Raw genomic sequence first — 55,137 nt, forward strand, 5'->3', positions numbered from 1 at the left:
CGACATCCGGAAATCCTCCCGGACACAAGGAATCAGCCCCAATCAATCACCGCAAGAACAATTGAGTATCGAGCCTAGAGCCTTCCGCTCCTGATGGAATCAGAAGCGGGGCACTATGATTTTGATCTGACACGTTCTCTTCACGCGAGCCGGATTCCATCCTCGGGTCAAGCCCGAGGACATGCTTCGGTCGAAAACGCTCTGAGATGTCGCTTCGGCAGTCCAACGCCTTGCGGGGTCAGCGCGATGGCCGGCGCGTCGGCGCGGACTGCCGCCATTGTCGCGACAGGCTTATCAGCCGATCGCGGGAAATCGTGCCGCCGTGGTAGATGGCGCGCGACACCGCACCCGCGCCAAGCACCGCATCTCCAAATTCGTGCCGCCGCAGGAACGGATGATGCGGCAGATAGGTTCGGACCATTTCCCTGTATTTTTCCATCTCAGAGGGAGGCAGCCGGACGCGGCCCGCGCCATCGAGCGGCTTCGACTCGATGTACTGCGCAAGCAACGACAACTGCTCCTCGACGTCATAAACCGCATTCGGCAGCGCGGATTCGCATTGTTCGCTCAGCCGGTCCCGCAACTTGTCCTGTTCGCGGCCCAGGATCTCGTACAGAACCGCTTCGACCATTCCCCAGGCTTCGCGCCCGCCGTTTGCGCTAAGGTTTCTGGCGACGTTTGCGAAATCATCGATTACAGCCAGGATGGATCCCACAGCCGCAAGCACCGGGGCGTATCCGGCGAACACTTTGCCTCGCTCGTTCTGCCAAAGCTCTCCCGCCGGCAGACCCAGCGCCGCTTCGATTGCGTCAAAATAAACGGTGATGAAATCCTGCGCCTGTTCGGGATGTTTCAAATAGTGCGAACCGGATCGCGCGGCTGATGCGGCATAGGCGTGGATCAGTTGGCGCGCGCCCTCCTTGTCGAAAAACTCGACATTCGCCGCGACGTGCGTAATCCCGTGCTCGTTGAGTTTGAGCTGCTGCCGCGCCAATTCGATCGACTCGAACCTTCCCAGCAAGATCAGCTTAGGTCGCGAGGTAACACGTCGGTCGCTCCGCAGAAATTCGGCGCTGGATGCGAGGAACTGCTCGATTCCCGTTTCGCCCGACAGCAGCCTTCCTTCATCGAGAGCATCCACAATGACCGGAATCTTCCCCTCGTGAAATGCGGCGAGCGGGTCACTTTTGTCGGCGGCTTGCAGATCAGCCAGCATCGCACCGAGAGAGCCGGCCGAAACGGCGACTTTGGCCAGGTCGAGGATCGGCGCCTTGAGCGTCGCGGACAGTTGCCTTGCCAATGTGCTCTTGCCGATCGCGGCGGACGCCTCGATGAAAACGATCTCCTTCTCCAGGGCAGATGCGCCGCCCTCCTTGATTTCCAAACTTGGCGCCACGAACGGCGTCGGCGCCTCCCCGATGAAGAGATATCCGCTCTGATCGGATTTCGGGAAATGAACGGGACGATTCAACACCCGAGTGAGTACGTCTAGTGCAGTTTCCGGCATCAGGATGACCTCTTCGAAGGCCGCACGTTTACAATCGCGAAACCTCAGGTTCAATGGGCAACGTTAAGGTGTGCGGACGACATGCTCGAACCAGCGGTGACCGGTTAACGCACGGAGCGGACGACACCGCGCACCCGCGCATGACCGTCTGGAGGCGCGCTTCCAAAGCCGGACCGTCTGTCTATCAGTTCGGGATCACGAAACTCGCTGTGTTGCCCGCGGAGGGAAGATCGGCAGCACAATGAGTTGTACACGGAGCAGATGTCCGATGCTGCACCGCAATGTGCCTGAGCAGCGCCTGTCCATTGAGAATTCGTCGTTCGTTGAACCAAAAGCTGCGAGGCAACGCGGCGCGGAACGAGCAACGATCGTCAAATCGCTTATGTACGCGGGCAGGAATCCATGCCATAGGAAGCTATGCTAAAAGGTTGGAAAATCAGTTCCGTAAGACCCGGCAGAGGGGCCAGTGGTGCATTGCGCCACGAATTCATCCTTGTCGCCATCGCCGACCAGGCAGCGGCGATCCGGGCGGTCAAGGAGTGCCTTCCTGACGCAGAAATCACGGTCGATTCCGAAGCCAGTCCGGAGCTTCTGGCCGAATATCAGGTCATCGATGGCGAAATGGTCGTACTTGCCGATTGATCCGGATGCAGTAGATGGTTGTCATCGACCCCGTCTATGGGCGGTTCACTCCCGGCACGATCTTCACCATGTAGTTGCGAACGGTGCCTGACGCGCAACGTCCCTTGCCAGCCGCGATGGGCGGAAGCCATATTTCAGTCGACAGGGTCGAAAATTCTTCATAGCAACTGCTGAAGCGAGCTATCGGCGGGCGAGGTATCGGGACGAACGGCCCGGATTGGCAACAACGAAATCCGGCGCTATTCGAACAGGTCCCGTGCACCCACCCCTACCCTGGTCGCGTCATGAAGAAGCGGTGGCCCAAATACTGAAGACGCTGAGACGGCGGCCTAAGGAGAGAATATCAATGCGATACCGTACCAATCAGGGGCTGTTGATCGAGGCCGCCTCATCGGCTGAAGCAATTACCCGTCTGCGCGAGTCAAGCTGGAACGAGCAGAACCTCAGCGATCATGCCTATATGGAAGCGGTTGCCGATCGCATGTTCCAGGAAGGAATTCACGTCTCGACCATGAGCCCGGACATTTTCATCGCCGGGTTATTGGGCGCCGGTCTGCTGACGCGGGAGGCGGACGACGCCCAGCCGGATGCGGCGCAGCAGAAAACAGAGCGATAACAAAACAGAGCGATAACCAGGTCAGGCGGCTGCGACAGCCGTCAAACTCGGCGCCGGAGAGCGAGTCCTCGCGGCAATTGATGCAAAACGGCTGGATGCCTATATAGCTGGACCAGCGGAGAAACCAAATGACTGAAAAAATCCCGGTCACCGTGCTGACAGGCTATCTCGGCGCCGGCAAGACCACACTGCTTAATCGCATCCTCTCGGAGGAGCACGGCAAGAAATACGCCGTCATCGTCAACGAATTCGGCGAAATCGGCATCGATAACGACCTCGTCGTCGGCGCCGACGAGGAAGTGTTCGAGATGAACAACGGTTGCATCTGCTGCACCGTGCGCGGCGATCTCATGCGCATTCTTGCCGACCTGATGAAAAAGAACGGCAAATTCGACGCCATCATCGTGGAGACGACGGGGCTCGCTGATCCGGCGCCGGTGGCACAGACCTTCTTCGTCGACGAGAACGTTGGAAATAAAACCAAGCTCGACGCGGTCGTCACCGTCACCGACGCCAAGTGGCTCAACGACAGGCTCAAGGATGCTCCCGAAGCCAAGAACCAGATCGCCTTCGCCGACGTGATCCTGATCAACAAAACCGATCTCGTCTCGCCGGACGAACTCAGCGAGATCGAAGCGCGCATCCGCGGCATCAACCCTTACGCAAAGCTGCACAGAACCCAGCGGGCTCAGATCCCGCTCAACGAGATTCTGGAGCGCAATGCCTTCGACCTCGACCGCATTCTCGATTTCGAACCGGCTTTCCTCGAAGCCAAGGACCACAGCCACGATCATGACCATGGCCACGATCATCACCACGACCACGGCGATGACCACCATCATGATCACGATCATGACCATCACGATCACAAGCACGAAGAACACAACGGCGGGCTCAAACACTATCACGACGAGGAGATGCAATCGCTTTCGTTCCGGACCGACAAGCCGCTGGACGCGGATAAGTTTTTTGCCTGGATCGAGGATCTGGTGCAGGTCGAGGGTCCGAATATTTTGCGAAGCAAGGGCATCCTTGCGTTCAAGGACGAGGATCGGCGCTTCGTATTCCAGGGCGTGCATATGATTCTGGACGGCGACCATCAGCGCCCCTGGAAAGAGGATGAGAAGCGCGAAAGCCGCATGGTCTTCATAGGCCGCAACCTGCCGGAAGAGAAAATCGCCGAAGGATTCCAGAGCTGCATCGCCTGATGTGAGCAATGGCCATAGCCGACTGATATTGTGAACGGCCGAGAGCTTCACGGTTTCACGGAAACGGTGAAGCTCTCGTTTTGATTTTGACACGTTTTCGTCGCGCGAACCGGTATCCATCCTTGGGTCAAGCCCGAGAACACGTTTTGCCCGAAAGCGCTGTAATAATCAGACTCGACGACAGATCCGGGTGTCGGCCACACAGCCAATCCGACCTCGCATTCCAGGAAGATGCTCCATGGAAGCGCGACGACCACATACACCGCGCCATTTGAACAGCAGTAAGAGCGGCCAAAGACTCAGCTCAAAGAGCTAGACTAGATGGAATCAGAAGCGTGGCTCTGTGAGTTTGATCCGACGCGTTTTCTTCACGCGAACCGATATAACTTCGCTCGAAAACGCTCTAGCTCTAGCTCTAGCTCTAGCTCTAGCTCTAGCTGCGGAATTCGACAGGCTTTTCCTGCCATCACGAAACTGCTGACCGCTTGATGTAATCAGGATCGTTCGAAGAAGCCGCATATCCGTCCAAGGAAGATAGCGCGCTCGCCATCGCTGGAGACTTCGGTTGGCCGTCAGCAAGTATCGAATTCCGACGTCTCGACCTGCGCTGGGCGCGCACCTTAGTCGTAAGCATTCTCAAGGAAGCTCGGCATTCGCGTTCAGCCGCGGGTGATGCTGGCATGCTTACGGTTAGCCATCCCGAGCCTCTCCGGAAATGACCGAGTGTGCCTTCGCCTATAACGGTCTTGGGCATAGACATTACACGGGTAACGACGACACCGAGACCGTCGCCGGAAGGACGATGGCGGATGCCATCGGCCTGCCCGCGCGACACTCCGGATTTCTACGGCTCCTCAGAGGGCCGCGAGAAAATGATGAGCAAGAAGCCCACAACGGCCATTCCCGCGCCGTAATAGACCCACTCGGTATGCCTGACGAGGATGCTATCGGCGGGAAGGTTGTAAAACCGGAAGCCCTGTCCCATGAAGCCCAGTCCGGCGACCAGGGTAATAACCCCGACGATTCTCAATAGAGCGTGCATTCTAAGGCGTTATCCCGGATGTTGTTGATGTTATTGAATGAGGCCAAGCAGAGAGTTCTTTATACTATGCGTCCTCGGGTTTCGCTTCAACTCCATTTGCACGCTTGACGATATTCCATCATTGCTAATGCGGCGAGCATGCGCTGAGGGCGGAAACAGTCCTGTCAGCTTTTCAATCGACAAGGCTCGCTTGCTTCTGTATCGCGTCGAAGCGATCATGTCATTGTGCGCCGCGATTTTCTTTCGCGGCGCGGCAGGCCAACAAGAAACAATAGTCGCAGTTTTTTGACGACCAGGTCGAGACTCAGTTTGCACTCCACAAAAAGTGTGTGCAGAGGGAAACCAGCCGACATTATCGGCGCGTCTGCCTTTAGCGCATGGCCACGCGGCGGAAGTCCTTAAAACGGCGGAACGTGCGCTCGATGAGGTTTCGCCTGCAACAGGGTCGCAATCACGCGTGCGGGCGCTTGCGCGTCGGATTAGGCGGGATGACCGCTTCCGTTTCACCGTTCAGCGGACCAATCGCGCAGACGTGCTGCATCACAGGCACGCTCGGTCAGCAGCTTGTGGGAGGACGGCGTGCAGCCGTCTTGGCACCAGCTAGAGTCTTTCACCGTTTCATGGAAACAGTGAAAGACTCTAGGCTCTTGATTTGACGCGTTTTCTTCACGCGAACCGGTATCCACTTCGCTCGAAAACGCTCTAGGTCAAAAGCATTTCCGACCTTCACGACAAAAACGAATCCGGCCTCAATCGTCGCTCAAACGCATGGATTTTCGTCGTGCGCAGACAGTACGGCTCCTGGCGGCAGAAACGCGCGACAAGACCCTGGCGACAAGTGTCGACTCCTGCGGATTGGAAGGAAGCCGGGCTCAACTTCAAAAGAGAAAACACGGGTTCAAGCTTGGATCGGCCGATCTTCGTGCGAAGACGTAAGCAATGGTGAAGGCATCAAACGATCTGCGAGGGTTCGTCTTCCTCGATGAAACCGGGCCACGGCCGATATGGCGGCCTGATGCGGGGCTTCGCGCGAACCGGTGTCCATCCTCAGGTCTCAAGCCCGAAGACATGCCTATCCTTGCCCGCAAGCAGCGGGCCGCAGCGCAAATACGGCCTCAGCTAACTGGAGCATACACGAGGGTGATGGAATGGCAGGACGGATCGAAAGATTTCGGCTTCTGATAGAATCAGAAACAAGCCTCAATTGCTTTGCTTCTTCGTTTCTTCGCGCGACCTAGTCCCCCCGAGTCGAGCCAGAAGCGGGCGAGGCTAAAAAAAGCACTGTACCCAAAGTACTATAAGTGCATCATCCGATAGCTGAAAATGCGTCGACCGCGGTACGCGCTATCCTCATTTCCGAGGGTGGCGCGTTTAACCGCGGTCGTCGACGAATAGGCAGCTTAGCGAAAGCTAGGCGGCAGAAGCTGACTTGGTCTTGACTTCGTTCTCCGGCTTCTGAGTCGAAGGTCTCGTCTTCACCGTGGGCATGCCGTTCTGGAAACTTACCTCGACATCCCCTGCACCGATACCGGCAGCCATTTCAGCTTCAAGAATAGAAGGCTGCTTGGGGGCTGTGAGCCGCTGGAATGATTCAGCGAGTGCCATCGAAAAATCAATGGCCGTGCCGCGGAACGTATCCCACAACATCACCGCACCCTGACTCGGTACAAACATTCCCTGCTTGCCCGAACTCCGGTTCAGAGCGAGACGCGAATCGCGCGCGCGCCGATGCCTGGCATGCGTATGATCGTGCTCGTCTTCCTGAGCGTTGGCGGGCAACTGCAGCACGGTAGCGGTCTGCCCGCTGACGAGCTGCGTGATCTTCAGAACCTGCCCATTCGGAAACTCGAGGGCATCGTGCTGAACGTGGGGGTTATCCACATCGACTTTACGGAAGCTCGCGACCTTGTGATCGACACGAGCCTTGCCCGAGAACTTTATGCCAAGAAAGCTGCGGGGGCACTCATACTGAACGTTCTCGTCAAAAGCGAGTTCCGTTCCTGGAAGCAGGCAGACCGCCAATTCGGGCGGGCTGTCGTGAATCACAAGCTTGGGGCCGAGCTCGCCAACGGCGGCAAAGCCGCGCACGTTTGATTTCGCAAGCTCCATCGTAACCAGCTTATCGGCGACCTTGGCAGGCCGCGACGCCACGTGATGCAGACTGTAGTCGCACATGAAGGGCTCCTCTGGTTGGGACTACGCACTCCCCACATCAATAACAATACCCGCGATGCGAACTCGTTCCGCCTGTTTTTCACTCGTGGATTGCTCACTCGCGAAGGCGGTTGCGTATCTTAGTCCAACGATCCAACCATGCTAAATTGGTGTAGTGAAAACCTACCATGGCAATAACGTTCGCGTCAACTCCATTCCGTGCAGATAGCTGGTGACATGAGGGGCAATTCCCTTTTGAAATCGGGCCAAAATCCGCCATATCCGAGCCGATCCGCTCCAGAAAATCCAGGCCACGGCTAGAATTGCTCAAACCGGCAGGTCCGGGGATCACGGGACGTCCCGACCACCCGCTTGCATTATCCGCCCTCGCGCCGATATCGCCGGGACGGATCGAGGGGCCGGCGCGCTCAAGCCCGGCCGCAAGCCAGCGGAATGGCATCGGAGGTCTCCCTGTTGACGCTTGGAGAAGACCCGCAACTGCGCTATGTAGAGCAGATACGCCGCCTCAAGCTGAAGGCTGCATCGACGAACGCTTTGACGACGTTCGGGCGGACAACAAATCCGAATCCGCACTCATCCTGACCGCGCTGGCCAAACCTGGTGCGGCCCGTTCGCCAAAGCGCAGAGGTAACGCGCAGGAGTATTGGCTATGACCGACGAGGCGAACCTGGCGAGAACCGAAGGCGTTTCCTCGGTTGACGCGGATGCGACCGATTCGTCATCGAGCGTCCCGGCTGACGAAATGTCGCGCCTGGGCGAAGACATCGTCGGCGCGCTCAAGACGGTCTATGATCCGGAGATTCCGGCTGACCTCTATGAACTTGGTCTGATTTATAAAATCATCATCGACGACGACCGCAGGGTCAATATCGAGATGACGCTGACGTCGCCGAATTGTCCGTCGGCGGCCGAACTGCCTGGCCAGGTGGAGCACGCGGTCAAGAGTGTATCCGGCGTTCAGGATGCCAAGGTGGCGATCGTCTGGGAGCCGGCCTGGGATCCCAGCCGCATGTCGGACGAGGCGCGCACCGTGCTCAACATGTGGTGATGATCGGAGCTTCAACCGGTCGCATCAAATTGGGGTTGCATTGCTGACAGCCGGCGCCACCAACCCAGCCCATGGAAGCCTGTGGACCAAGCCCCAGCCGCGATCAAGTCAAAGTCCCCGACGAACAAAAAAAGCCTGACGATGTTCCGAGCTTGCCCGGTCGTTGCCGCGTGATTTCCGTTTAGGGGGGCGCCGATAGCTTCCGGAGACAGGTCATGTCAGACAGGTCATGTCCGGATAGGCTGCTGAGCGCCGTTACACCCCGCGGACGAACGTCCCGCTCGGAAATCGTTTGACGAGATGTATAGCGTTTTCGAGCGAAGGATGCCCTGGGCTTGATCCGGGAACGGATACCGGTTCGTATCAAGAAAACGCGTCAAATCAAAATCATAGAGCCGCTTCAGAGATCCTGGAGGGCTCCGGCCTTAGAACCCCGGCCTTAGAACCCCGGCCTTAGAACCAAAGGCTCGAGCCTCAGACCCCTGGCATCTTCAGCTTGACTTGAACACCCGCCCCGTGATGGCGAACGCGAGCGGACGCTCGCGAACGCCATGGGGCGCGTGGCACACTCGAAATCAGCAAGCCGGTCTTGCTGTCGGCTTCCGTTCGCAGGCCTATGACCTGCTCACGTCTTGCCTGCTCACTTCGGCAGCGGCGCCGGGTCCTTCGAGAGCGTGTTGAGATACGCGATCAGGTCAGCGCGCTTGTTCTCGCTCTTCAAGCCCGCGAAGCTCATCGACGTGCCCTTAACGTAGGTGCGCGGATCTTCTATCCATCGGTCAAGCTCGGCGAAGGTCCACTTGCCACCCTTTGCCTTCAAGGCTGCGGAATAGTTAAAGCCCGCAACCGAAGCAACCGGCCGATTGACAATGCCGAAGAGGTCAGGACCGATCTTGGGGCCCTTGCCTTCCTCGGTGTTGTGGCAAATCTGGCACTGCTTGACGAGCGCGGCACCGCGCTCGGCGGAAGCGCTGGCAAGCAACTTGTTGAACGCCGCCGGATCGGTGGCGGCGGCAGCTGGCGCGGCGGCGGCTTCCTTCACGTCCGCTTTATGGGAAGCTTCGGCGTGCGGCTTCTCCGGCGCGCTGAACGACTCGTCGATGATCCGTACCGTTTGAACAAACAACAATGTTCCCAGCAGCGCGCCGAGAATAGCGTTGGTCCGGTTTGAATGCACTGTATCACTCCCAGAGGTCATTACTGAAGTACTCCCAGCGGTAGAGGAGCCAAAAAAACCCGGGAATACCCCGGACGAACTGAAAGGATCGATGGCGGCGGCACCCCCCAGATCATCGATCTTGGAACAGCCCCACTATAGCCCGTTTTGCGTGCCTAAGGGGAGCGGCGCGCACACCCATATCAAATAGATGTTTGTCGCGCAACGGTTCACCCCGAAGCCTGACGCGCCGAATTTTGCACTGCGAATGCTATCGTTTATAGTGCAGCGCACTGAGTTCGCGAATGGTGAACGCGGCATCTCTAAGGATACGATCACAGCCAGGGCGCGACCGCATCCATCGCAATGAGTTGCTCGATCTCAATGCGCGGGCGCACCACAGCGTACTGATCGTCCTTGACCAACACCTCTGGGATCAGCGCGCGCGTATTGTAGGTCCCCGATTGCACCGCGCCGTAAGCGCCGGCGGTCATGATCGCGAGAAGATCGCCGGATTGCGGCTCCGGCAAGTTGCGTTCGAGCGCCAGATAGTCTCCGGTCTCGCAGACCGGTCCGACCACATCGGCAACCAACACCGGCGCATCCTTCGACGCCGCGCGCACCGGCATGATCTGGTGATAAGCCTCATATAGCGTCGGGCGGATCAGATCGTTCATGGCGGCGTCGATGATGACGAAATTCCGCGCGTCGCCACGCTTCACGTAGATCACGCGCGTGACCAGAATGCCGGCATTGCCGACGATCATGCGGCCCGGCTCAAACACCAGCGTGCAGCCGAGATTGCCGGTCACGCGCCTGACCATGTCGGCATAGGCACGCGGCTCGGGCGGAGCGGCACGGTCTTCGTAATAGGGAATACCGAGACCGCCGCCAAAATCGACGTGGCTGATCGTGTGACCATCGGCGCGCAACGTAACGACGAAATCGGCAAGCAGGCGGAAGGCCGCCTCCATCGGACCAAGGTCGGTGATCTGGCTACCGATGTGCATGTCGACACCGGTAATCGCAATGCCTGGCAGCTTTGCCGCGCGGGCATAGACCGCGCGCGCCTGCGCAACAGGAATGCCGAACTTGTTCTCCGACTTGCCGGTCGAAATCTTGGCATGCGTGCCAGAATCGACATCGGGATTGACGCGCAGCGAGATGCGCGCCGTGCGCCCGGTTTCTGACGCAAGGCTGGACAGCAGATCGAGTTCGGGCTCGGATTCCACGTTGATGCAGAGAACGTCCGCATCGAGCGCTGCGCGCAATTCGGCTTCGGTCTTGCCGACGCCCGAGAACAGGACCTTGCCCGGCGGAATTCCGGCCGCCAGCGCGCGCTTGAGTTCGCCGCCCGACACCACGTCCGCTCCGGCCCCAAGTTTCGCCAGCGTCCGCAGCACCGACTGATTTGAGTTGGCCTTCATGGCATAGCAGATCAGATGGTCGACGCCTGCGAAGGCGTCGGCAAACACGCGGTAGTGCCGCTCCAACGTCGCGGTCGAATAACAATAGAACGGCGTGCCGATGACGCCGGCCAACGTCGACAGGTTGACGCTCTCGGCGTGCAGCACGCCGCCGCGGTAATCAAAGTGGCGCATGGACCTGGTATCCCGAATCCGAAGTTCGCCTCGCGATGCAGCACCTTCCGTAGCGAACTTCGGATTCGAAAGGACACTCGAGCATGATCCCGAAAAGTGGGAATCATGCTCAACAAAAATATAAGCGACGAGTCTGAGGCTAACGCAGTTGAGACAGACTCGTGCGAATTTACAGACTCTAGCGAATATATAGTGTGGTCTGGGTTCAGAAGTTCGCTTGAAGGGCACGCTGAGATGATGAAGCGAACTTCTGAATTACCAAACTAGGGCGTTTTCAAGCGAAGTGGAAACCGGTTCGCGTGAAGAAAACGCGTCACATCAAGATCATGGAGCCCCGCTTCTGATTTTGTCAGAAGCGGAAAGGCTCCAGCGCCTCAGTGGCTATCGAGCAGCGGATCGAGGATGAAGGATTTCCTGGCGCCCTTGGACGCCGCCGGATCATTGTTCATGCCGTAGGACGGGTCGAACAGGCTGCCCTTGGCCGCCGCCTCGCGCGCGCTGTCATCGGCCGCCGCCGTGGCACGCGACTGCTCCGACGCGGTCGGCGGCAGATCGAGGCCACCCTTGCGCCCGCAACCGGCCAGCGCCAGCGCGGCAGCCGTCAGAAAAAACAGGACCCATCTCGTGGGCACCGGGCTCGAAGTGCTGTTCACGGCGATATCCCCAATCGGCGGCACACTATACAAACAATGTCCTGGTCTGACGAGAACCGAAAGTCCGGAAAAATTCGAGACGGCGTTTCGGATCAGCCCAACTTTTGCTCTTTTTCCAGACGCCTGAGCCAGGCCTTGGCTTGAGCGCTGACGTTTTTCGGCGCGGTCCCGCCATAGCTCGTGCGGCTTTTCACCGACGCCTCGACGGACAGCATCGCAAGCGCATCGCGCGTGATGCGGGGCTCGACCGCCTGCATCGCGGACAGCGGCAACTCATGCAGCGCGACGCCCTGCTTCGAGGCGGCCGCGACGATGCGCCCGGTGACATGATGCGCATCGCGGAACGGGATCTTCAGCGTCCGCACCAGCCAGTCCGCGAGATCGGTCGCGGTGGCATAGCCCTCCCCCGCCGCAACTTTCATTCGCGCCTCGTCCGGCACAAGGTCGGCGACCATGCCGGTCATGGCGCGAACCGCCAGCGAGAGCGCGCCGAACGCTTCCATCGCGCCCTGCTTGTCCTCCTGCATGTCCTTTTGATAGGCTAGTGGCAGTCCCTTCATCACGATCAGCAGCGCCGTGAGCGCCCCGACGACACGGCCGGTCTTGGCGCGCACCAGTTCGGCGGCGTCCGGATTGCGTTTCTGCGGCATGATCGAGGAGCCCGTGGTGAACTTGTCCGACAGCCGCACGAGGCCGACCAGCGGCGAGGTCCAGATCACGATCTCCTCGGCGAAGCGCGACAGATGGGTCGATGCGATCGCGGCGGCCGAGAGCGTCTCCAGCACGAAGTCTCGATCGGACACCGCGTCGAGCGAATTCGCCATCGGGCGATCGAAACCGAGCCCCTTCGCGGTGGCGCCGCGATCGATCGGAAAGGATGTGCCCGCCAGCGCCGCCGCCCCCAGCGGGCTCTCGTTCAGGCGCTTGCGCGCATCGGCGAAGCGGCCGCGGTCGCGCGCCGCCATCTCGACATAGGCCATCAGATGATGGCCGAAGGTCACCGGCTGCGCGGTCTGCAAATGCGTGAAGCCCGGCATCACCGTTCCGGCATGCTCCAGCGCGCGGGTCGCCAGAACACGCTGAAAGTCCGCGAACGCGGCGTCGGTCTGGTCGATGACGTCGCGGACGTAGAGACGGAAATCGGTCGCAACCTGATCGTTGCGCGAGCGCGCCGTGTGCAACCGTCCGGCGGCGGCGCCGATCAATTCCGCGAGCCGGCTCTCGACATTCATGTGAATGTCCTCAAGCGCCCGCTTGAAATCAAAGGAGCCCTTGCGAATCTCTGACAAAATCGTGTCTAGACCCCTGCCTATGTTTTTTGCATCATCCGCCGTGATGATGCCTTGAGCGGCCAGCATGGCAGCATGGACCTTGGACGCGGCGATGTCCTGGGCGTGGAGATGGCGATCGACGTCGATCGAGACGTTGATTTCTTCCATGATCGCGTCGGGACCTTCGCCGAACCGGCCGCCCCACATCTTGTTGCTCATGCCTTGACGCTCATGCCGCACGTTCATTCCATGTCTGCCGGAGGATCGATCCACCTGGTTCGTTCCAGCCTTTGGATTCTTTCACCCTTTCACCGAAACGGTGAAAGAATCCAGATTCCTGATTTGACCGTTTCTTCACGCGAACCGGAGTCCATCCTCGGATCAGGCCCGACGACATGCTTCGCTCAAAAACGCTATAAGGCCGAAGCCTGCATACCCGCATCTTATACAGGATGACAAACGATATGACTGAAACCACCCCGCCGCCCCGCCGCACCCAAAGCAGGCTTCCCGTAGGCCCGCTGGTCGCGGTCACCATCGTCGTCGCGGTCACGGCCACGCTTCTGGGAGCCGGGCACCTCCGATATGCGAGATCCGCAGCGAACGCCGGCGTACCCTGCAGTCCCGCCGTGGAACTATCCAGGAAGCTCGCTCCCCGCGCCATCGGCGAAGTGGCCGCCCTGACGATGGCCTCAAAACCGCGCCAGATGCCGGACCTCGCCTTCATGGACGGCGACGGTCAACCCCGGAGGCTTTCGGACTGGAAGGGAAAAACCGTTCTCCTGAACCTGTGGGCAACCTGGTGCGTGCCCTGCCGCAAGGAGATGCCCGCGCTGGATGCACTTGAAGGCAAGCTCGGCAGCGACAAGTTCGCTGTTGTCGCCATCAACATCGACACCCGCGACGCCGACAAGCCGAAGGCCTTTCTGAGAGACGCCAACCTGACCCGTCTCGGCAATTTTCATGATGAAAAAGCGGAAGTTTTCCAACAGCTTAAATCGATCGGCCTGGCGCTAGGCATGCCGACTTCCGTGCTGATCGACGGGCAGGGATGCGAGATCGGCAACTTGGCGGGGCCGGCGGAATGGAACAGCCCTGACGCAATCGAACTGATTCAGGCATCGTTGACGCAATAGGCGCAGACGATGCCGTTGAAAGCGGCTAGAGTCTTTCCGCTTCTGATGGAATCAGAAGCGGGGCTTTATGATTTTGATTTGACGCGTTTTTTCTTCGCGCGAACCGATCCCTATCGCTCGAAAAACGCTCTAAACTGAAATGTCGAGATTGCCGCCGATGCCCAGCGCGTTGTTCGCCGCCGGGCCGGTTTGCGACGGGACCAGCAACTGAAGCACCTGCGCCTGGGCGTCGAGGTTCATCTTCAGCGCGCGAGTCGCGATCTGCGACTGCGTATTCGCCGCCATCATCCCGGCGGCGGCGGCCACCAGACTCATATCCATGCTTGGAACTCCACGGCACGTTCTAACGGCTATGGGTTAACGAATGCTGGAGGAAGAGGACGGATCAGCGCGTCGGAACCGGTTTCTCGCCGCGGTAATCGTAGAAGCCGCGCTGGCTCTTGCGGCCGAGCCATCCGGCCTCGACGTATTTCACCAACAGCGGACAGGGCCGATACTTGGAGTCGGCCAGTCCTTCGTGCAGCACCTGCATGATCGACAGGCAGGTGTCGAGGCCGATGAAGTCGGCGAGTTCAAGCGGTCCCATCGGATGGTGCGCGCCGAGCCTCATGGCGGCGTCGATCGCCTCGACGTTGCCGACGCCTTCGTACAGCGTATAGATCGCCTCGTTAATCATCGGCAGCAGGATGCGGTTGACGATGAAAGCCGGGAAATCCTCCGATACGGCGATCTGCTTGCCGAGCCTGCCGACAAATGCCTTGGCCGCATCGAAGGTCGCATCGTCGGTCGCGATGCCGCGGATCAACTCCACCAGCTCCATCAGCGGCACCGGATTCATGAAGTGAATGCCGATGAACCTCTCCGGACGGTCGGTGGATGAGGCAAGCCGCGTAATCGAGATCGACGACGTGTTCGAGGCAATAATGGCCTCGGGCTTCAGTACCGCGCACAGATCATGGAAAATCTTGCGCTTGACCTCCTCCTTCTCGACGGCCGTCTCGATCACCAGATCGCAATCGGCCAGCCCATCGAGAGATTCAGTCTGTCCGATCCGCGCAAGCGCCTTGTCGCGAGCATCCTCGGTGATGATCTTCTTCGACACCTGACGCGACAGGTTGCCGTTGATGATCGCCATGGCCGCCTTTAACTGGTCGGAGGACAAATCGTTGAGGACAACGTCGAACCCGGCAAGAGCCGCCACATGCGCGATGCCGTTGCCCATCTGACCCGAACCGATCACGCCGACTTTTCTGATCATTGCCGCCATCTTGCCATCTCACCGGGCCTGAACCGCGCAGACTTCGGTTCGCCCATTCTTGCACAAACACCCGCCGAAGTCCGTCGCCTGGCGAGCATTCTTTAGTCGTCAGCGGCCGAGCTTACCCAGTTCTTCGGTGAGTTCGGGGACCGCCTCATACAAGTCGGCCACCAGGCCGTAATCCGCAACCTGGAAAATCGGAGCATCCGCATCCTTGTTGATCGCGACGATCACCTTGGAGTCCTTCATGCCGGCGAGATGCTGGATCGCTCCGGAAATGCCGATGGCGATGTAAAGCTCCGGCGCCACGACCTTGCCGGTCTGGCCGACCTGCCAATCGTTCGGCGCGAAGCCTGAATCCACCGCCGCCCGCGATGCACCGACGCCGGCGCCGAGCCTGTCCGCCAGCGGCTCGATATACTTGGTGAAGTTGGCGCTGCTCCGCATGCCGCGGCCGCCGGAGACGATGACCCTGGCCGAGGCCAGCTCCGGGCGATTGTTCCTGGCGACACGCTCGCCGACGAAACTCGACAGGCCCGGGTCGGCGGCTGCGGCGACGGCCTCCACCGGAGCGCTACCGCCTTCCCCGGTCGCGGCGAAAGTCGAACTCCGAACCGTGATGACCTTTTTGGCGTCCCTGGACTTGACCGTCTGGATCGCGTTGCCGGCATAGATCGGCCGCTCGAACGTATCGGGCGCGACCACCTTGATGATCTCCGAGATCTGCATCACGTCGAGCAGCGCGGCGACGCGCGGCATCACGTTCTTGAAGCGCGACGTCGCGGGCGCAACGAACGCGTCGTAACCCGGCGCCAGCGAGCGGACCAGCGCGGCGAGCGGCTCGGCGAGATCGTGGGCGTAGGCCGGGGCGTCCGCGAGCAGCACTTTCGCGACCCCGCTCAGTTTCGCGGCCGCCTCGGCGGCACCCCTGGCGTTTTCACCGGCGACAAGCACGTCAACCGGCGCGCCAAGCTGGGCGGCCGCGGTCAGCGCCTTGGTGGTCACATCCTTCAGTGAAGCGTGGTCGTGTTCGGCAAGCAGCAACGTGGTCATCAGATCACCCCGGCTTCGTTCCTGAGCCTGGACACCAGTTCGGCGACGTCCTTGACCTTGACGCCGGCCTTGCGGCCCGGAGGTTCGGTTGTCCTGAGGACTTCGAGGCGCGGTGCGAGATCGACGCCGTACAGTTCGGCGGCCCTCTCCACGATCGGCTTCTTCTTCGCCTTCATGATGTTCGGAAGGCTGGCGTAGCGCGGTTCGTTGAGCCGGAGGTCCGTCGTCACGATCGCCGGCGCCTTGAGGCGGACCGTCTGCAGACCGCCGTCGATTTCGCGCGTCACCTTGAAGTAGGCCCCGTCGACTTCAAGCTTCGACGCGAAGGTCGCCTGCGCCCATCCGAGCAGTCCCGCCAGCATCTGGCCGGTCTGGTTCGAATCGTCGTCGATGGCCTGCTTGCCGAGAATGATCAGACCGGGGCCTTCCTCTTCGACAACGGCCTTGAGAATCTTTGCAACCGCCAACGGTTCGACCGGCGCCTCGGACCGAACCAGGATGCCGCGATCGGCGCCCATCGAAAGGCCGGTGCGGATCGTTTCCGCGGCTTGGGCGGGTCCGATCGACACCAGCACGACTTCGCTCGCCTTGCCGGCCTCTTGAAGGCGCAGGGCTTCCTCGATCGCGATCTCATCGAACGGATTCATCGACATCTTGGCTTTGGCAATGTCAACGCCAGAGCCGTCGCTTTTGACCCGGATCTGCACGTTGAAATCGACAACCCGCTTGACCGGCACCAGAATCTTCATCGCCCCTCTCTCGAACCGAGCTTTGGCTGGATCAACTAGAGCATTTTCCGGCGAAGTGGATACCGGTTCGCCGCGAAAAAATGCGACCAGACAATAATTTCTGGAGCATGGTCCGATGCAACTTGATCGGATCATGCTCCAGAAATGTGTGCTTCGGCGCGGAACCTAAAGGTCCCGTTTCCGGTGGTCAACGCGCGACGGGCAAAAATCGCAGTCCTGATAGCGTTTTCGAGCGAAGCGCCGACCTGGGATCGGCCTGATCCGCGTCACGACAACGTGTCACCTGTTTTGTCCGGGGACCCAGAGCACATCACGCGCGCCCTTGTCATTCATAAACCGGCTGGCCACGAACAGAAAATCCGACAACCGATTCATGTATTGGACCGCGGCATCGTTGACCGGCTCACCCGGCCGCGACGCGAGTTCCACCATCATGCGCTCCGCGCGGCGGCAGATGGTTCGCGCCAAGTGCAGATATGCCGCGGCGGGCGTCCCTCCCGGTAGCACGAACGATGTCAGCTCAGACAGACCGGTGTTGAGTCTGTCGATATCATTTTCCAGACGCACCACCTGGCTGGATAATACACGCAACCGTTCGGCTTTGCCTTCGCGCTGGGGCACTGCTAGGTCGGCGCCGAGGTCGAAGAGATCGTTCTGGATGCGGCCCAGCATCCCGTCCAGATCAGGCGCGCCGGAAAGATGAAGCCGTACCACGCCGATGGCGGCGTTGGTTTCATCGACGGTTCCGTAGGCGCCGACGCGGAGATCGTATTTCGGGCGGCGCTCCCCGGTGCCGAGCGCGGTGGTGCCGTCATCGCCGGTACGCGTATAGATGCGGTTGAGAACGACCATCAATCCTGCCCGTGCCGGGCTATCAATCCGTCACTGTCCCATCATCCAGATCGTCACCATGGTGATGACAATCGCAACGAACTGCAGGAAAACCCGCATCCGCATCAGTTTCTGCGAGCGGTTGGGACTACCGCCGCGCATCATATTGACCAAGCCCATCAACAATACGGCGGCGACCGAGGCCACCGCGACGGGGACCAAAACCATGCTCAGGAATATCGTCATGGGTCATACATAACACCGCAGCCACGGCTGCGCCATGACCTCGCGAAGAATTCGACCCCACGCAACGATCTGGCCTTTTATGTATTGATATCAGATAGTAACCGGTGTCGGCGAAGCGCCCTCCGACCTTGACCGGGGTAAAACGTGAGACAAATCCGCTACGCCTACCGGATCGGAACGGACGCCTTCTACACGTTCCTTGCCGACGATGGCTGGGCGATCGCAAGCCATATCGCGCTGTCCACACTGATGGCGCTATTCCCGTTTCTGATCGTTCTGACGTCGCTGGCGGGCTTCTTCGGGTCCAAGGAGCTTGCAGACCAGGCGGCCGAACTGATGCTCCAGATCTGGCCGGACCAGGTCGCCAAGGCGTTGTCCGGCGAAATCCACGACGTGCTGACGACGACGCGAGGCGACGCGCTGACCGTCGGCGCCGTGCTGGCGGTCTATTTCGCATCGAACGGCGTCGAGAGCCTGAGGGTGGCGCTCAACCGCGCCTATGCGGTGATCGAGCAGCGCCGTTGGTACTGGCTGCGGCTGGAATCGATCGGCTATACACTGGTTGCCGCGGTGACGGCGCTGGCGATGGCGTTCCTGATCGTGCTCGGCCCGCTGATCATCGCTGCTGCGAGGCGTCACATCCCGCTGATCGTCGAATCGAACGAAAGCCTGCTCAACATCGCCCGCTACGGCATCACCGTGCTTGCGATGTTCATCGCGCTCGTGATCCTGCACGCGTGGCTGCCGGCGGGCCGGCGATCCTTCCTTCAGATCATCCCCGGCATCATTTTCACCATGCTGGCGTCGCTGGTCTCGGGCGTCGGCTTCGGTCTTTACCTTGCCCGCTTCGCCTACAACTACGTGACGATGTATGCGGGCCTGGCCTCGGTCGTCATCGCGCTGGTGTTTCTCTACTTCATCGCCGCGATCTTCGTGTTCGGCGGCGAATTGAACGCGGCCATCATCAAGTCACGGCTGCCGCGCGGCGTTTCGCTTCAAGCAGCGCAGTCGCTAAAGCGCGGGGAGAAACCGGTTTGACGAGGAACGCATCGCCGCCGGCCGCGCGCGATGCCGCCTCGTCGTCGCTTCTGCCGGAGACGCCGATGATGGCGACACGTCCCGACGGCGCAGCAAGAGCCCGGATCCGCCTGATCGACTCGATCCCGCTGATGCCGGGCAGCACCATATCCATCAGCACCGCGTCAAAGCCCCCTTGAGCGATGCGCCCGACGGCATCCTCCCCTCGCCCGACGAACTCGGCCTGATGGCCAAGCTCGGTGAGAATCGCGTTGAGCACGACGCGGCCGAACGGATTGTCCTCGACGCTGAGAACCCGCAGTCCGTCCGAAAAAGCCGATGCCGCATCGAGGTCGTCGCCAGGGGCTGTCACCGGCCCCGCGGCCGACGCCAGCAGCACGGTGAGGGTGAAGGTGGTGCCGCCGCCGCGCCGCTGCGCCACAGTGACGTCCCCGCCCATCGCGCGCGCCAGTTGCTTCACCGAGGACAGCCCGAGGCCGGCGCCGCCAAAGCGCGACGCAATCGAGACGTTGGCCTGCGAGAAGGGGCGGAACAACCGCTTGATCTCGGCGAGCGACACGCCGATGCCGCTATCGGAGACCGCAAAGGTGACGCCGATTTTTCCTTTCGGACGCGGCGACGCCGTGGCCAGAAGCACGACATCGCCCCGCTCCGTGAACTTGACGGCATTGTCGATCAGATTCTCCAGCGCCGCGCGCAGGCGAACGGGATCGCCGGTCACGAACGCCGGCAGTTCATCGGAAATTTCGACCGCCGAACGCAAGCCCCTGGCGGTGGCGCGGCCGGCGAGCGAATCCCCGGCGTTGCGCGCCAGCGCGCGCAGATCGAAGAAGTCCTGCCGCCCGCCCGGCGCGGACTGACGGCTTCGCGCCGCATCGACGAAGAGCGTCGCCAGACTGGCGAGATGATCGGCGCCGGCCTTGATGGTCTCGACCCAGCGCCGTTCGCGCTCACCGAGATCGGAGGTGGCGAGCAGGTCGCTGACGGCGAGGATTCCGGTGAGCGGGGTGCGTACTTCATGCGCGAACGCCGCCAGCGCGGTCTCGACGATGCCGGACGACGACTGCGCCGGCCGTCGCCTGACCTTCGCCGGCTCTGCAGCCTTCTTCGAACCGTGCGTTTTTGCCGGTCGCTTTTTAGGCTTGTGCGGCTTTTTCGGCTTATGCGGCTTGCGCGAGGCACGCGATGTCGGCGCCATGATGTCCTTCCCCCAACCCGCGCCAGCATGCCACGGCCCGGGCGCAGGAGTCACGCGGGCGGGTGTTGAACCCAAGCAAGCATTGCGGCATGCGGCAATTTCAGGGCAGGCCGATCAGTCTCCTGACTTCCCCGGCCGTCATCCCCCGGACGCGCAATTCCCGCAAGCCCGTCGCCGCCGATGACTTCGACAGCTTCTTGCCGGCCCCGTCCCGGATCAGATCATGGTGGCGATAGACCGGTCGCGGCAGGTCGAGGAGCGCTTGCAGCAGCCGGTGCACGGCCGTCGACCAGAACAGGTCCTGCCCGCGCACGACGTTGGTGACGCCTTGCAGGGCGTCGTCGACCACCACCGACAAATGATAGCTGGTCGGCGTATCCTTGCGCGCCAGAATGACATCGCCCCAGGCTTCCGGCCGCGCGACGACCTCGCCGGTCTCGCCGCCGGGACCGGAGCCCCGCTCGGTCCATGTAAGATTTCCCGCGAGCCTGCACGCCGCGTCCATGTCCAGCCGCAGCGCGAAGGGTGCACCGGATCGCAACCGCCGTTGCCGTTCACTGGCGGGAAGCGACTTTGCCGCGCCCGGATAGAGCGGCGCGCCGTCAGGATCGCGCAGCCAGATCCCCTCCGCCTCGCGTGCCTTCACCAGGGCCGCAATCTCGGCGCGACTCTCGAAACTCGGATAGAGCAACCCAAGCGCGGCCAGCCGGTCGAGCGCCGCGCGATAATCGGCAAGATGGTCCGACTGCCGCCGCACCGGCGTCTCCCAGGTTATCCCGAGCCAGCCGAGGTCTTCATAGATCGCCGCTTCGAATTCGGAGCGGCAGCGGGTCGCGTCGATGTCCTCGATCCGCAGCAGGAAACGTCCCCTGCTCCGCCGCGCGGCGTCGTAATTCAGCAGCGCCGAAAAGGCGTGCCCGAGATGCAGCAATCCGTTCGGCGATGGCGCAAAACGGAAAACGGGTGGCGGCATGACTTGGTGTTCCGTCATGGCCGGGCTTGTCCCGGCCATCCACGTCTTCGTACAATACGGAACGGACACGAAGGCAGATCAGCCACAAAAATTCCGGACCGCTCGAGGAGTGGATATGTTGCAAGACGTGGAGGGCGGGACAAGCCCGGCCATGTCGCGCTGTTTAAATGAACAATGACCGTCCACTTGCAAACCCAGTCCGACCTCGACGACGCCATCCGTGCGCTGGTGAAGCAGGACCCGCGATTGAAGCCAATCCTGGACCGCACCGGCCTGCCCGCCCTTCGGCGGCGCCAGCCGGGCTTCGAAGGTCTCGCCGCGATCATCTGCGGCCAGCAACTGTCCACTGCAAGCGCCGGAGCGATCTGGGGGCGGCTCAGCGCGGCGTTCACGCCTTTCGATCACGACGCGATCCGTAAAGCCCGCAATGACCGTCTCGGCCAGCTGGGGCTGTCGGCGGCGAAGATCGCCACGCTGAAACTTCTTGCCAGCGAGATCGCGGCGGGACGCCTCAACCTCGACGTGCTGGCCGAGGAGAATGCCGACGCCGCCCATGCCACGCTGGTCCGGCATCGCGGCATCGGACCTTGGACCGCCGACGTTTACCTGCTGTTCTGCCTCGGCCATGGCGATGCCTGGCCCGCCGGCGACGTCGCGCTTCAGGAAGCGATCAAAATCGGCCTCGGCCTGACGGCGCGACCTACGCCGCAGCAGATGGTCCCGCTCGGAGAACCGTGGCGACCCCTGCGCGGCGCCGCGGCGCATCTATGGTGGGCCTATTACAAGGTCATCAAGAGCCGCGAGGGCGTGGGTGCCGGGTCGAAGTGAGCCGGCCCGCCGCAGGACCGCAACCGTGGCCCGCCCGAAATGCCGGGCTTGTGCTCTTCACAATCCCGCCACGCTGCCTGTAGTATGCCGGCGCTGGCCGCCTCGGAGCCGAAGCGGCCTGACATTCAACTCGGGTGCGCTCGGCGAAACCGTTTGCGATCAGGGCGAGCGCGGTCATAACAGGATATTGGATGCATTTCCCGGTGTTCACCTGACCGGAAAAATGCTCTGGAGGCGCTGCTTGAACGCGCATGTCTCGCAAGGCGGCTGGCCGGTGCTGGTCCTGAACGCGGACTTTCGGCCGCTGAGTTACTATCCGCTGTCTCTCTGGTCGTGGCAGGACGCGATCAAGGCAGTGTTCCTCGATCGCGTCAACATCGTCGAACACTACGACCGCGCAGTGCGCAGCCCCTCGTTCGAAATTCAGCTTCCGAGCGTGGTGTCACTGAAATCCTTCGTCAAGCCGTCCATCCATCCCGCCTTCACCCGGTTCAACGTGTTCCTGCGCGACCGCTTCCATTGCCAATATTGCGGCGCGCCCGAGGATCTCACCTTCGACCACATCATTCCGCGCTCCAAAGGCGGCCAGACCACGTGGGAGAACGTCGTCGCCGCGTGCTCGCCTTGCAATCTGCGAAAAGGAAGCCTGACGCCGCACCAAGCGGGAATGTTTCCCCGCCAGGCTCCGTTCGCACCGACCGTGCATCAGTTGCATCGCAACGGCAGGCTGTTTCCGCCGAACTACCTGCACGAGAGCTGGCTGGACTATCTCTATTGGGACACCGAACTCGATCCATAGGCCTGCGCCGGAGTTTCTGTTAGGCGCAAGTCCTTCGAATTTCAGCGATGTCTCTCACTTCTCTTCTTTTTCGCCGCTGACGCTCTCGCATCAACCTCGCCAGGTTTCGCGATCGTACCAATCGTCGGTGGGGCTAAACACCTAAGCTGTATGGCCGGGATCAATATTCTTCGGAGTGTTCTTCTCCTGCTGCGGCACCATCCGCGCCGGGTCTTGCTGACCGGGAACTCCTCTCGGGCCGAACTTTTCCCGTTGAATATCATCCTCGCTCAGACGCGGCTTCCCATCGTCCAGTTGTCCGCTTCCCTTGTGACTTGTACTCATCGCTCGACACTCCTCAAAGAAAGGGCCGACCGCCGGTCACCGCGACCGTGGCACCCGAAACGTAGCTGGAGAGAGGATCGGCGAGCATGACATACGCCGTCGCAAGTTCCGCTGGCTGCCCTGCGCGTTTCATCGGCGTGTTCTTGCCGAAATTCTTCACCGCCTCCGGCGGCATCGTCGACGGAATCAACGGCGTCCAGATCGGCCCCGGTGCGACCGCATTGACCCGAATGCCCTTCTCAGCAAGCAATTGCGCAAGTCCGGCTGTAAAATTATGGATCGCCCCCTTGGTGGTCGCATAGGGAAGCAGCGTCGGATTGGGATCATCAGAGTTGATGGAGGCGGTGTTGATGATCGACGCGCCGGGTTTCATATGCGGGACGGCGGCCTTCGTCAGATAGAACATCGCATGGATGTTGACCCTGAAGGTCAGATCCCACTCCTGATCAGTGATATCCTGAAGGTCTTCGAACGTCGCCTGATGCGCGGCATTGTTGACGAGGATATCGATCCCGCCAAGCTCTGAGACAGCCCGCTCGATGATTGCCTGACAGTGCGCCGCATGCTGGATGTCGCCCCGGACCAATACCGCTTTCCGTTTTGCTTCTTCGACGAGTCTGGCGGTCTCGCGCGCGTCCTCGTCCTCATCGAGATAGGCAAGCAAGACATCGGCCCCTTCTCTGGCATAGGCGATCGCAACCGCGCGACCGATACCGCTATCGCCGCCCGTGATGACTGCTCGCTTTCCTGCAAGCCGGCCAGAACCTTCGTAAGTCGTCTCTCCATGATCCGGCGCCGGATTCATGCTTGAAGTATGGCCCGGCATTGACTGCTGTTGAGCCGGATAAGGCGGAGCGGGATAGGTGGTTTGCAGCATTGCAGCTCTCCGATTTCTCAGAATGAAGAAATCTTGTCCCGGCTTATCGTTCCCTGCGTGCGTTCCACGGCCCTTGAGTGCAATCGATCTCGTTACAGGGTCATCATAGAATGCTTTGTGCAGTTCGTCGGATAAAGCACACGATGCCCGCCTCGCTACGACCCTTTGAACAGCGTTATGACTGCCCAGATCGAACCGGCCGAAGCAAGCGAGGTGATGGAGGTCTGGTCTCTCTCACCAAACACCGCAATTCCCTGGCGCTGGAACCCTGAACCGAACCGCGAGTTGCAGATGGGCAACGAAACGACCTGAGGACTTCCCATGGCGAGGAAAGCGAAAAAGGCCACCAAGCGCCGCTATTCGAAAAGCTCAGGAAGCGATGTCGAGAAAGAGGTGCGCCGCTACAAAAAAGGGACCGCCAAAAGCGGGCCAGGCGGCAAGGGCGGTAAGGTGAAAAGTCGCAAGCAAGCAATCGCTATCGGCCTGTCAAAGGCCCGAAAAAAGGGAAAGAAAGTACCCAAGAAGGCGGCATCCAAGAAGAAGGCTTCAAAGAAGAAGTCGTGATCTGATGCTGCACGCTGTTAGCGAGCTAACCAGTATTGGTCTTTTTTCGACGCGCAAAAGCGTCAGTTGACGCCTTGCCGGGATCTTGCTCATTCTCCTCGCGCCGCTTCGGGGGCTCGTTTGTTCGCTTCATTGAATCCGCGCCGGATGGTTCCGGCATCACCTTTGCCGGGGAACGCTCGGCGGATTTTCCGTTGTCCGAAGTCGTCAGCGCATCCATCAGTCCGTGTAGCGATGGCGGTGCGGCGCCCGACCCGATTTCAGCCATATGGCTGTAAGCATCCGCCATCCGGTTCAACCGGTCACGGACTTTCGGATCCTTTTCCCGTTTCGCAAGTTCGTGCAGGTCATCCGCCTGGCGGGTCAGTTCCTTAATTTCGACCATGGCCCACCTCTCAGGTACACCTCTGACTAACGTGACTAACGTCGGGGATCATGGAGCGGTTGCTTCGATTGGTAGATTTGGACCGTGACGTCGGGAACATAAGTTGGTCTCTCCGGCCACCGTTTGTAATGCATTGGCGATGTCGATACCGCCGCGCCCCTTAACGCCGAAACGTCGCGAAGGAACACCCGGGGCCGCACCGAATTGAAGTTATCGCACCTTTTGAAGTTATCGCATCCTCGGAGAATGCATATGGCAGCCTCTCATGCTCCTCCGGCGACGGCCATGGCGTCAGGTCGGAGCGCATCGCCCATGCAGAAGGTTTCCGTTGCACTGCTTATCAACGGCGACAGGACGCAACTGGAGATCGCACCCTGGACGACGCTGCTGGACGCGTTGCGCGACCGGTTGCATCTTACAGGCACGAAGAAGGGTTGCGACCATGGTCAGTGCGGCGCCTGCACTGTGTTGCTGAACGGGCGACCGATCAATGCCTGCCTCACGCTCGCGGTGATGCATGATGGCGCTGAAATCACCACGGTCGAGGGTCTTGCTCGTGATGGGGTCCTCCATCCGGTGCAGCAGGCCTTTATCGATCACGACGCCTTTCAGTGCGGCTACTGCACGTCGGGACAGATCTGCTCGGCGGTTGCTCTACTCCGCGAGGGCAGGGCCAGAACGCGTGACGAAATCCGCGAGACAATGAGCGGCAACATCTGCCGCTGCGGCGCCTATCCCAACATTGTGACGGCCATCGAAGAGGCAATGAAGGCGACATGAACAGCTTTCAGTATTCGCGGGCACAGGACATCGCCGACGCCGTGAGACAGTCCGCCGCCGACAGTTCGGCCAGGTTTATCGCCGGCGGCACCAACCTCGTCGACCTGATGAAATACGACGTCGAGCGGCCGACCCGACTGATCGATATTTCTCATCTGCCGCTGCGAGCGGTGGAAGAGACGTCGAACGGAGGACTTCGCATCGGCGCACTGGTGCTGAATTCGGATCTCGCATGGCACCCACAGGTAAAAGATCGTTATCCGCTCCTGTCGAGCGCCATTCTCGCGGGTGCTTCGACGCAGCTACGCAACATGGCGTCGACGGGCGGTAATCTGTTGCAGCGAACGCGTTGCCTGTACTTCTATGACGTCGCGACGCCGTGCAACAAACGCAAGCCGGGCAGCGGATGCTCGGCCATCGGCGGCGTCAACCGGATCAATGCCATCCTCGGAACCAGCGAGGCTTGCATTGCAACCCATCCGTCCGACATGTGCGTCGCGCTGGCGGCGCTCGATGCTACTGTTCATGTCACAGGCCCTCACGGTGTACGCACGATCCCGATGGCGGATTTCCATCGCCTGCCCGGCGATACGCCGGAGCGCGACACAAATCTCGAATCCGGAGAGATCGTTACCGCGGTCGAGCTTCCCGCGCACGGCTTCCGCACCAACTATACCTATCTGAAAATCCGCGATCGGCTGTCATATGCCTTCGCGCTGGTCTCTGTCGCAGCCGCGCTTGAGATCGATAATGGCGCCATTCGCCAGGCGCGACTGGCGCTCGGCGGGGTCGCCCACAAGCCCTGGCGCGATCCGGAGGCCGAGGCAGTTTTGGCGGGACAACCCGTCGAGCAGGATACGTTCGCCAGGGCGGCGAAGGTCATCCTGCGTGATGCAAAGGGATACGGCCATAACGATTTCAAGATTGATCTCGCGCAGCGGACCATCATTCGCGCGCTGAATCAGGCTGCGCAAGGCACGCCGCAATCCCAATCGGACAAGAGAATCGCGTGAGCGAAAACACAATACATCCGGAGTGGAAGGCATGCGGATCGCCAGAACTCGATCGCCGCACCCTGCTCCGGGGTGCCGCCGCATTCGGCATTCTCGGAAGCGGAACATCGCCCAGGGCCGCAATCGCCGAAACGATTGAGCCGATCAGACAAGCGAGTGCATCGATGACCAACTATATCGGTACGGCAACATCCCGCGTCGACGGACGGGACAAAGTCACCGGTGTCGCGCGCTATGCGGCGGAATTCGGCGCACCCGATCTTGTCCACGCCAGCATCGTGACTTCTCCAATCGCAAAAGGTCATATCAAGCGGATCGACAGGGCCCGCGCAATGGACGTTGAAGGCGTCATCGCCGTGCTCACGCACCAAGATCGTCCGGCGATGGCCGATAGCGACAAAGCCTACAAGGACGACGTTGCGCCGGAGGAAGGCTCCCCGTTCCGACCGTTGTATGACGACCGTATCCAGTTCAGCGGCCAGCCGGTCGCGCTGGTGCTGGCCGAGGATTCTGAAACCGCCAGCTACGCCGCGTCCCTCATCGATATCACCTATGACGAGGAGCCGCATGTCACCGACTTCGCTCGAGCGCGCGACAAGGCCGTTGCACTCGATGCACCTGCGAAGCCACGGGGCGATGCGGCGAGCGCCTTCGCGACGTCCGATGTCCGGCATCACGCCGACTATTTTGTCCCCATCGAGCACCACAATCCGATGGAGCTGTTTGCCTCCACCGCCATCTGGAACGATGGAAAGCTGACCGTCTACGACAAGACCCAGGGTGTGCAGAACGTTCATGGCTATCTGTGCCGCGTATTCGAATGCGATCCCGACGATATCCGCGTCGTGTCGCCTTTTGTCGGCGGCGCGTTCGGATCGGGCTTGCGCCCCGCCTATCAGGCGGCTCTCGCCGTGCTGGCCGCCCGGGCGGTCCATCGCTCGGTGCGGCTCGTGCTGACGCGTCAACAGATGTACGCACTCGGCTACCGGCCGGCGATGATCCAGCGCATCCAGCTCGGGGCAACGGCGGATGGCGCCCTGAATGCGATTGCCCACGACGCGGTGACTTCGACATCCCGATATGAGGACTTTCATCGGAACGAGACGACCTGGTCGAGCCTGCTCTACAAGAGCGAAACGGCCAGCTACCAGCACAAACTCGCCCACCTCGATCTTGCCACCAGTTGCGACATGCGGGCGCCAAGCGCCGCGACCGGCGTCTATGCGCTGGAAGCAGCGATGGATGAATTGGCGGTTGCGCTCGGGATGGACCCGGTCGAACTCCGGCTGACATGCTATTCCGATCGAGATCAACGCACCGGGCTGCCCTTCAGCAGCAAGAACCTGCGTGAATGCTACCGCCGGGGTGCGGAGGCTTTCGGCTGGGACCGACGTAGCGGAGCGCCGCGCTCAATGCGGGAAGGCCGGGAGTTGATCGGCTGGGGCATGGCGACCGGCGTGTGGGAAGCCTTACAAATGCCGATCACCGTCCGCATCGCTCTTACATCGAACGGCCATGCCGAAGTGTCATGCGCTACCGCCGACATCGGCACCGGAACCTACACGATCATGACGCAAGTGGCCGCCGACGTGCTCGGCCTTCCGATCGAGGCGATCTCGATCAAGCTCGGCGATTCCACGCTCCCGCAGTCGCCGGTGGAAGGTGGATCGTGGATGGCGGCCTCGGTCTCGAATGGGATTGTCACCACCGGCAAGGCGATCCGGGACGACCTTCTGAAACTGGCGCAACATATCCCCGGCTCGCCGTTCAAAGGCTTGAGCAACGACGAGGTGATGCTTGTCGACGGCGCAATCACATCGCGCGCCAATAGGCGGGACGCCATTGCGATCGCCGACGTGGTGCGTGCGGCATCGATCGACCGGATTGAACGCAAAGAGCAGACCACCTTCGCCAAGGACAAGGCCCACGCGCACAATACCCACTCGGCGATCTTTGCGGAAGTGAGGGTCGATGAGGACATCGGCGTGATCCGCGTCGCCCGTATCGTCAGCGCCGTGGCGGCAGGACGCATCCTAAACCCCAAGACCGCCCGCAGCCAGATCATGGGCGGAATGGTATGGGGCATCGGCATGGCCTTGCATGAGGAAACGCTGATCGACCATCGCCTGGGGCGGATCATGAATGCCAATATCGCCGAGTATCATGTCCCGGTGAATGCCGACGTTCACGACATCGATGTGATCTTCGTCGACGAGCAGGACGACTTCGTCAACCCGATGGGAATCAAAGGGCTTGGAGAGATCGGCATCGTCGGCGTCGCAGCCGCGATTGCCAATGCCGTTTATCACGCAACCGGCGTGCGCGTGCGCGATCTTCCGATCACGCTCGACAAACTGACACGAACAGCCTGAGCCGCCGGCCTCTTCCGGGGAGATTGATCGGTCCCGAGACCGAATAGCAGGAACATCGCGATGGCGAGGATTCGCATCGGTACGTCAGGCTGGCACTACACATCGTGGCGCGGCGCCTTCTTTCCCTCCGGATTGATGGTGAAACACCAGCTTTCCTACTATGCCTCCCAATTTGGAACGGCCGAACTCAACGGCGTGTTCTACCGAACACCTTCAACGCAGACGGTGGAATCCTGGCATGATCTGACCGGATATGATTTTGTCTTTGCCTGGAAGGCCTCCCGCTTCATCACCCATTGGAAGCGTCTGTCGGATGCCTCGGCGGACAGCGTGAAGCTCCTTGAGCAACGCCTTTCCCTGCTGGGTGGAAAAGCCGGGCCCGTGCTATTCCAACTCCCTCCAAATATGAAAGCGGATCAGGAACGATTGGCGCGATTCCTCAAACTCCTTCGCAGGAAACGACGATATACATTCGAATTTCGTCACCCGAGCTGGTATGCGCCGGAGACCATGCGGCTGCTGGCCGATCGCAATATCGCGCTTTGCATTTCCGATCATCATGACGCGCCATCGCCGTGGGAGCGCACGGCCGATTTCCTCTATGTTCGCGGGCATGGGCCTGAAGGACGCTACAAGGATCACTACAGCCAGCAAACGTTGCGCGACTGGGCCGCCAGCTTCCTGACATGGAAGCGGAGTGGCTTCGATGTCTATGCTTACTTCGACAACGATCAGAAAAGCGCGGCTCCCGCCGATGCGCTTCATCTGAAACAACAATTATGACGATCGCACGTCTCCCACCGCGATCCTGCTTCTTGTCTGCCAGCCCACCTTCACATGATCACAGCCGGTCCCGAAGCCCCGAGATACCATCCTTGGATGCGCAGTGGTCACAACAATAGAACACGCCCTCTTGCTCCAGGCCATGTCCCACTATTCGTGTCCCGCAATGCTTGCATGCTGGCGCTAGTGCGTGAATCGCGCATTCAAAGCTGTCGAACGTATGGGTCTGGCCATTCATAGTGACCTGAAAGGCCTTGTCATAGTCATTGCCGCAAGTTTCGCATGTCGTCATCTAAATCTCCTCAGGAAAGCATGGACGGAGCTTCCGCTGCTCCCGGCAACATTCGAATCGGAACGTGCGGACCGCCAGCATGTTCCCGAAAATCGGAAAACCTCGGCTTCCCCCCCCCCCCCGCTATCGTTCAGGTCTCCATACCAATGAGAGCAGCGCCGGAATCCATGCACCGCAGTTCGACATTGCTGAGCGCACCGATCGCGGTGAACTGCGCGGCTCGGATGCCGTTCGCCTCAATAAACGTCTTCGGGCAGGCCGTGCACTTCATCGCCAGTTTCGGGGGAATGACCGCAGCGGTTCACTGCCCGTTTGCCATCATTCAAAGTCGAGGGATATCCGGTTTCCGGAGCGCGTGCTTTCGACCCCCCGCGTCCCGATCTCGCAATAGCGAGATCGGCGGCGCTGCGCAGGCGCTCGAGCCATGCAATAACAGCGGCCGCCCGACTGCGTCATGATCGGGCCGATTGATCAGCCAGGGCGCCCGAACTGAAAGCGCCGGCGTCTCGCTTCGTCGTTTCATTCCGACGGTAGTTATGTAAAGCTGCCGCCTCCAATTGAGACGTTTGTCAGCCGTGACCGACCAGGCCGTGACCGACCAGAAGGCGGAAGACCCGGAAAACAACAACGAAGCTTTTCCATTTCACGGAGGTGAAATGGGAAAGCTTATTCGCGCATTCGATTGGTCCACAACCAGCCTGGGCCCGATTTCGAGCTGGCCTGCGCATCTGAAGTCCGTCGTCGGCTTGATGTTACCCGCGAAGGCAGAAATCGTGCTGTTTTGGCACCCCGAACTGGTAGCGTTGTATAACGATGCCTACGCTCCGACCATCGGCGACAAGCATCCAAGGGCGCTGGGACGACCAGCGCGGGAGAACTGGGCCGAACTGTGGAACGATCTTGAACCGTTATTGAGGCGGGTTCTAACAACCGGCGACACGGTGTCGGCGAAGGATCGCCCGTTCTATATCGAGCGACGCGGCTATCCGGAAACCGTTTACTTTGATATTTCCTACTCACCGGTCCACGACCCATCCGGCACCGTCGATGGCGTTCTGTGTATCGTCGAGGAAACAACACAACGGATTGCCGCCGAGAAGGCATTGGCGAGGACAGAAGAACGCCTCTCCTACGCCCTCCACGCTGCCGGCATGATCGGGACGTTCGATACCGACCTCCGAACAGACACCGTCTATTCGGATGCCCGTTTCGCGGCCATGTTCTCCTTGGATCCCCAGAAGGGCGAAAGCGGCGCTCCGCTCGCCGACTATCTCGCGGGTATTCATCCGGATGACGTTGAGCGGGTGAGCCAAGCTATACAGCAAGCGATTGCCACGGGAGAAAAATGTCTCCTGGAATATCGCGTCATAAGCCAGGACAAGACAATCCATTGGCTCGAAGTGCACGGTCAGTGTCTTTACGATGAGGCCGGCGAGCCCTGGCGGATGTCCGGCGTCGCGGTTGATATCAGTGACCGCAAACGAGCCGAGCTGGCGAGCGCGCGCCTCGCTGCCATCGTCGAATCGTCCGGCGATGCGATCGTCAGCAAAAACCTCGATGGCATCATCACCAGTTGGAATGTCGGAGCCGAACGGCTGTTTGGCTACCAGGCTCAAGAAGTTGTCGGCAAACCCATTACCATTCTGATCCCGGACAACCGACAGGACGAAGAACCCGCTATACTGGCGCGACTTCGCAAGGGCGAGCGGGTCGAGCATTTCGAGACAATTCGAAGGCGGAAAGACGGCAGCCTGGTCGAGCTATCCCTGACGATCTCACCGATCAGGGACAATGACGGCCGCATCATCGGCGCTTCGAAAATCGCCCGCGACATCACCGAGCGCAAGGCGGCCGAGCGGATGCATACCACGCTGCTGCGTGAAATGAAGCACCGGCTGAAAAACAACCTTTCGACCGTGCTGGCGATCGCGCGACAGAGTTTTCGCGGCATTGGGGCTGAAAGCGAGGATTTTCGGAAATTCGAGGCGCGTCTGCTTGCGCTGTCGAACGCTCACGATCTGATTACCCGGGAAAATTGGGATAGCGCAGAACTGAAGGATGTCGTGGCGCAAATGCTGACGATGCATGGACGCCAGCGGTTTGAGATCGATGGGCCGGACCTGCGGCTCTCGCCGAAATCCGCGCTGGCTCTCACGCTCGCGCTCCATGAATTGGCGACAAACGCCGCCAAGTATGGCGCGCTTTCGGTCCCCACCGGCAGGGTCATCATCAAGTGGAGCATCAAACACAAAAGCTCTCCCGAGCTTATTTTCCGTTGGCAGGAGCAGGATGGTCCGGAAGTGTCGCCTCCGAGCCGAAGGGGATTCGGTTCGCAGCTGATCGAGCGTGTGCTGGCCATCGAGCTCAAAGGTGAGGTTCGAATTATTTACGATCCAGCCGGAATTATTTGCGAAATCGACGCTCCGCTATCCGCTGAATGGGAGGAGACTCCGCAAATATAGTCGGCATCTGATCGCCGGCCCGGCACATCGGACGCGGGGTGCGGGGCGGTTCCCCAACATGCGGAGCCGATCCCGCCGCTTTCACAGCGAACATTTGAGGTCTAGGATCGTTGTGCAGTGACTTCTGTTCAACAACAGACCGTCGCCCGAATTCGCGTGGAACGGAGAATTCGCATGGCCTCATTGACGGAATGGAAGGTGCCGGCCGCCGCGCAGCCGCGCCGCGACGACTACCAATTCGATCTGGACCGCGCATTGTCCGCCGTGGTCGGACTGCATTCGATCATTCCCCCCGACGCCTTCACCGCACACACCCTCGGCGAGGAGCGCGCGGGCAACGGTGTCGTGATCGACGACGGCCTGGTTCTGACCGTCGGATACCTCATCACCGAAGCTGACAGCGTGTGGCTTCACCTCGCCGACGGCCGCGTGGTGCAGGCGGACGTCCTCGGCGTCGATCGCGAGAGCGGCTTCGGTTTGCTGCAGGCGCTCGGCCGCCTCGACCTCGAACCGCTGGCGCTGGGTTCGTCCGCCGCAACCGCAGCGAATGACAGGGTTGTGGTGGGCGGCGTCGGCGGCAGGACCCGCTCGCTCGCCGGCCGTATCGCCGCCAAGCAGGAATTCGCCGGCTACTGGGAATACCTGATCGACGACGCCATCTTCACCCACCCGGCCCATCCCAACTGGGGCGGAGCCGGGGTGATCTCGGCCGCGGGCGAACTGATCGGGATCGGCTCGCTGCAACTCGAGCGCGAGAACGGCGGCCAGACCGAACATCTCAACATGAGCGTTCCGATCGATCTGCTGAAGCCCGCACTCGACGACCTGCGAAAATCCGGGCGGGTCAACAGGCCGGCCCGCCCCTGGCTCGGCATCTACGCCGCCGAGATCGAAGACAAAGTCGTCACGGTCGGGATTGCGCCGAAGGGACCGGCGGCCCGCGCCGAACTCCGCACCGGCGACGTGATCCTCGCAGTGAAAGGCGACAAGGTGTCGGACCCGGCGCAGTTCTACCGGAAATTATGGGCGCTCGGTCCCGCGGGCGTCGACGTGCCGCTGACGCTTTATCGCGAGGGTGACATCTTCGACGTGGTGGTGGCGTCGATCGACCGCGACCGGATGCTGAAGAAGCCGCGATTCCACTAAAGCGTTTTCAAACGAAGTGGATGCCGGTTGGCGTGAAGCAAGCACATCGGATCAAAATCAGAGGATTCAAAATCAGAGGATTCCGCTTCCGATTCGATCACAAGCGAGGCTCAACGCGTCGCGACGATGACCCTCAGTGCGATGGGATCGGCCTCATCCCGCTTTATTGCGGCGACGCGCCCGGCGGAATGCCGAGCAAACCCGCCAGACGCGCGCGAGGTGCTACGAGGTCGGCGAGCGTATATCCTTCAAGCACCTCCATGAACGCATCACGCGCCCGTTGCAGCGCGCGCTTGAGCACGCAACTCGGGTTGATCGTGCAAGGCACGTTGGTCGGCTTCAAGCACGACACGATCGCCATGTCCGGCTCCGTGGTGCGAATAACCTCGGCAAGGCTGATCGCCTCGACCGGCCTGGCGAGGCGCAACCCGCCGCCCCGGCCGCGCACCGTCTCGATGTATCCGGCCACGCCGAGCTGATGGACCACCTTCATCAGGTGAGCCTCGGAAATATCGTAGCTTTCGGCGATCGCGGCGATAGTCGACAGCCCGTCGGACTTGAGCGCGAGGTACATCAGCACCCGCAATGCGTAATCCGAATAGGTGGTGAGGCGCATGCATGTCTCCCGAAAGAGCGGTCACGCAAAAGCTATATTTTAAATATTGCTTTTAGGCAACCACGGATGTATAGCGGTGACCATCCTTTGAACGGAGGGCTCCATGAGTTCGGGTCACGCCACAATCAGCGATAGCATCGCAAAGCCTTTTCTGCTGCCGGGAACCGTTGTCTGCAACGTTCTCGGAATCCACGGCAAGAACCCGGGCGATTATTCCAACCTGGTCCGCATGTTGATCAATTCGTTGATCTGGACTGTGGCCGGGGTCATCGTTATGGCTTTTCTCGCATGAACAGCGCACCGCAAAAAATGGATCATGTGTCAGAGGACGGCATCGTCCAACTGGTCGACGCCTTTTATACGAAGGTGCGCGCCGATCCGGAGCTGGGGCCGATCTTCGAAAACAAGATCAGGGACAACTGGCCCCATCATCTGGAGAAGATGTACGCGTTCTGGTCGTCGGTGATGCTGACTACCGGCCGCTACAAGGGTAATCCCATGATGAAACACATGGTAATCCCTGGCCTGAGGCCGGAGCTGTTCACCCAGTGGCTCGCGCTGTTCGACGAGACCTGCCGCGAGTTGTGCGAAGATCCGATCCGCGCCGCTTTCATGGAAAAGGCCGAACGCATCGCCGAGAGCCTGAAAATCGCGGTATTCTACCGGCCCGACCGGCCGTGGCCGCCGCAGGCGTCGGCCGGCCTGACCTGACGCCGCGTCACTTCCTGTCGCGGGCCGCCTTGCGCGCGTCCGCGATGGCCTGGTCGAACTGGACCATGGTCAGCGGGCCGGGAACACGGAATTTTCCGATAATGAACGCCGGCGTTCCTTTGAATCCGAAAGCGGTCGCCTGAGCGTTGTTGCGCTTCAGAATGGCATCGATCGCGCCGGCGTTGGCGGCCATATCCTTGAGGGCGCGGTCGACGTCGATCCTTGCACCACTCAGCAACTCGCGAATGCGCGGCTCCGTCAACCGTGAACTGGTGCTCATCAGCGCCTCGTGCGCGGCGGCGAACTTGCCCTGGTACTTCGACGCCAGCGCCAGACGCGACGCATAGACCGAGACGGGCCCGAGAATCGGCCAGTCCTTGAAGATCATCCGGACCTTGCCGTCGTCGTAAACCACCTGCGCAAGCTCCGGCGCGAGCCTGCGGCAGTACGGACAATTGTAATCGAAAAACTCGACGATGGTGACGTCGCCGTGCGCATTGCCCGCCGGCGGAATCTCCGGATCGCGCAATACGGCGGTCTCGGTCAGAACTTCGTCGGAGGTGACGGCGCGCGCGGGGGCGAGCCCCAGACCCGCCATCGCCGCGCCAAAGCCGAAAGCGCCGAGCATCCGGCGCCTGGTTGTCGGGGTGCCGATCCCGCCTCGCGATTCGAGCATTCGGATCAGACGCCCTTCAGCCGCTTGGTGCATTCGCTGTAGTAGCCGCCGCCCTTCATGATCCACTTCAATCCGCCATTGGCATTGTTGGTCTTGTTGGTTCTGTATTGATCGAGGCAGGTATGCTCCCGCGCCTTGCCCGCGGACTCGTTGGCATATTTCGGCGACACCGCCGACGGGAAGACTGCGTTGCCGGCCGGCGCGGCAGGCGCCGCCGCGGTCTTCGGGGCAGGCGCCGACGCGGCCGCAGGTGCCGCCGGAGCCGCAGCAGGCGTTGTGGCAGTGGCGGCGGTGGCTCCCGCTCCGCACTCCGCTTTGCGGAAGTCTTTCCACTTCTGGCCATTGAGCGTGCCGGCGGATTTCGCGGCCTGATATTTCGCGCTGCATTCCTGCACGGTCAACGCACTGGCGGGCAACGCCGAAAGCGCAAGCAGGCCGGACGCCGTCAGCGCGCCGAGCAACTTCAAATGACTTGTCATGTCTGTCCTCCCGGGACATCGAGGTGGGACCGATATCCTAGCGCATGATCCGCTAAAGTGTGAGTGGTTTGGCGAAAAGATCATACGCATTCCCAATATTCGGACGCGACCGGCAGTCGTTTCAACGGCGCGCCTGAATCCGCGAAAAAAATGGCTGCGTGTTTCAGTAAACCCGTAGCCATTCATTCACCGTTCAGTCGGGCTCCGCGACGGTGATGGTCTCATCAACCCGAGGACTTCCCATGACCCTGTCTTCCCGTATCATCGCGATCGCCGCCGCATCGCTGCTGCTTGGCGGAACGGCTTTCGCACAAATGGCTGCGCCCACGACGCCCGCACCGGCATCAAAGATGGCACCCTCCGCCAAGAAGGCCGAGAAGCCGCGCACCGCGGCTTCTCTCGAATGCTCGAAGGAAGCCGACGCCAAAGGCCTGCACGGCAAGGAGCGCAAGAAATTCCGTTCCGAATGCAAGGCCAAGGCTGCCAAGCCAAACTGATCCGGCGCGTCCGACGGTGTCGGCCGGTCACCGACCTCCGACACTGTCGGGCTTGCCGTTACGCAGGCGGCGCGCGCCGTTGAGCCGTTTCAGGGACTACCTCACCTTACCTGCCAGCGCTGCGACGCCCCATCCAGCGAGCGCCGCCATCAACAGCGATATCAGCGCGTTGTATCCGGCAAGCGACAGGCCGAGAAAGCGCCACTGCACCTCATCGCAACGCACGACCCTGACATTATCGAGGTTATCGAGCAGGCCGGCCTTGCCGAGATCGAGCACCGGCCCGGTGCAATCGGTCGGTCCCGGCCAGTAGCCCCATTCGACGCCGGCGTGATAGGCGCCGAGCCCGGCATTGCCGAGCGCCACCAGCGCGAGAACGACGAGACCGGGCATGATCAGGCAGCGCGGCGCGCCCTTCGCTGCGATAAACGCCACGAACAGACTGAGGGGAATCGCAAGATAGTAGGCATAACGCTGCTCGAGGCAGAGCGGACACGGCAAAATCTTCAGCACCAGTTGGAAATACCACGCGCCTGCGATCGTCGCCGTGGCGATGAAGGCCACCGCCAGTGATACCGCGAAGGCGGTTTTTTTCCCGCGGGCCGCAGGGGTGGTTGTCGCGGCGGCGTCGGGGGTCATGGCGGGGCTCCGGCTGGCTGCTTCGCTTGCGCTCATCACGATGATCGATCCAAAATCATGAAGGTGATCGATTCCAATATTCTCAAGCGGGATGCGGGAGGAGAACCGCACCACACTTTGCTCATCCCACTCAAGACGTCGTAACCTCGCGCCTCGGCTCTGTCGAGCGGACGGTCGTCATGCCGCGTGGTTTCGGCTATCCACGCCTGAGCGACACGCACGCCGGGTTGACCGGAAGGGAACGCCCGCTATAGTCCGCCCGCTTCGTGGCTCGCCCTTTCGGCACGGCTCGCGAATGCCCCTGTGGCGGAACTGGTAGACGCGCTCGACTCAAAATCGAGTTCCGCAAGGAGTGCTGGTTCGATTCCGGCCAGGGGCACCAGTCCCGAAGTCGCATGACGGATTGTTTTTTCCTGCTTCAGATCAGCGAAGCCACCGCCTCCAGCCCGATGATGCGCGCGAGCGAGCGCGCCTCGCGCTTCTGCTCCTCGCGCAGCCGCGACAGCAGCGGTTGGGCCGCAACCTTGATCTGCTCGATGTCTGCCGGACTGAAAGCAGCCTGCCGTCCTGGCGCTGCACGCCGTTCATGGATTTTCCGGGCAACGTCGCGCAACGCGCTCTCCACAGCCGGCCAGTAGGGCTGTTGCGCTGCCGTCAATTGCAGCCGCTCCTTCAGCGCAGCGATCTGCATGTCGCTGAGCAGCGAATAGTTTTTCTGAACGAGCTGGTTGGCAAGCCGGGGCCGCGGACGCGGCAGCGGCGGCCCGTCGACCGGCGCGGCCGGCAAAATCTCGGCATCGACAGAAACGTCCGTCGTAACCTCCTGCGCCGGCGGTTCGGGTAAGGTCGAATTCTCGCCGGTGTCGCGGGCCGCGGTCTGCACCTGCGTCGCGACCGGAAGCCGGTCGGTCTTTCGCGCGCGATTGGCGACCGGTTCGACCTCGGCCGGTTCGGCTTCGGCAGGCGGCAGTGGCGCTGCGGAAAACCGGACCATCAGAACGTTGCCGCGTCCGAAGACCCCCGCCAACGTCACCCCGGTGACGACGCAGCACGCAAGCGCCAGAACCGTCATCGTCCGCGTCAAAAAAGATCTCCGGGTCAGCCGACGAGCGGCCGCCGATTGTCCTCACAAATCGATACGAATTAAGGCTTGCCGGCGCAAGACGGGCGTTTCACGCCGAGATTTGACGCATTTTCTTCACACGAACCGGATTCCATCCCCGGGTCAAGCCCGCGGACATGCTTCGCTTGAAAGCGCTTTTGCCTGGAAGGCTTATCGCATCAGCAAAGTCAGGTCCGGCTGCACCCGATCATGCCCTAAAACATTGATCGGGCTCATGAATCTTTACCAAAACCGCTTTCGGCTGGGGCGAATCAGGCGTCAGGCCGCCAGAATGTAGGCGTTCTGAATGTCGGCGACGAGTTCTGAAGCTTCCCAGATCGCGTCAGGCGGAATCGCGCTCATGCTGACGGTCCAGTTGGCGCCGCTGCGGGTCTTGGGCGTGCTGACGACATCGAACCGCACCTTTCGGCACAGCGGATGCCTGCCGAAGGCGGCGGCCACGCGAGCCTGCAGTTCGTTGATGGTCGCCGGGATTTTTTCCGGCGCGATGTCGCAAGCCATCGCTTTATGCCCGTTCCGGCTGGTATCTGACGCCGCTCGCGGCAGATACATACCGATCCGGGAATTAAAGGTACCAAGTTATGGTTAATGGACCGTAAACTCGGAAACCCGTTTTTTTTAACGGGCGCGGGGACGCGTCCCGACCAACCCGCTCACTTGATCCGTTTGAGCTCCGCCAGCACCTCGTCGATGGTCGCGAACTCCGTTTCCACGGCCTGGCGAACCAGCGTGTAACGTTTGGGGCCCTCCGGATCATCGGCATGGCGAACAACCAGCCCGAGTTTGAAGGCCAGCGCCCTGGCCTGCCTGAATTTCTCCAGCTCCTCGTTCGTCGTCATCATATCCTCCGTGCTCCCTGAGCTGAAAGGTTCGTTTTTGTTCGTTGGAATTGTGGTCTTTCGTCCGTCTATTCCAGCTCCGGCCTATCCATCAATGTCCCTAGATCAGGCGGAACGCGACCACAAACCCAAGGACGATCACGGCGGCGCCAATCGCCACCCACAGGCCGAGCCGCTTCTCGATCTCGTGCCGGATGACGTCGCCATAACGATTGAGCAGCACCGCGACGATAAAGAAGCGACCGCCCCGGGCGATGATCGAACACAGGATAAACAGCCAGATATCGTATCCGGCGAAGCCCGAAGTGATGGTGACGAGCTTGTAGGGAATCGGCGTCAACCCCTTGCCGATGATGATCCAGGCTCCCCATTGCGCATAGGACGCGCGAAACGCCTCGACCTTGTCGCCCAGTCCGTAGAGATGAATGAGCCACTGGCCCAGCGAGTCATAGAGCAGCGCCCCGATCGCATAGCCGAGCACGCCACCAGCAACCGAGGCGACGGTGCAGAGCGTCGCAAACAGCCAGGCGCGTCGCGGCCGCGCCAGCGACATCGGCAGCAACATGACATCGGGCGGCACGGGAAAAAACGAACTTTCCGCGAAAGCCACGGCTCCCAGGATCCATAGCGCGTAAGGCTTGTCGGCGGCGGCAATGCACCAGTCATAGGTCCGTCTCAGCATGGCGCGATCAACCACTGCGCAGCCGATTTGTCCATGGCTGAGGGGAGGATTTCAGCGGCGCTTGCGTAACCGATGGGCCCCGAGCGCGGCGGCGATCGGTTTCGGCGACGGCCTTGCCGACGGCTTGAGAGCCTGTTTGAAAAGTTTGCTTTCCGGGTCCCGGGCGTGCCGCGGCGCGAAGTGACGCTGCGCAGAACCGGGACCGTTGCGGGACATCCCGCAAAGACCCCGCCTCAGCAACGCACCGTTTCACGCGGCGCGGCGTCCGGGGAACGGCCGGGAGGTGTGGCTCGGTGACTGTCCAAACAGGCTCTTAAAGCGACGCTGGCCGCGACCGCGGCCGGCGTCTGTCGCCCTTCTCACTTGGCCTCAGTAGGGCACGTAGTATCGTGGGCCGCCGTAGTAATAGCCACGCGGCGGGCCATAATATCCATACCCGGGACCATAGTACCGGGGGCGATAATACCCCGGGCCATAGTCATAATAGGCGTCACGGCGCGCCTGGCTGGCGGCGATCGCGCCGACGGTGCCGATGATGCCGGCGAACGCGGCAGCGGCGGCTGCGTCACCACCGCGGCGATAATGATAGTGCCGGCGCGCCGCGCTGAAATCCGTGATTTCCCCGGCAGATCCCTTCACTGAGGCTCCGCTGGAAGCGGGCGCGGAGGATCCGGCGAAAGACGGACCGGCTACTGTCAAGGCCATCGCTGCGACCGTCGCAAAAACGACGCTCCGGCCGATCGAAGATTTGAAGTTCCTGCGCGTCCACATCATCTGACATATCCTCTGCTGATGTTTCGGGCTGATGTTTCCGGCCGGTTTAGGCCGTTCCCGAGATAACCCCCCGGGTCACATCGAGTTCCATAGTCAGAATGCAAGTCTCCCCGGCTGCGGCAAATCGTGGCGGACATCGCGCGTTCAGGTTATCTCTGTTAGACTTTTCGCTCTGAAACTTGCGGGCGTTCGCGCAAATCCCGCAACCTGTTGTCATAATCCCCATGCAAGTCTCTCCGATGCGTCCTTTCTGGTTTATCCTGCTGGTGCTCCTGGGCACGGTCGGCGTCGCGCGCTCCGGCATCGCGGACGACCGCGCCCAAGTGGCCGCGCCCACCCAGATCGAGTTGTCGCTCGATCGCCCGATAGACGCCGCCGTCGCCCCCATCGTGCTGGCAGCGACCCGAGGATTGTTCCGCGCCGAGGGCCTGAATGTCACGACGACCGCCGCCACCGACACGGCCGACGCCATTGCGCGCGTCGCGGTCGGCACGAGTCAACTGGCGCTGGCCGACATCAATGCACTGATCCGCTTTCGTGACGAGCCGGGCGCGCCGCCGGTCAAGGCGGTGTTCGTGCTGTTCGACAAGGCGGCCTATGCCTTTATTGCGCGCAAGAGCCGGGGCATCAACGCGCTTGCCGACATCGAGGGCAAGACGATCGGCGTCACCGACGGCGACCTGTCGATAAGGCTGTGGCCCGCGCTTGCCCGGCGAAACAAATTGCCGCTCAAAACAGTGAAACTGGCACAGGTCGGTCCCGCCGTTCGTGAACCGATGCTCTCGGCGGGCCAGCTCGACGCCATATCAGGCCTGTCATATCTGTCGGGGGTGGACCTGCGCAATCGTGGCATCCCGGCCGACGATCTCACCGTCCTGCGATTTGCCGACTACGGCTGCGTCGCCTACGGAAAGGTCCTGATCGTCAACCCGGATTTCGCCGCCGAGAAGCCGAATGCGGTCAAGGCGTTCGTGCGCGCGGTGATTGCCGGTTTGCGGCTGACCATCAAGGCGCCGGAGCAGGCGGTCGACGATGTCGTGGCCCAGATGGATAACGGATCGCGCGCTGTCGAGCTGGAGCGCCTGCGCGCGGTGCTGAACGACAACGTTCTGACCAGCGGGGTCAAGCACAACGGCATCGGGGCCATCGACCCGGTCCGATTCGAAACCGCGCTCGACCAGATCGCCGAAGATTTCAAATTCCGCCATCGTCCGACCGCCGCTGATATTTTTGATGACAGCTTTCTGCCGCCGGCCGGCGACCGCAAGATCACGCAGGCCGAATAACATCGGCAGAAGCCGCTGTATCTCCCGGCCGGTCCCTGATTATAGCGTTTTCAAGCGAAGTGGACACCGGTTCGCGTGAAGAAAACGCGTCAGATCAAAATCATAGAGCCCCGCTTCTGATTCCATCAGAAGCGGAAAGGCTCTAGAATGCCATGGTCTCTCCCCTCCGGCGCATTCCTCATTCGCGTTGCCGGGCTGCCGCCGTTGCAATCCGCCAGAGCATTGTCCGATGTCGATGGTCCGCCTCTATACGCGCGTTCTTGAATTGCTCGGCAAGGAAGCGCGGCTTGGCTGGATCCTTGCCGCGGCCAATCTCCTTCTGGCCGGCGCGCAGTTCGCCGAGCCGGTGTTGTTCGGCCGTATAGTCGACGTCCTTTCCGGCAATCCCGCCGCCGGTCCTTTCGGAACGACTTCGACGTCGCCGTGGCCGCTGCTGGCGGTTTGGGTGGCGTTCGGCCTGTTCACCATCCTGTGCGGCGTGGTCGTGGCCTTGCAGGCCGACCGTCTTTCGCATCGCCAGCGGCAGGCCGTGCTGACGGACTATTTCGAGCACATCCTGCAGTTACCGCTGACCTATCATGCCGGCACTCATTCCGGCCGGCTGATGAAGGTGATGCTGCAGGGCACCGACGCGCTGTGGCGGCTGTGGCTCGGATTCTTCCGCGAACATTTCGCGGCGATCATGTCGCTCGTGGTGCTGCTGCCGCTGTCGCTCTATATCAACTGGCGGATGGCGATCGTCTTGTTTGCGCTCTGCATCGTGTTCACGATGCTGACGACGCTGGTGGTTCGCAGAACCTTCGACATGCAGAACGAGGTGGAGGCGCATTTCAGCGATCTCTCTGCGCGCGCTTCCGACGCGCTTGGCAATGTCGCGCTGGTGCAGAGCTTCGTGCGCGTCGATGCCGAGGTGCAGGGCCTGCGCTTCGTCGCCGACAAATTGCTGGCGGCGCAGATGCCTGTGCTGTCGTGGTGGGCCGTCGTCACCGTGATGACGCGCGCCTCGACCACCATCACCATTCTGGCGATCTTCGCCGTCGGCATCGCGCTGAACCAGCAGGGGATGACGTCGGTCGGCGAAATCGTGATGTTCGTCTCCTTCGCCACCATGCTGATCCAGCGACTCGAGCAGGTCGTCGCCTTCATCAACAGCGTTTTCATGGAAGCGCCGCGGCTCAAGGAGTTCTTCGACGTGCTCGACGCCGTTCCGGCGGTGCGCGACCGGCCCGACGCCGTCGACCCCGGACGGTTGCAGGGCCTCGTCGAATTCGACGACGTGTCGTTTTCCTACGACGGCAGGCGACCCGCGGTGGAAAACCTGTCCTTCCGCGCATTGCCCGGCCAGACCATCGCGCTGGTCGGCCCGACCGGCGCAGGCAAGTCCACCGCTGTCGCCCTGTTGCACAGGGCGTTCGATCCGCAATCCGGCGCCATCAAGGTCGACGGCATGGACATTCGCGGCCTCGCGCTGGCCGCGTTGCGCCGAAACATCGGCGTGGTGTTTCAGGAGCCGCTATTGTTCGACCGCTCGATCGCGGAGAACCTGCGCGTCGGCAAGCCCGATGCCACCGAGGAAGAAATGCGGCTCGCGGCCGAACGCGCCCAGGCGCTGGACTTCATCGAACGCGGCGAGAAGAAATTCGACACCCATGCGGGAGAGCGCGGACGCATGCTGTCCGGCGGCGAGCGGCAACGGCTGTCGATCGCCCGCGCGCTGCTCAAGGATCCGCCGATCCTGATCCTGGACGAGGCGACCTCGGCGCTGGACGCCGTGACCGAGGCCAAAGTCAATGCCGCGCTCGACGAGGTGATGAAAGGCCGCACGACCTTCGTCATCGCGCACCGGCTGTCCACCATCCGCAACGCCACCCGCATTCTGGTTTTCGAGAACGGACGCGTGATCGAAAACGGAACCTTTGACGAACTCGTGGCCAGCGGCGGCCATTTCGCCCAGCTCGCGAAAGCGCAATTCATGATCCCGGCCGGTTCCCAGAGCGTCGAAATTCGGCCCCTTTCGTCGGGGAATTAAGCAGCGACCTACTGTTCCCGCTTGCCGAGCCGGTATAGGCTGGTGCCGCCGCGACCGACGGCGCCGGACACGCTTGAACCCCAGCGCGCATTCCGCAAAAGTGGATACTGGCTTTGCGATCAGAACACGCGCAGTTACTGCAGTTACTAACGAGAGCATTTTCTTACGGTTAACCGAACGCCACTTAGCCGGAAAATGCTCGAAGCTGGCCTCCTTGCAAAGGCGGGTCTCAGAAGGACCGGAGCGATCGTGCATTCTTTCATTCTCCTGCTTCGCAAATCCATCGCCCTCGCCCGCGCATCGTTGCCGGCCTTGATGATGCTCGCGGCGGCCGGATTGATCGTTGCGGTCGCGCCGGTGCGCGCGGCGCACGCCGCCGAAGCGCATCTGCTGATCGAAGCCGACACCGGGAAAGTCCTGGAAGCCGAGAACGCCACCTATCCATGGTACCCGGCGTCGCTCACGAAATTGATGACCGCATACGTCACGCTGATGGCTGTCAAGCAGGGGCGCATCACGCTCGACACGTTGTTCACGGTGTCACCGACCGCAGCCGCCCAATCGCCTTCGAAGATGGGTTTCCGACCGGGCACGCAGGTCACCGTCGACAACGCGCTGAAGATGATGATGGTCAAATCGGCGAACGACATGGCCGTGGTGCTCGCGGAGGGCGTTGGCGGTTCAATCGACGGCTTTTCCGCCGAAATGAACGCCGCCGCGCAGCGGCTCGGCATGACACAGACCAGCTACGTCAATCCGAACGGGCTGCCGGCCGACGGCCAGATCACCTCGGCGCGCGATCTCGCCATTCTCGCACGCGCGATCATTCGCGATCTTCCCGAGTACGAATATTTCATGCACATCCCCTCGATCCGCTACGGCCGCAGGGTGACACATAATTTCAACAAGCTGATCGGACGCTTTCCCGGCGCCGACGGCTTCAAAACCGGCTTCATCTGCGCGTCCGGCTATAATCTCGTCGGCTCGGCCACGCAGAACGGCAAACGCCTGATCGCGGTGGTGCTCGGCGCGTCGTCCGGCACCATGCGCGCGGTGCGCGTCGCGCAGATGCTGGAGCGCGGTTTCGCCAACAACACGCTGTCATGGCTACGCCCTGCGCTCGGCACGGTTGACAATCTGGCGCCGATCGCGGCTACGCCACCCAATCTGCGCGACGAGATGTGCGGCCCCAAACGCAAGCACCCCGCCAGCGACGAGGACGACGATGTTGCGGCCAACACGACGACGACCGGCGCCTCCGTAATGTCGTTCTTCGCGACCGGCGTTCAACCGCCGGCGTTGCGTCCGGTGGACATGATCGCTGCCGCGCCCGCCCCGTCGGATCCGGTCATCGTCTATACCGGACCGACACGAACCGGCGCGGCCATCGCCGCCGCAGCCGAAGCCGATGCGGCGCGTGACGCTCCGCCAAAAGCCGGGAAGCGCAGCAAGGTCGCCCACGGCAAGCCCAACGGCGCACCTGCGGCCAAATCCGAAGCCGGCACCGATGCGAAACCCAAACACCGCGTCTCGGTGACGATCAAACCCGGCGCCACCGTGAAGCCATCCGCAGCGCAGGGGGACGGCACCAAGGCTGCGAACGCCAAAGCTGCGAACGCCAGGCCTGCTTCCTTCAAGGATGCCCACGCCAAAGGCGTCCGCGCCAAGCAGGCTGCCGCCAGTGCAGCCGCCAAGCCGAAGCAGACGGAAAACGCCAAGGGCGAAGCCAGGCAATAGACGTCGGCACAGTCGCTTGCCTTGGACAACCGCCTTGCTCAATACTCCCTGAACAGCACCTTCCTCGCTTCAATGCGGGAAACCCGGGGAGTCGCATGGATCGCATCTGGCTCAGCCAATATCCCGCAGGCGTGCCTGCCGACATCGACGCGTCGCAATACGCCTCGCTGATCGCGCTGCTTGAGGAGAGCTTCGCCAAATTTCACGATCGCAAGGCGTTCATTTGCATGGACAAGGCGATCACCTATCGTGAACTCGACGAGGCGTCACTGGCGCTCGGCGCCTGGTTGCAAGGCAGGGGACTGAAAAAGGGCGCGCGCGTCGCGCTGATGATGCCGAACGTGCTGCAATATCCGGTCTCGACAGTGGCCGTGCTGCGCGCGGGCTATGCCGTGGTGAACGTCAACCCGCTCTACACGCCGCACGAGCTCGAGCATCAGCTCAAGGATTCCGGCGCGGAAGCCATCATCGTGCTGGAGAATTTCGCACCGACGGTGCAGCAGGCGATCGGCAAAACCGACATCAGGCATGTCATCGTCGGCAGCCTGGGCGACATGCTCGGCTTCAAGGGCGTGATCGTCAATTTCGTGGTCCGCCACATCAAGAAGATAGTGCCGCCGTCATCGATCCCGGGCGCGGTCAGGTTCAACGATGCCCTCGCCGCAGGACGCGGCATGACGCTGGCCAAACCGAACCTCGTGCCCGACGACGTCGCCTTCCTGCAGTATACCGGCGGCACCACCGGCGTCTCGAAAGGCGCGACGCTGCTTCATCGCAATATTCTCGCCAACATGCTGCAGAACGACGCCTGGCTGCAGCCGGCGCTGAAGAAGCCGCCGGTGGTCGATCAGCTTTTCATCGTCTGCGCGCTGCCGCTCTATCACGTCTTCGCGCTGACGGCGTGCTTCATGCTGGCGATGCGCGCCGGCGGCGTCAATCTGCTGATCCCGAACCCGCGCGACATACCCGGCCTCATCAAGGAACTGATGAAGTATCAGATCAACTGCTTCCCGGCGGTGAACACACTCTACAACGCCCTTCTCAACGCGCCCGGCTTCGACAAAGTCGATTTCTCGAAACTCAAGGTCTCGATCGGCGGCGGCATGGCAGTCCAGAAGACAGTCGCGGAGAGGTGGCTGAAAGTAACGGGGTGCCCGTTGCTGGAAGGCTACGGGCTTTCGGAAACCTCGCCGACGCTGACATGCAATCCGGCCGACCGCGACAAGTTCACCGGCTCGATCGGCCTGCCCATGCCCTCGACATACATCTCCATCCGCGACGACGAGGGCCGCGAGGTCCCGCTCGGCGAGGCCGGCGAAATCTGTGCCAGGGGTCCGCAGGTGATGCCAGGGTACTGGAATAGACCGGACGAGTCCGCGAAGGTGATGACGGCAGACGGCTTCTTCCGCACCGGCGACATCGGCGTGATGTCACCGGAGGGCTACACGAAAATCGTCGACCGCAAGAAGGACATGATCCTGGTTTCCGGCTTCAACGTCTATCCGAACGAGGTCGAGGAGGTGATCGCGAGCCATCCGGGCGTGCTGGAATGCGCAGTGGTCGGCGTCAAGGACAGGAAGTCGGGCGAAGCAGTGAAGGCTTTCGTGGTCAGGAAGGATCCGAACCTCACGCCCGAGGACGTTATCAAGTTCGCGCGCACGGAACTGACGAGCTACAAGGTGCCAAGGCTGATCGAATTCCGCGACTCGCTGCCAAAAACCAATGTCGGCAAGATTCTCCGCCGCCAACTGCGCGAGGAGAGCAAGACAGCAGCATAGCGGATGCTGCCCGGCTGATTGATCCCGATCCAGTATTGAAGCGCCGTCCGCCTGCCGCGGGGCGACCCGGAGGCATTCGTATGATAAACGTCGATAATCCGCCCGCGTCCCTCCCCCTGCCCGCCGATGTCCTCGCCTTCTGGCGCATGGCCGGCATGGCCAACTGGTACACCAAGGACGAGGCGTTCGACGCCGAGGTGCGCCGCCGCTTTCTGGGGCTTTGGGAGGCGGCGCGCGCCGGCGAACTCGCCGCGTGGGAGACGACCGACGACGGCGCGCTGGCGCTCGTCATCGTGCTCGATCAGTTTCCGCGCAACATGTTCCGCGGCGACGCCCGGACCTTTTCGACCGACGATCAGGCGCTGGCCGTCGCCGCGCGCGCCATCGCTCGCGGAGCCGACACCCGCATCGCGCCGGACCTCGTCGAATTCCTTTATATGCCATTCATGCATTCCGAACGGCTTGCCGACCAGGACCGCTGCGTCGCGCTGTTTCGCAGCCGCGGCCGGCCGGAAAATCTCAAATTCGCGGAAGTGCATGCCGACATCATCCGCCGGTTCGGCCGCTTCCCTCATCGCAATGCCTTGCTCGGACGCATGACGAGCGCGGAGGAACAGGCTTTTCTCGACGCGGGCGGCTTCGCCGGATAGCTGCTTTGTCTTGTCGCGCGTTCTGCTTCGCCCGAAAACGCGTTAATGACGGTACGTTGAATGGCTGCCCATTGCCGTTTCGCATCCGCGTCATATTGTGCCGATGCCCGCCCCGTCCACACCCGAGCTGAATTTCAAGGAGATACGACGATGACCAAAGTTGGCGACCGCCTGCCCGACGCGACGTTCCGCATCATGACCGAGGACGGGGTTCAGACCAAAACCACCGCCGATATCTTCAAGGGCAAAAAGGTGGCGTTGTTCGCGGTGCCCGGCGCCTATACCGGCACCTGCCACAAGCAGCATCTTCCGAGCATTTTCGCAAGCGCCCTCGCCATCAAGGACAAGGGCGTGGATCAGATCGCCATCGTCTCCGTCAACGACGTCTTCGTCCTCAACGCGTGGAAGCGCGACACCGACCAGCGCAACGAGGCGGTGTTCCTCGCCGACGGCAACGCCGAGTTCGCCAAGGCGCTCGACATGACGTTCGATGGTTCGGAGAAGGGTCTCGGCATCCGCTCGAAGCGCTATTCCATGCTGGTCGAGGACGGCGTGGTGAAGAAGCTGAATGTCGAGGACTCGCCCGGCAAGGTCGAGGTTTCCGGCGGCGATACGCTGCTGGGGCAGTTGTAAGGCCATCGGCGCGAAGGGGGACGATCCAGTACCTGCCAGCGCTCGATAGGGCCGGCATATCGGTGATTACTGGATGCCCCGCCTGCGCGGGGCATGACCGTGCAGAGGGGGTGCCTCAAATCTTCCCACTCCCCTTTCGGGAGAGGGAAGTCACTTCAGCCGCGCCATCGCCACGCCTTCGCGCGCGAGCTGATCGGCGCGCTCGTTTTCCGCGTGGCCATCGTGACCCTTGATCCAGTGCCAGCGCACCTCATGAGGCTTCAGCGCATCATCGAGCCGCTGCCACAGGTCGGCGTTCTTGACCGGTTTTTTATCGGCGGTGCGCCAGCCGTTGCGCTTCCAGTTGTGAATCCAGCTGGTGATGCCCTGGCGCACGTACTGGCTGTCGGTGGTGAGATCGACCAGCGCCGGCCGCTTCAGCGCCTCCAGCGCCGAGATCGCCGCCAGCAACTCCATGCGGTTATTGGTGGTGTGCGGCTCGCCGCCCTTCAACTCCTTCTCGATATCGCCGAACCGCAGGATCGCGCCCCAGCCGCCCGGCCCCGGATTGCCGGAGCAGGCGCCGTCGGTGAAAATTATGACATGAGGAAGCGAGGACGAATTCACGCCACCGTCCCCGGCGTCACGACGCCGTAATCGCGAATGCTGCTGATACTTTGCTGGAAGCGCAGCTTGCGGACGTATTCGAGCGGGTTCTTCGGCTTCACCAGCGCGCCCGCAGGCACGTTGAGCGCATCGACCAGCCGCGTCAGCAGAAACCGCAGCGCGGCGCCCCGCGCCAAAAGGGGCAACGCCGCCTGTTCGGCCTCCGACAGCGCGCGTTCACGATTGTAGGCGCCGAGCAGCGCCCGCGCCTTGGTGGCGTTGAAGGAATGATCCGGCTCGAAACACCAGGCGTTAAGGCAGATCGCGACGTCGTAAGCAAGAAAGTCATTGCACGCGAAATAGAAATCGATCAGCCCCGACAGCCTGTCGCCGAGAAATAAAACGTTGTCCGGAAACAGATCGGCGTGAATCACGCCCGATGGCAGATGTTTCGGCCAGTGCTGTTCGAGATGATCGAGTTCGGCCTTGAGAAAATCGTGCAGGCCATGCTGCACGGTATCGACGCGCGGCGCGGCCTGGTCGAACAGCGGCCGCCAGCCCCGCACCGACAGCGCATTGGCGCGTGTCATCGGGAAATCGCGGCCGGCAAGGTGCAGCTTCGCCAGCGCCTCGCCGGTAGCCGCGCAGTGGGTGACGGTCGGCTTGCGCGGCCACACGCCCTCGAGGAAATCGATGATGGCGGCAGGCCGCCCCGCAAGGCGGCCGAGCGTTTCGCCGCCGCGCGTCTTGACCGGCTGCGGGCATACGATGCCGTGCGTGGCGAGATGACCCATGAGGCCGAGAAAAAACGGCAGGTCGCCGACCGCCACGCGCTTTTCATACAGCGTCAGGAAAAACGACCCGGCGGTGGTGTGCAGCAGATAGTTGGAATTCTCGACGCCTTCGGCGATGCCCTTATAGGACAGCAGTTCCCCGATATCGTAGGCCTTCAGGAAATCCGCAAGCTCGTCGGCGGCGACGTCGGTATAGACCGCCATCTCATGTCCCCATTCCCGGCTTTCGCGGGTCCCGGTAGCGTGTCGCGTGCCCGATGAAGCACGTCCTCGGGCTTGACCGAGGACGGATACCGGTTCGCGTGAAGATCAAGAATCGTGGAGCCCGCTTCTGATTCCGCCAGAAGCGGAAAGGCGCTAGGCCGCGTCAGACCGCAACGAGCGTGGCAGCGGGAAGAACTCGTTCTCTTCCGCCGCCGAAACCGTCTCGACCTCCAACTCGTAGCGCAGCGCGAACGCGCCCATGATTTCCTCGACGATCACCTCCGGCGCCGAGGCGCCCGCGGTAATGCCGAGGCTCCTGATGCCCTCGAATATGCTCCAGTCGAGATCGGCCGCGCGCTGCGCCAGCACCGAAACCCTGCATCCCTCGCGCTCGGCGACCTCGCGCAGCCGCTGCGAGTTCGACGAGTTCGGCGCGCCGACAACGATCAGCGCGTCCACGACCGGCGCGACCTTCTTGACCGCGAGCTGGCGGTTGGTGGTGGCGTAACAGATGTCTTCCTTATGCGGGCCGTTGATACTTGGGAAGCGCCGCTTCAGTACCGCGACGATTTCAGCGGTGTCGTCGATCGAAAGCGTCGTCTGGGTCACGAAGGCAAGATTATCGGAGTTCTTCGGTGTGAAGGCTTCGGCATCCTCGGCCGTCTCGATCAAGGTTACGGCTCCCGCCGGAAGCTGGCCCACGGTGCCGACGACTTCCGGATGATGCGAATGACCGATCAGCAGAATCTCGCGCCCGCGCTTGAAATGGATCGCCGCCTCGCGGTGAACCTTGGTAACCAGCGGGCAGGTGGCGTCCAGCGAGAAGAAATTGCGCTTCTGCGCGTCAGCCGGCACCGATTTAGGCACGCCATGGGCTGAGAATACCACCGGCGCTTTGGTATCGTCGGGGATTTCCGCCAGTTCCTCGACGAAAATCGCCCCCTTCGCGCGGAGGCTGTCGACCACATAGCGGTTATGGACGATCTCGTGGCGCACATAGACCGGCGCGCCGTACAGCGTCAGTGCGCGTTCCACGGTATCGATCGCCCTGACCACTCCCGCGCAGAAGCCGCGGGGCGAGCAGAGCACGATTTTCAGGTTCGGTTTGGCATTCATGGGGTGATCCGGGGGCCGAATCCCCCACCCCGGCGGGGCGGGAACGGCCAATTTAAGGAACGACTTTGGACGGCTTTGGCGCGCTGTCAAGCTGTTCCATCAATCCATGGGCCGCCGACAGCAAACCATTGCGCACCCGACCCCCGCCGGCTTATATAGACCCAATTCCCGTCATCGCTGATGACCAAAAAAGCTCTGCCCCGGAAGGGGTGGGCAGAGCACAAAGGAGATTTGCCATGAGCAATGCACCGCTGATGCCGAAGGCGACTGCCGTGTGGCTCGTCGACAATACCGCCCTGTCGTTCGATCAGGTCGCCGATTTCACCAAAATGCATCCCCTGGAAGTCCGCGCCATCGCCGATGGCGACGCCGCCCAGGGCATCAAGGGCATGGACCCGATCTCGACCGGCCAGCTCACCCGCGACGAGATCGAGAAAGGCGAGAAGAACCCCGATTACCGCCTCAAGCTCAGCGAGAGCAAGGTGGTGCTGCCGCCCGCCGCCAAGAAGAAGGGTCCCCGCTATACCCCGGTGTCGCGCCGTCACGAGCGGCCGAGCGCAATCCTCTGGCTGGTGCGCAACCATCCGGAATTGAAGGACGCGCAGATCATGCGGCTGGTCGGCACCACCAAGACCACGATCGCCGCGGTCCGCGACCGCACCCACTGGAACGCCTCGACGCTGACGCCGATGGACCCGGTGACGCTCGGCCTCTGCTCGCAGATCGAACTCGACTTCGAGGTGCAGCGCGCCGCCAAGGAGAAGCCGACCGAACAGCAATATGGCGGCGCCACCCTGCTGCCGGCGTCAGAGACCACGCGCAAGGACGCCGAATTCGAGCCGACCGAGAAGCAGCGTGACGATCTCAACGTCGACGCCGTGTTCGCCAAGCTGAAGACCATCGGCGGCAAGAAGCAGGAGGACGAGGAGGAGTAAGGTCGCATCCTCTCTCCGCCCCGCAGCGTGCTGTCATCTCCGGCTGCGAGTTCGATGGATCATGCTGCGCCATCACCGTCGTCCCCGGGAAGCGGAGACCCCGTATTTCCGAAGCGTCGGCAATGTAACTGGGTACCCGCCTTTGCAGGCGTGACAGCCAGACTGCATCGCAAGCGAGGCGCCGAACGCCCGACGACGTGTCGGAAGCCATACTGCCGCTCGCCGCTCGTCATGGCCGGGCTTGACCCGCCATCCACATCTTGCTCACGCAAAATAAGTAAGGCGTGGAATCACCGCGACAGGCCCGACGAAAACGCTCTATTGCAGCTTCGTGTCAAATCCGAGTGCAATTGTCAGAGGGCACGCGCGCCGCCTACTGCCCGTTCAGCATCCGCTCGGCGAGATCACGGTGGGTGCGCTCCATCCGGTCAGAGCGGGTGGCGGCGACATCGCGATCCTTGCGGCAGGCGGTATAGGCCGCGGAGCCCTGCGGCCCGCCATGCGTCTGGCAATACGCATCATCATCGGCCTGCGAGACGGCGCTCGGATTGTGCCGCTCAAGATTGGCGCAGCCGCCGAGCCACAGCGCAGCCACGGCGAAAGCCGCAAGGGGCATGAGTGTCTTTGGTTGCATCGTCGTTCCCGGATTGCCGCAGCTTGTTCGGCCTCAATTGCGGGGATTGTAAGTCCGTGAATATGCGACGCGGCCGGCTCACGCCCGGTTTTGCAGCGCTCCCCGAATCTCATCGAGCACCTTGGGATCCTCGATGGTGGCGGGCATCGTCCATTGATCGCCATCCGCGATCTTCTTGATGGTACCGCGCAGGATCTTGCCGGAGCGCGTCTTCGGCAGCCTGTTCACGGTGACCGCGAGCTTGAAAGCCGCCACGGGACCGAGCTTTTCACGGACCAGCGCCACGACCTCCTTTTCGATCTCGGCGGGATCGCGGCTCACGCCGGCCTTCAGCACCAGCAGGCCGCACGGAACCTCGCCCTTGATCGCGTCCCTGACGCCGAGCACCGCGCATTCCGCGACATCGGGATGCGATGCGAGGATCTCCTCCATGCCGCCGGTGGACAGCCGATGGCCTGCGACGTTGATGATGTCGTCGGTGCGGCCCATGACGAAGATATAGCCGTCCTCGTCCTTGTAGCCGGCATCCGAGGTCTTGTAGTAGCCGGGAAATTCACTGAGATAGGCTTCCCGGCAGCGCTCGTCCTGCTCCCACAGCGTCGGCAGGCAGCCCGGCGGCAGCGGCAGCTTGATGACGATGGAGCCCATCGTGTTCGGCGGCAGCGGTTTGGCCGCTTCATCCACGATATCGACCTGATAGCCCGGCATCGCCACCGTCGGCGAGCCGTGCTTCACCGGCAACATGCCGAGGCCCACGGGATTTCCGGCGACGCACCAGCCGGTTTCGGTCTGCCACCAATGATCGACGACGGGCACCTTCAACTGCTGTTCCGCCCATTCCACCGTCGGCGGATCGGCGCGCTCACCGGCCAAAAACAGCGTGCGGAATTTTGACAGATCGTATTCGCGGATGAAGGCGCCGTCCGGATCCTCCTTCTTGATGGCGCGGAAGGCGGTCGGCGCGGTGAAGAGCGCCACCGCCCTGTGCTGCGAGATCACGCGCCAGAATGCCCCGGCATCGGGCGTGCCGATCGGCTTGCCCTCGTACATGACCGTTGTCGCGCCGTGGATCAGCGGCCCGTAGACGATGTAGCTGTGGCCGACCACCCAGCCGATGTCGGAGCCGCACCACCAGACCTCGCCCGGCTCGACGCCGTAGAGGTTGAACATCGACCATTTCAGCGCGACCAGATGGCCGCCATTGTCGCGCACCACGCCTTTCGGCACACCGGTGGTGCCGGAGGTGTAAAGAATATAGAGCGGATCGGCGGCGAGCACCGGGACACAAGGCGCGGACTTCCCGGCCGCCATCGCGGCTGCGCGTAAGCCTGCCCAGTCGTGATCGCGGCCCGCGATCAGTTCGCAGCGCTGCTGCGGCCGTTGCAGGATGATGCAGGCCGGCACCTTATGCGCGGCAAGGTTGATCGCCTCGTCGAGCAGCGGCTTGTATTGCACGATGCGGCCCGGCTCCAGGCCGCAACTCGCCGAAAACACCAGTTTCGGCTTGGCGTCGTCGATTCGGGTCGCAAGCTCCCTGGCGGCAAAGCCGCCGAACACCACCGAATGCACCGCGCCGATCCGCGCGCAGGCCAGCATTGCAACCACGGCCTCCGGCACCATCGGCATATAGAGAACGACACGGTCCCCCTTGGCGACGCCGAAATCCTGCATTATCGCGGCGAGCGTCTCCACCT

At 61.6% G+C, this 55,137-nt stretch carries 59 protein-coding genes and 1 tRNA gene (1 of these 60 only partly in view); 27 read left to right on the forward strand and 33 right to left on the reverse strand.

Going from position 1 to position 55,137, the window contains the following annotated elements:
• Positions 1–238: 238 nt before the first annotated feature.
• Complete coding sequence (locus BGO16_RS07140) at positions 239–1,507, reverse strand: hypothetical protein (RefSeq protein WP_292617921.1); 1,269 nt, start codon at positions 1,505–1,507, stop codon at positions 239–241.
• 474 nt (positions 1,508–1,981) lie between these two features.
• On the opposite strand from BGO16_RS07140, the gene BGO16_RS07145 reads away from it, so the two are divergent.
• From BGO16_RS07145 to BGO16_RS07155, 3 genes are all read left to right on the forward strand, one after another.
• Positions 1,982–2,149 (forward strand): hypothetical protein, encoded by a 168-nt coding sequence (locus BGO16_RS07145; RefSeq protein WP_292617922.1) that lies wholly within the window; start codon positions 1,982–1,984, stop codon positions 2,147–2,149.
• 373 nt (positions 2,150–2,522) lie between these two features.
• Positions 2,523–2,765 (forward strand): hypothetical protein, encoded by a 243-nt coding sequence (locus tag BGO16_RS07150; protein ID WP_292617923.1) that lies wholly within the window; start codon positions 2,523–2,525, stop codon positions 2,763–2,765.
• Positions 2,766–2,893: 128 nt separating this feature from the next.
• Entirely contained in the window at positions 2,894–3,973 is a 1,080-nt protein-coding gene (locus BGO16_RS07155) for a GTP-binding protein (protein ID WP_292617924.1), read from the forward strand.
• An 844-nt stretch (positions 3,974–4,817) separates the two neighbouring features.
• On the opposite strand, the gene BGO16_RS07160 is transcribed toward BGO16_RS07155, so the two are convergent.
• Positions 4,818–5,015: a hypothetical protein gene (locus BGO16_RS07160; RefSeq protein ID WP_292617925.1), complete on the reverse strand. Its 198-nt coding sequence runs from the start codon at positions 5,013–5,015 to the stop codon at positions 4,818–4,820.
• 1,410 nt (positions 5,016–6,425) lie between these two features.
• Complete coding sequence (locus BGO16_RS07165) at positions 6,426–7,190, reverse strand: hypothetical protein (RefSeq protein WP_292617926.1); 765 nt, start codon at positions 7,188–7,190, stop codon at positions 6,426–6,428.
• Positions 7,191–7,839: 649 nt separating this feature from the next.
• On the opposite strand from BGO16_RS07165, the gene BGO16_RS07170 reads away from it, so the two are divergent.
• Complete coding sequence (locus tag BGO16_RS07170) at positions 7,840–8,238, forward strand: DUF59 domain-containing protein (protein ID WP_292617927.1); 399 nt, start codon at positions 7,840–7,842, stop codon at positions 8,236–8,238.
• Between the two features lie 640 nt (positions 8,239–8,878).
• Here BGO16_RS07170 and BGO16_RS07175 read toward each other — a convergent pair.
• From BGO16_RS07175 to argH, 4 genes are all read right to left on the reverse strand, one after another.
• Positions 8,879–9,280 (reverse strand): cytochrome c family protein, encoded by a 402-nt coding sequence (locus BGO16_RS07175; protein ID WP_292617928.1) that lies wholly within the window; start codon positions 9,278–9,280, stop codon positions 8,879–8,881.
• Between the two features lie 449 nt (positions 9,281–9,729).
• Complete coding sequence (lysA, locus tag BGO16_RS07180) at positions 9,730–10,995, reverse strand: diaminopimelate decarboxylase (protein WP_292617929.1); 1,266 nt, start codon at positions 10,993–10,995, stop codon at positions 9,730–9,732.
• 374 nt (positions 10,996–11,369) lie between these two features.
• Positions 11,370–11,648, reverse strand: coding sequence for a lipoprotein (locus tag BGO16_RS07185; protein WP_292617930.1), 279 nt, complete (start codon positions 11,646–11,648; stop codon positions 11,370–11,372).
• Positions 11,649–11,740: 92 nt separating this feature from the next.
• Complete coding sequence (argH, locus tag BGO16_RS07190) at positions 11,741–13,138, reverse strand: argininosuccinate lyase (RefSeq protein ID WP_292617932.1); 1,398 nt, start codon at positions 13,136–13,138, stop codon at positions 11,741–11,743.
• A 245-nt stretch (positions 13,139–13,383) separates the two neighbouring features.
• Here argH and BGO16_RS07195 point away from each other — a divergent pair, with 245 nt between their 5' ends.
• Complete coding sequence (locus tag BGO16_RS07195) at positions 13,384–14,055, forward strand: TlpA disulfide reductase family protein (protein ID WP_292617933.1); 672 nt, start codon at positions 13,384–13,386, stop codon at positions 14,053–14,055.
• A gap of 129 nt (positions 14,056–14,184) precedes the next feature.
• Here BGO16_RS07195 and BGO16_RS07200 read toward each other — a convergent pair whose 3' ends face one another.
• From BGO16_RS07200 to BGO16_RS07225, 6 genes are all read right to left on the reverse strand, one after another.
• A complete protein-coding gene (locus tag BGO16_RS07200; RefSeq protein ID WP_292617934.1) occupies positions 14,185–14,376 on the reverse strand; it encodes a putative motility protein in 192 nt (63 codons plus the stop codon).
• Between the two features lie 64 nt (positions 14,377–14,440).
• On the reverse strand, positions 14,441–15,322 hold the full coding sequence (locus BGO16_RS07205) for a 3-hydroxybutyryl-CoA dehydrogenase (protein ID WP_292617935.1): 882 nt from the start codon (positions 15,320–15,322) through the stop codon (positions 14,441–14,443).
• 99 nt (positions 15,323–15,421) lie between these two features.
• Positions 15,422–16,366, reverse strand: coding sequence for an FAD-binding protein (locus BGO16_RS07210; protein ID WP_292617936.1), 945 nt, complete (start codon positions 16,364–16,366; stop codon positions 15,422–15,424).
• Positions 16,366–17,115, reverse strand: coding sequence for an electron transfer flavoprotein subunit beta/FixA family protein (locus tag BGO16_RS07215; protein WP_292617937.1), 750 nt, complete (start codon positions 17,113–17,115; stop codon positions 16,366–16,368). Before BGO16_RS07215 ends, BGO16_RS07210 begins: the two co-directional genes overlap by 1 nt.
• A 279-nt stretch (positions 17,116–17,394) precedes the next feature.
• Positions 17,395–17,967, reverse strand: coding sequence for a cob(I)yrinic acid a,c-diamide adenosyltransferase (locus BGO16_RS07220; protein WP_292617938.1), 573 nt, complete (start codon positions 17,965–17,967; stop codon positions 17,395–17,397).
• A 30-nt stretch (positions 17,968–17,997) separates the two neighbouring features.
• Positions 17,998–18,192, reverse strand: a complete 195-nt coding sequence (locus BGO16_RS07225) for a twin transmembrane helix small protein (protein ID WP_292617939.1) — start codon at positions 18,190–18,192, stop codon at positions 17,998–18,000.
• Between the two features lie 144 nt (positions 18,193–18,336).
• Here BGO16_RS07225 and BGO16_RS07230 point away from each other — a divergent pair, with 144 nt between their 5' ends.
• Positions 18,337–19,230, forward strand: coding sequence for a YihY/virulence factor BrkB family protein (locus BGO16_RS07230; protein ID WP_292617940.1), 894 nt, complete (start codon positions 18,337–18,339; stop codon positions 19,228–19,230).
• On the opposite strand, the gene BGO16_RS07235 is transcribed toward BGO16_RS07230, so the two are convergent.
• Complete coding sequence (locus tag BGO16_RS07235; RefSeq protein ID WP_292617941.1) at positions 19,157–20,428, reverse strand: ATP-binding protein; 1,272 nt, start codon at positions 20,426–20,428, stop codon at positions 19,157–19,159. The two genes, BGO16_RS07230 and BGO16_RS07235, sit on opposite strands and share 74 nt — an antisense overlap.
• Before the next feature lie 100 nt (positions 20,429–20,528).
• Entirely contained in the window at positions 20,529–21,401 is an 873-nt protein-coding gene (gene gluQRS / locus BGO16_RS07240; protein WP_292617981.1) for a tRNA glutamyl-Q(34) synthetase GluQRS, read from the reverse strand.
• Between the two features lie 174 nt (positions 21,402–21,575).
• On the opposite strand from gluQRS, the gene BGO16_RS07245 reads away from it, so the two are divergent.
• Positions 21,576–22,229: a DNA-3-methyladenine glycosylase 2 family protein gene (locus BGO16_RS07245; RefSeq protein ID WP_292617942.1), complete on the forward strand. Its 654-nt coding sequence runs from the start codon at positions 21,576–21,578 to the stop codon at positions 22,227–22,229.
• A 241-nt stretch (positions 22,230–22,470) separates the two neighbouring features.
• The gene (locus BGO16_RS07250) at positions 22,471–23,028 is read left to right on the forward strand and encodes an HNH endonuclease (protein WP_292617943.1); all 558 of its coding nucleotides are present in this window, start codon (positions 22,471–22,473) and stop codon (positions 23,026–23,028) included.
• Between the two features lie 141 nt (positions 23,029–23,169).
• Here the strand turns inward: BGO16_RS07250 and BGO16_RS07255 are convergent, their stop codons facing one another.
• Both BGO16_RS07255 and BGO16_RS07260 read right to left on the reverse strand, forming a co-directional pair.
• Entirely contained in the window at positions 23,170–23,352 is a 183-nt protein-coding gene (locus BGO16_RS07255; protein WP_292617944.1) for a hypothetical protein, read from the reverse strand.
• Positions 23,353–23,365: 13 nt separating this feature from the next.
• On the reverse strand, positions 23,366–24,229 hold the full coding sequence (locus tag BGO16_RS07260; RefSeq protein WP_292617945.1) for an SDR family oxidoreductase: 864 nt from the start codon (positions 24,227–24,229) through the stop codon (positions 23,366–23,368).
• Between the two features lie 177 nt (positions 24,230–24,406).
• Here BGO16_RS07260 and BGO16_RS07265 point away from each other — a divergent pair, with 177 nt between their 5' ends.
• On the forward strand, positions 24,407–24,541 hold the full coding sequence (locus tag BGO16_RS07265) for a hypothetical protein (RefSeq protein WP_292617946.1): 135 nt from the start codon (positions 24,407–24,409) through the stop codon (positions 24,539–24,541).
• A gap of 9 nt (positions 24,542–24,550) precedes the next feature.
• Positions 24,551–24,793, forward strand: a complete 243-nt coding sequence (locus BGO16_RS07270) for a DUF6496 domain-containing protein (protein WP_292617947.1) — start codon at positions 24,551–24,553, stop codon at positions 24,791–24,793.
• Positions 24,794–24,818: 25 nt separating this feature from the next.
• Here BGO16_RS07270 and BGO16_RS07275 read toward each other — a convergent pair whose 3' ends face one another.
• Positions 24,819–25,178 (reverse strand): hypothetical protein, encoded by a 360-nt coding sequence (locus BGO16_RS07275; protein WP_292617948.1) that lies wholly within the window; start codon positions 25,176–25,178, stop codon positions 24,819–24,821.
• Between the two features lie 285 nt (positions 25,179–25,463).
• On the opposite strand from BGO16_RS07275, the gene BGO16_RS07280 reads away from it, so the two are divergent.
• The 4 genes from BGO16_RS07280 to BGO16_RS07295 all read left to right on the forward strand — a co-directional run bounded on the left by BGO16_RS07280 (position 25,464) and on the right by BGO16_RS07295 (position 30,126).
• Positions 25,464–25,958 (forward strand): (2Fe-2S)-binding protein, encoded by a 495-nt coding sequence (locus BGO16_RS07280; RefSeq protein WP_292617982.1) that lies wholly within the window; start codon positions 25,464–25,466, stop codon positions 25,956–25,958.
• Positions 25,955–26,971 (forward strand): xanthine dehydrogenase family protein subunit M, encoded by a 1,017-nt coding sequence (locus BGO16_RS07285; protein ID WP_292617949.1) that lies wholly within the window; start codon positions 25,955–25,957, stop codon positions 26,969–26,971. The genes BGO16_RS07280 and BGO16_RS07285 overlap by 4 nt, the downstream gene beginning before the upstream one ends.
• 164 nt (positions 26,972–27,135) lie before the next feature.
• A complete protein-coding gene (locus tag BGO16_RS07290; protein WP_292617950.1) occupies positions 27,136–29,343 on the forward strand; it encodes a xanthine dehydrogenase family protein molybdopterin-binding subunit in 2,208 nt (735 codons plus the stop codon).
• A 60-nt stretch (positions 29,344–29,403) separates the two neighbouring features.
• The gene (locus BGO16_RS07295) at positions 29,404–30,126 is read left to right on the forward strand and encodes a DUF72 domain-containing protein (protein WP_292617951.1); all 723 of its coding nucleotides are present in this window, start codon (positions 29,404–29,406) and stop codon (positions 30,124–30,126) included.
• Between the two features lie 422 nt (positions 30,127–30,548).
• Here the strand turns inward: BGO16_RS07295 and BGO16_RS07300 are convergent, their stop codons facing one another.
• Entirely contained in the window at positions 30,549–30,689 is a 141-nt protein-coding gene (locus tag BGO16_RS07300) for a hypothetical protein (protein ID WP_292617952.1), read from the reverse strand.
• Between the two features lie 304 nt (positions 30,690–30,993).
• Here BGO16_RS07300 and BGO16_RS07305 point away from each other — a divergent pair, with 304 nt between their 5' ends.
• Both BGO16_RS07305 and BGO16_RS07310 read left to right on the forward strand, forming a co-directional pair.
• A complete protein-coding gene (locus BGO16_RS07305; RefSeq protein ID WP_292617953.1) occupies positions 30,994–32,880 on the forward strand; it encodes a PAS domain S-box protein in 1,887 nt (628 codons plus the stop codon).
• Positions 32,881–33,054: 174 nt separating this feature from the next.
• Positions 33,055–34,026, forward strand: a complete 972-nt coding sequence (locus BGO16_RS07310) for a S1C family serine protease (protein WP_292617955.1) — start codon at positions 33,055–33,057, stop codon at positions 34,024–34,026.
• A gap of 163 nt (positions 34,027–34,189) precedes the next feature.
• Here the strand turns inward: BGO16_RS07310 and BGO16_RS07315 are convergent, their stop codons facing one another.
• Positions 34,190–34,642, reverse strand: a complete 453-nt coding sequence (locus BGO16_RS07315) for an Rrf2 family transcriptional regulator (protein WP_292617956.1) — start codon at positions 34,640–34,642, stop codon at positions 34,190–34,192.
• A gap of 103 nt (positions 34,643–34,745) precedes the next feature.
• On the opposite strand from BGO16_RS07315, the gene BGO16_RS07320 reads away from it, so the two are divergent.
• Positions 34,746–34,934: a hypothetical protein gene (locus BGO16_RS07320; protein WP_292617957.1), complete on the forward strand. Its 189-nt coding sequence runs from the start codon at positions 34,746–34,748 to the stop codon at positions 34,932–34,934.
• Positions 34,931–35,353, forward strand: coding sequence for a group III truncated hemoglobin (locus tag BGO16_RS07325; RefSeq protein ID WP_292617958.1), 423 nt, complete (start codon positions 34,931–34,933; stop codon positions 35,351–35,353). The genes BGO16_RS07320 and BGO16_RS07325 overlap by 4 nt, the downstream gene beginning before the upstream one ends.
• Positions 35,354–35,360: 7 nt before the next feature.
• Here BGO16_RS07325 and BGO16_RS07330 read toward each other — a convergent pair whose 3' ends face one another.
• Together BGO16_RS07330 and BGO16_RS07335 are read right to left on the reverse strand one after the other, a co-directional pair.
• Positions 35,361–36,029: a DsbA family protein gene (locus tag BGO16_RS07330; RefSeq protein WP_292617960.1), complete on the reverse strand. Its 669-nt coding sequence runs from the start codon at positions 36,027–36,029 to the stop codon at positions 35,361–35,363.
• Positions 36,030–36,034: 5 nt separating this feature from the next.
• Positions 36,035–36,508 (reverse strand): hypothetical protein, encoded by a 474-nt coding sequence (locus BGO16_RS07335; RefSeq protein WP_292617961.1) that lies wholly within the window; start codon positions 36,506–36,508, stop codon positions 36,035–36,037.
• A 242-nt stretch (positions 36,509–36,750) separates the two neighbouring features.
• On the opposite strand from BGO16_RS07335, the gene BGO16_RS07340 reads away from it, so the two are divergent.
• Positions 36,751–37,005, forward strand: coding sequence for a PsiF family protein (locus tag BGO16_RS07340; protein WP_292617962.1), 255 nt, complete (start codon positions 36,751–36,753; stop codon positions 37,003–37,005).
• Between the two features lie 96 nt (positions 37,006–37,101).
• Here BGO16_RS07340 and BGO16_RS07345 read toward each other — a convergent pair whose 3' ends face one another.
• Positions 37,102–37,644 (reverse strand): disulfide bond formation protein B, encoded by a 543-nt coding sequence (locus BGO16_RS07345; protein ID WP_292617963.1) that lies wholly within the window; start codon positions 37,642–37,644, stop codon positions 37,102–37,104.
• A gap of 297 nt (positions 37,645–37,941) precedes the next feature.
• Between BGO16_RS07345 and BGO16_RS07350 the strand changes: the two genes are divergently transcribed.
• A tRNA-Leu gene (locus tag BGO16_RS07350) sits at positions 37,942–38,026 on the forward strand.
• Positions 38,027–38,062: 36 nt separating this feature from the next.
• Here BGO16_RS07350 and BGO16_RS07355 read toward each other — a convergent pair.
• From BGO16_RS07355 to BGO16_RS07375, 5 genes are all read right to left on the reverse strand, one after another.
• Positions 38,063–38,728 (reverse strand): hypothetical protein, encoded by a 666-nt coding sequence (locus BGO16_RS07355; RefSeq protein ID WP_292617964.1) that lies wholly within the window; start codon positions 38,726–38,728, stop codon positions 38,063–38,065.
• Positions 38,729–39,025: 297 nt separating this feature from the next.
• On the reverse strand, positions 39,026–39,268 hold the full coding sequence (locus BGO16_RS07360) for a hypothetical protein (RefSeq protein ID WP_292617965.1): 243 nt from the start codon (positions 39,266–39,268) through the stop codon (positions 39,026–39,028).
• Positions 39,269–39,420: 152 nt separating this feature from the next.
• Positions 39,421–39,606: a hypothetical protein gene (locus tag BGO16_RS07365; RefSeq protein WP_292617966.1), complete on the reverse strand. Its 186-nt coding sequence runs from the start codon at positions 39,604–39,606 to the stop codon at positions 39,421–39,423.
• Between the two features lie 100 nt (positions 39,607–39,706).
• Positions 39,707–40,288 (reverse strand): YqaA family protein, encoded by a 582-nt coding sequence (locus tag BGO16_RS07370; RefSeq protein ID WP_292617967.1) that lies wholly within the window; start codon positions 40,286–40,288, stop codon positions 39,707–39,709.
• Positions 40,289–40,657: 369 nt separating this feature from the next.
• On the reverse strand, positions 40,658–40,927 hold the full coding sequence (locus BGO16_RS07375; protein WP_319797943.1) for a hypothetical protein: 270 nt from the start codon (positions 40,925–40,927) through the stop codon (positions 40,658–40,660).
• A gap of 359 nt (positions 40,928–41,286) precedes the next feature.
• Here BGO16_RS07375 and BGO16_RS07380 point away from each other — a divergent pair, with 359 nt between their 5' ends.
• The 6 genes from BGO16_RS07380 (at position 41,287) to BGO16_RS07405 (ending at position 49,175) form a co-directional block, all read left to right on the forward strand.
• Positions 41,287–42,348 carry an ABC transporter substrate-binding protein gene (locus BGO16_RS07380; RefSeq protein WP_292617968.1) on the forward strand — a complete coding sequence of 354 codons (1,062 nt, stop codon included), beginning with the start codon at positions 41,287–41,289 and terminating at the stop codon, positions 42,346–42,348.
• A gap of 229 nt (positions 42,349–42,577) precedes the next feature.
• A complete protein-coding gene (locus tag BGO16_RS07385; protein ID WP_292617969.1) occupies positions 42,578–44,377 on the forward strand; it encodes a glucan ABC transporter ATP-binding protein/ permease in 1,800 nt (599 codons plus the stop codon).
• Between the two features lie 318 nt (positions 44,378–44,695).
• On the forward strand, positions 44,696–46,114 hold the full coding sequence (locus BGO16_RS07390; protein ID WP_292617984.1) for a D-alanyl-D-alanine carboxypeptidase family protein: 1,419 nt from the start codon (positions 44,696–44,698) through the stop codon (positions 46,112–46,114).
• Positions 46,115–46,209: 95 nt separating this feature from the next.
• Positions 46,210–47,892: a long-chain fatty acid--CoA ligase gene (locus tag BGO16_RS07395; RefSeq protein ID WP_292617970.1), complete on the forward strand. Its 1,683-nt coding sequence runs from the start codon at positions 46,210–46,212 to the stop codon at positions 47,890–47,892.
• 80 nt (positions 47,893–47,972) lie between these two features.
• Positions 47,973–48,542: a DUF924 family protein gene (locus BGO16_RS07400; protein WP_292617971.1), complete on the forward strand. Its 570-nt coding sequence runs from the start codon at positions 47,973–47,975 to the stop codon at positions 48,540–48,542.
• Between the two features lie 150 nt (positions 48,543–48,692).
• On the forward strand, positions 48,693–49,175 hold the full coding sequence (locus tag BGO16_RS07405) for a peroxiredoxin (protein WP_292617972.1): 483 nt from the start codon (positions 48,693–48,695) through the stop codon (positions 49,173–49,175).
• A gap of 150 nt (positions 49,176–49,325) precedes the next feature.
• On the opposite strand, the gene rnhA is transcribed toward BGO16_RS07405, so the two are convergent.
• The 3 genes from rnhA to ispH form a co-directional block, all read right to left on the reverse strand.
• The gene (gene rnhA / locus BGO16_RS07410; RefSeq protein WP_292617973.1) at positions 49,326–49,781 is read right to left on the reverse strand and encodes a ribonuclease HI; all 456 of its coding nucleotides are present in this window, start codon (positions 49,779–49,781) and stop codon (positions 49,326–49,328) included.
• A complete protein-coding gene (locus BGO16_RS07415) occupies positions 49,778–50,758 on the reverse strand; it encodes a homoserine kinase (protein ID WP_292617974.1) in 981 nt (326 codons plus the stop codon). The genes rnhA and BGO16_RS07415 overlap by 4 nt, the downstream gene beginning before the upstream one ends.
• 153 nt (positions 50,759–50,911) lie before the next feature.
• Positions 50,912–51,874, reverse strand: coding sequence for a 4-hydroxy-3-methylbut-2-enyl diphosphate reductase (gene ispH / locus BGO16_RS07420; RefSeq protein ID WP_292617975.1), 963 nt, complete (start codon positions 51,872–51,874; stop codon positions 50,912–50,914).
• A 236-nt stretch (positions 51,875–52,110) separates the two neighbouring features.
• Here ispH and BGO16_RS07425 point away from each other — a divergent pair, with 236 nt between their 5' ends.
• Entirely contained in the window at positions 52,111–52,809 is a 699-nt protein-coding gene (locus BGO16_RS07425; RefSeq protein WP_292617976.1) for a cell cycle transcriptional regulator TrcR, read from the forward strand.
• 373 nt (positions 52,810–53,182) lie between these two features.
• Here the strand turns inward: BGO16_RS07425 and BGO16_RS07430 are convergent, their stop codons facing one another.
• Both BGO16_RS07430 and BGO16_RS07435 read right to left on the reverse strand, forming a co-directional pair.
• Positions 53,183–53,425 carry a hypothetical protein gene (locus tag BGO16_RS07430; protein WP_292617977.1) on the reverse strand — a complete coding sequence of 81 codons (243 nt, stop codon included), beginning with the start codon at positions 53,423–53,425 and terminating at the stop codon, positions 53,183–53,185.
• Between the two features lie 96 nt (positions 53,426–53,521).
• Positions 53,522–55,137 carry the 3' portion of a propionyl-CoA synthetase gene (locus BGO16_RS07435; protein ID WP_292617978.1) on the reverse strand. 310 nt of this gene lie beyond the right edge of the window, so only the last 1,616 of its 1,926 coding nucleotides appear in the window; its start codon lies off the right edge, out of view — the gene reads right to left on this strand; it ends in the stop codon at positions 53,522–53,524.

This window comes from Nitrobacter sp. 62-23 (genome assembly GCF_001897285.1).
GTDB lineage: Bacteria > Pseudomonadota > Alphaproteobacteria > Rhizobiales > Xanthobacteraceae > Nitrobacter.

What these genes read in the sequence shown, in the direction of transcription:
- BGO16_RS07140 (WP_292617921.1), bottom strand. Translation starts at nt 1,507, where the DNA reads ATGCCGGAAACTGCACTAGACGTACTCACTCGGGTGTTGAATCGTCCC.
- BGO16_RS07155 (WP_292617924.1), top strand. Translation starts at nt 2,894, where the DNA reads ATGACTGAAAAAATCCCGGTCACCGTGCTGACAGGCTATCTCGGCGCC.
- BGO16_RS07160 (WP_292617925.1), bottom strand. Translation starts at nt 5,015, where the DNA reads ATGCACGCTCTATTGAGAATCGTCGGGGTTATTACCCTGGTCGCCGGA.
- BGO16_RS07165 (WP_292617926.1), bottom strand. Translation starts at nt 7,190, where the DNA reads ATGTGCGACTACAGTCTGCATCACGTGGCGTCGCGGCCTGCCAAGGTC.
- BGO16_RS07170 (WP_292617927.1), top strand. Translation starts at nt 7,840, where the DNA reads ATGACCGACGAGGCGAACCTGGCGAGAACCGAAGGCGTTTCCTCGGTT.
- lysA (WP_292617929.1), bottom strand. Translation starts at nt 10,995, where the DNA reads ATGCGCCACTTTGATTACCGCGGCGGCGTGCTGCACGCCGAGAGCGTC.
- argH (WP_292617932.1), bottom strand. Translation starts at nt 13,138, where the DNA reads ATGAGCAACAAGATGTGGGGCGGCCGGTTCGGCGAAGGTCCCGACGCG.
- BGO16_RS07195 (WP_292617933.1), top strand. Translation starts at nt 13,384, where the DNA reads ATGACTGAAACCACCCCGCCGCCCCGCCGCACCCAAAGCAGGCTTCCC.
- BGO16_RS07200 (WP_292617934.1), bottom strand. Translation starts at nt 14,376, where the DNA reads ATGGATATGAGTCTGGTGGCCGCCGCCGCCGGGATGATGGCGGCGAAT.
- BGO16_RS07205 (WP_292617935.1), bottom strand. Translation starts at nt 15,322, where the DNA reads ATGGCGGCAATGATCAGAAAAGTCGGCGTGATCGGTTCGGGTCAGATG.
- BGO16_RS07210 (WP_292617936.1), bottom strand. Translation starts at nt 16,366, where the DNA reads ATGACCACGTTGCTGCTTGCCGAACACGACCACGCTTCACTGAAGGAT.
- BGO16_RS07215 (WP_292617937.1), bottom strand. Translation starts at nt 17,115, where the DNA reads ATGAAGATTCTGGTGCCGGTCAAGCGGGTTGTCGATTTCAACGTGCAG.
- BGO16_RS07220 (WP_292617938.1), bottom strand. Translation starts at nt 17,967, where the DNA reads ATGGTCGTTCTCAACCGCATCTATACGCGTACCGGCGATGACGGCACC.
- BGO16_RS07225 (WP_292617939.1), bottom strand. Translation starts at nt 18,192, where the DNA reads ATGACGATATTCCTGAGCATGGTTTTGGTCCCCGTCGCGGTGGCCTCG.
- BGO16_RS07235 (WP_292617941.1), bottom strand. Translation starts at nt 20,428, where the DNA reads ATGGCGCCGACATCGCGTGCCTCGCGCAAGCCGCATAAGCCGAAAAAG.
- gluQRS (WP_292617981.1), bottom strand. Translation starts at nt 21,401, where the DNA reads ATGCCGCCACCCGTTTTCCGTTTTGCGCCATCGCCGAACGGATTGCTG.
- BGO16_RS07245 (WP_292617942.1), top strand. Translation starts at nt 21,576, where the DNA reads ATGACCGTCCACTTGCAAACCCAGTCCGACCTCGACGACGCCATCCGT.
- BGO16_RS07255 (WP_292617944.1), bottom strand. Translation starts at nt 23,352, where the DNA reads ATGAGTACAAGTCACAAGGGAAGCGGACAACTGGACGATGGGAAGCCG.
- BGO16_RS07260 (WP_292617945.1), bottom strand. Translation starts at nt 24,229, where the DNA reads ATGCTGCAAACCACCTATCCCGCTCCGCCTTATCCGGCTCAACAGCAG.
- BGO16_RS07265 (WP_292617946.1), top strand. Translation starts at nt 24,407, where the DNA reads ATGACTGCCCAGATCGAACCGGCCGAAGCAAGCGAGGTGATGGAGGTC.
- BGO16_RS07270 (WP_292617947.1), top strand. Translation starts at nt 24,551, where the DNA reads ATGGCGAGGAAAGCGAAAAAGGCCACCAAGCGCCGCTATTCGAAAAGC.
- BGO16_RS07275 (WP_292617948.1), bottom strand. Translation starts at nt 25,178, where the DNA reads ATGGTCGAAATTAAGGAACTGACCCGCCAGGCGGATGACCTGCACGAA.
- BGO16_RS07280 (WP_292617982.1), top strand. Translation starts at nt 25,464, where the DNA reads ATGGCGTCAGGTCGGAGCGCATCGCCCATGCAGAAGGTTTCCGTTGCA.
- BGO16_RS07285 (WP_292617949.1), top strand. Translation starts at nt 25,955, where the DNA reads ATGAACAGCTTTCAGTATTCGCGGGCACAGGACATCGCCGACGCCGTG.
- BGO16_RS07290 (WP_292617950.1), top strand. Translation starts at nt 27,136, where the DNA reads ATGACCAACTATATCGGTACGGCAACATCCCGCGTCGACGGACGGGAC.
- BGO16_RS07295 (WP_292617951.1), top strand. Translation starts at nt 29,404, where the DNA reads ATGGCGAGGATTCGCATCGGTACGTCAGGCTGGCACTACACATCGTGG.
- BGO16_RS07300 (WP_292617952.1), bottom strand. Translation starts at nt 30,689, where the DNA reads ATGAAGTGCACGGCCTGCCCGAAGACGTTTATTGAGGCGAACGGCATC.
- BGO16_RS07310 (WP_292617955.1), top strand. Translation starts at nt 33,055, where the DNA reads ATGGCCTCATTGACGGAATGGAAGGTGCCGGCCGCCGCGCAGCCGCGC.
- BGO16_RS07315 (WP_292617956.1), bottom strand. Translation starts at nt 34,642, where the DNA reads ATGCGCCTCACCACCTATTCGGATTACGCATTGCGGGTGCTGATGTAC.
- BGO16_RS07320 (WP_292617957.1), top strand. Translation starts at nt 34,746, where the DNA reads ATGAGTTCGGGTCACGCCACAATCAGCGATAGCATCGCAAAGCCTTTT.
- BGO16_RS07325 (WP_292617958.1), top strand. Translation starts at nt 34,931, where the DNA reads ATGAACAGCGCACCGCAAAAAATGGATCATGTGTCAGAGGACGGCATC.
- BGO16_RS07330 (WP_292617960.1), bottom strand. Translation starts at nt 36,029, where the DNA reads ATGCTCGAATCGCGAGGCGGGATCGGCACCCCGACAACCAGGCGCCGG.
- BGO16_RS07335 (WP_292617961.1), bottom strand. Translation starts at nt 36,508, where the DNA reads ATGACAAGTCATTTGAAGTTGCTCGGCGCGCTGACGGCGTCCGGCCTG.
- BGO16_RS07340 (WP_292617962.1), top strand. Translation starts at nt 36,751, where the DNA reads ATGACCCTGTCTTCCCGTATCATCGCGATCGCCGCCGCATCGCTGCTG.
- BGO16_RS07345 (WP_292617963.1), bottom strand. Translation starts at nt 37,644, where the DNA reads ATGACCCCCGACGCCGCCGCGACAACCACCCCTGCGGCCCGCGGGAAA.
- BGO16_RS07360 (WP_292617965.1), bottom strand. Translation starts at nt 39,268, where the DNA reads ATGGCTTGCGACATCGCGCCGGAAAAAATCCCGGCGACCATCAACGAA.
- BGO16_RS07365 (WP_292617966.1), bottom strand. Translation starts at nt 39,606, where the DNA reads ATGACGACGAACGAGGAGCTGGAGAAATTCAGGCAGGCCAGGGCGCTG.
- BGO16_RS07370 (WP_292617967.1), bottom strand. Translation starts at nt 40,288, where the DNA reads ATGCTGAGACGGACCTATGACTGGTGCATTGCCGCCGCCGACAAGCCT.
- BGO16_RS07380 (WP_292617968.1), top strand. Translation starts at nt 41,287, where the DNA reads ATGCAAGTCTCTCCGATGCGTCCTTTCTGGTTTATCCTGCTGGTGCTC.
- BGO16_RS07385 (WP_292617969.1), top strand. Translation starts at nt 42,578, where the DNA reads ATGTCGATGGTCCGCCTCTATACGCGCGTTCTTGAATTGCTCGGCAAG.
- BGO16_RS07390 (WP_292617984.1), top strand. Translation starts at nt 44,696, where the DNA reads ATGCTCGCGGCGGCCGGATTGATCGTTGCGGTCGCGCCGGTGCGCGCG.
- BGO16_RS07395 (WP_292617970.1), top strand. Translation starts at nt 46,210, where the DNA reads ATGGATCGCATCTGGCTCAGCCAATATCCCGCAGGCGTGCCTGCCGAC.
- BGO16_RS07400 (WP_292617971.1), top strand. Translation starts at nt 47,973, where the DNA reads ATGATAAACGTCGATAATCCGCCCGCGTCCCTCCCCCTGCCCGCCGAT.
- BGO16_RS07405 (WP_292617972.1), top strand. Translation starts at nt 48,693, where the DNA reads ATGACCAAAGTTGGCGACCGCCTGCCCGACGCGACGTTCCGCATCATG.
- BGO16_RS07415 (WP_292617974.1), bottom strand. Translation starts at nt 50,758, where the DNA reads ATGGCGGTCTATACCGACGTCGCCGCCGACGAGCTTGCGGATTTCCTG.
- ispH (WP_292617975.1), bottom strand. Translation starts at nt 51,874, where the DNA reads ATGAATGCCAAACCGAACCTGAAAATCGTGCTCTGCTCGCCCCGCGGC.
- BGO16_RS07425 (WP_292617976.1), top strand. Translation starts at nt 52,111, where the DNA reads ATGAGCAATGCACCGCTGATGCCGAAGGCGACTGCCGTGTGGCTCGTC.
- BGO16_RS07430 (WP_292617977.1), bottom strand. Translation starts at nt 53,425, where the DNA reads ATGCCCCTTGCGGCTTTCGCCGTGGCTGCGCTGTGGCTCGGCGGCTGC.